General features: G+C 50.1%; 53 protein-coding genes, 1 tRNA gene and 1 pseudogene (1 of these 55 running past the window's edge). 24 read left to right on the top strand and 31 right to left on the bottom strand.

The genetic code is table 11. From position 1 onward, the window contains the following. The 10 genes from bamA to fnr all read right to left on the bottom strand — a co-directional run. Window positions 1–1,243: the 5' portion of an outer membrane protein assembly factor BamA gene (bamA, locus tag ABD07_RS08400; RefSeq protein ID WP_160817913.1), read on the bottom strand. 1,064 nt of this gene lie to the left of the window's left edge; 1,243 of the gene's 2,307 nt are visible here — the first part of the coding sequence; the start codon lies at window positions 1,241–1,243; the stop codon falls past the left edge of the window. A gap of 3 nt (window positions 1,244–1,246) precedes the next feature. Continuing rightward, the gene (rseP, locus tag ABD07_RS08395; protein ID WP_160817912.1) at window positions 1,247–2,614 is read right to left on the bottom strand and encodes an RIP metalloprotease RseP; all 1,368 of its coding nucleotides are present in this window, start codon (window positions 2,612–2,614) and stop codon (window positions 1,247–1,249) included. A 152-nt stretch (window positions 2,615–2,766) separates the two neighbouring features. After that, the gene (gene ispC / locus ABD07_RS08390; RefSeq protein WP_160817911.1) at window positions 2,767–3,954 is read right to left on the bottom strand and encodes a 1-deoxy-D-xylulose-5-phosphate reductoisomerase; all 1,188 of its coding nucleotides are present in this window, start codon (window positions 3,952–3,954) and stop codon (window positions 2,767–2,769) included. Next, complete coding sequence (locus ABD07_RS08385) at window positions 3,951–4,775, bottom strand: phosphatidate cytidylyltransferase (protein ID WP_108699456.1); 825 nt, start codon at window positions 4,773–4,775, stop codon at window positions 3,951–3,953. Before ABD07_RS08385 ends, ispC begins: the two co-directional genes overlap by 4 nt. 14 nt (window positions 4,776–4,789) lie before the next feature. Continuing rightward, window positions 4,790–5,557 (bottom strand): polyprenyl diphosphate synthase, encoded by a 768-nt coding sequence (uppS, locus tag ABD07_RS08380; protein WP_160817910.1) that lies wholly within the window; start codon window positions 5,555–5,557, stop codon window positions 4,790–4,792. A gap of 1 nt (window position 5,558) precedes the next feature. Beyond that, window positions 5,559–6,116 carry a ribosome recycling factor gene (frr, locus tag ABD07_RS08375; protein WP_108699454.1) on the bottom strand — a complete coding sequence of 186 codons (558 nt, stop codon included), beginning with the start codon at window positions 6,114–6,116 and terminating at the stop codon, window positions 5,559–5,561. Window positions 6,117–6,166: 50 nt separating this feature from the next. Continuing rightward, window positions 6,167–6,883, bottom strand: coding sequence for a UMP kinase (pyrH, locus tag ABD07_RS08370; protein ID WP_107802804.1), 717 nt, complete (start codon window positions 6,881–6,883; stop codon window positions 6,167–6,169). 32 nt (window positions 6,884–6,915) lie between these two features. Next, on the bottom strand, window positions 6,916–7,800 hold the full coding sequence (gene tsf / locus ABD07_RS08365; protein ID WP_108699453.1) for a translation elongation factor Ts: 885 nt from the start codon (window positions 7,798–7,800) through the stop codon (window positions 6,916–6,918). A gap of 209 nt (window positions 7,801–8,009) precedes the next feature. Beyond that, window positions 8,010–8,735, bottom strand: a complete 726-nt coding sequence (rpsB, locus tag ABD07_RS08360; RefSeq protein WP_108699452.1) for a 30S ribosomal protein S2 — start codon at window positions 8,733–8,735, stop codon at window positions 8,010–8,012. 270 nt (window positions 8,736–9,005) lie between these two features. After that, window positions 9,006–9,755 carry a fumarate/nitrate reduction transcriptional regulator Fnr gene (gene fnr, locus ABD07_RS08355; protein WP_160817909.1) on the bottom strand — a complete coding sequence of 250 codons (750 nt, stop codon included), beginning with the start codon at window positions 9,753–9,755 and terminating at the stop codon, window positions 9,006–9,008. A gap of 224 nt (window positions 9,756–9,979) precedes the next feature. Here fnr and hemN point away from each other — a divergent pair, with 224 nt between their 5' ends. Continuing rightward, window positions 9,980–11,392, top strand: coding sequence for an oxygen-independent coproporphyrinogen III oxidase (gene hemN, locus ABD07_RS08350; RefSeq protein WP_160817908.1), 1,413 nt, complete (start codon window positions 9,980–9,982; stop codon window positions 11,390–11,392). A gap of 39 nt (window positions 11,393–11,431) precedes the next feature. On the opposite strand, the gene ABD07_RS08345 is transcribed toward hemN, so the two are convergent. Continuing rightward, entirely contained in the window at window positions 11,432–11,740 is a 309-nt protein-coding gene (locus ABD07_RS08345; RefSeq protein ID WP_160817907.1) for a c-type cytochrome, read from the bottom strand. A gap of 651 nt (window positions 11,741–12,391) precedes the next feature. Between ABD07_RS08345 and ABD07_RS08340 the strand changes: the two genes are divergently transcribed. The 12 genes from ABD07_RS08340 (at window position 12,392) to ABD07_RS08290 (ending at window position 28,547) form a co-directional block, all read left to right on the top strand. After that, window positions 12,392–13,156: a DUF2490 domain-containing protein gene (locus ABD07_RS08340; RefSeq protein WP_108699449.1), complete on the top strand. Its 765-nt coding sequence runs from the start codon at window positions 12,392–12,394 to the stop codon at window positions 13,154–13,156. A 245-nt stretch (window positions 13,157–13,401) separates the two neighbouring features. Then, window positions 13,402–16,323, top strand: coding sequence for an RNA polymerase-associated protein RapA (gene rapA, locus ABD07_RS08335; RefSeq protein WP_160817906.1), 2,922 nt, complete (start codon window positions 13,402–13,404; stop codon window positions 16,321–16,323). Window positions 16,324–16,427: 104 nt separating this feature from the next. Then, window positions 16,428–16,823, top strand: coding sequence for a type VII toxin-antitoxin system MntA family adenylyltransferase antitoxin (mntA, locus tag ABD07_RS08330; protein ID WP_160817905.1), 396 nt, complete (start codon window positions 16,428–16,430; stop codon window positions 16,821–16,823). Then, a complete protein-coding gene (hepT, locus tag ABD07_RS08325) occupies window positions 16,813–17,244 on the top strand; it encodes a type VII toxin-antitoxin system HepT family RNase toxin (protein WP_160817904.1) in 432 nt (143 codons plus the stop codon). The genes mntA and hepT overlap by 11 nt, the downstream gene beginning before the upstream one ends. Next, on the top strand, window positions 17,219–17,443 hold the full coding sequence (locus ABD07_RS08320) for a hypothetical protein (protein WP_160817903.1): 225 nt from the start codon (window positions 17,219–17,221) through the stop codon (window positions 17,441–17,443). The genes hepT and ABD07_RS08320 overlap by 26 nt, the downstream gene beginning before the upstream one ends. Before the next feature lie 86 nt (window positions 17,444–17,529). Further along, window positions 17,530–20,262 (top strand): type I restriction endonuclease subunit R, encoded by a 2,733-nt coding sequence (locus tag ABD07_RS08315; protein WP_160817902.1) that lies wholly within the window; start codon window positions 17,530–17,532, stop codon window positions 20,260–20,262. A gap of 20 nt (window positions 20,263–20,282) precedes the next feature. Continuing rightward, window positions 20,283–21,113 (top strand): type I restriction-modification system subunit M, encoded by an 831-nt coding sequence (locus ABD07_RS15200; protein WP_275689496.1) that lies wholly within the window; start codon window positions 20,283–20,285, stop codon window positions 21,111–21,113. Window positions 21,114–21,126: 13 nt separating this feature from the next. Next, complete coding sequence (locus tag ABD07_RS15005; protein ID WP_338040576.1) at window positions 21,127–22,806, top strand: HsdM family class I SAM-dependent methyltransferase; 1,680 nt, start codon at window positions 21,127–21,129, stop codon at window positions 22,804–22,806. Next, window positions 22,803–24,533 carry a restriction endonuclease subunit S gene (locus ABD07_RS08305; protein ID WP_160817901.1) on the top strand — a complete coding sequence of 577 codons (1,731 nt, stop codon included), beginning with the start codon at window positions 22,803–22,805 and terminating at the stop codon, window positions 24,531–24,533. The genes ABD07_RS15005 and ABD07_RS08305 overlap by 4 nt, the downstream gene beginning before the upstream one ends. Further along, window positions 24,530–26,323 (top strand): AAA family ATPase, encoded by a 1,794-nt coding sequence (locus tag ABD07_RS08300; RefSeq protein WP_160817900.1) that lies wholly within the window; start codon window positions 24,530–24,532, stop codon window positions 26,321–26,323. Before ABD07_RS08305 ends, ABD07_RS08300 begins: the two co-directional genes overlap by 4 nt. Further along, entirely contained in the window at window positions 26,316–27,416 is a 1,101-nt protein-coding gene (locus ABD07_RS08295; RefSeq protein WP_160817899.1) for a hypothetical protein, read from the top strand. Before ABD07_RS08300 ends, ABD07_RS08295 begins: the two co-directional genes overlap by 8 nt. A gap of 33 nt (window positions 27,417–27,449) precedes the next feature. After that, complete coding sequence (locus tag ABD07_RS08290) at window positions 27,450–28,547, top strand: virulence RhuM family protein (RefSeq protein ID WP_205010675.1); 1,098 nt, start codon at window positions 27,450–27,452, stop codon at window positions 28,545–28,547. Between the two features lie 127 nt (window positions 28,548–28,674). On the opposite strand, the gene ychF is transcribed toward ABD07_RS08290, so the two are convergent. The 11 genes from ychF to ABD07_RS08235 form a co-directional block, all read right to left on the bottom strand. Further along, window positions 28,675–29,766 carry a redox-regulated ATPase YchF gene (gene ychF / locus ABD07_RS08285; protein WP_160817898.1) on the bottom strand — a complete coding sequence of 364 codons (1,092 nt, stop codon included), beginning with the start codon at window positions 29,764–29,766 and terminating at the stop codon, window positions 28,675–28,677. A gap of 56 nt (window positions 29,767–29,822) precedes the next feature. Continuing rightward, window positions 29,823–30,392, bottom strand: a complete 570-nt coding sequence (gene pth / locus ABD07_RS08280; protein WP_160817897.1) for an aminoacyl-tRNA hydrolase — start codon at window positions 30,390–30,392, stop codon at window positions 29,823–29,825. A gap of 136 nt (window positions 30,393–30,528) precedes the next feature. Beyond that, complete coding sequence (locus tag ABD07_RS08275; RefSeq protein WP_108699344.1) at window positions 30,529–31,149, bottom strand: 50S ribosomal protein L25/general stress protein Ctc; 621 nt, start codon at window positions 31,147–31,149, stop codon at window positions 30,529–30,531. A gap of 60 nt (window positions 31,150–31,209) precedes the next feature. After that, complete coding sequence (locus ABD07_RS08270; protein WP_108699345.1) at window positions 31,210–32,160, bottom strand: ribose-phosphate pyrophosphokinase; 951 nt, start codon at window positions 32,158–32,160, stop codon at window positions 31,210–31,212. A gap of 154 nt (window positions 32,161–32,314) precedes the next feature. Continuing rightward, a tRNA-Gln gene (locus ABD07_RS08265) sits at window positions 32,315–32,389 on the bottom strand. A gap of 6 nt (window positions 32,390–32,395) precedes the next feature. Continuing rightward, complete coding sequence (gene ispE, locus ABD07_RS08260; RefSeq protein WP_160817896.1) at window positions 32,396–33,235, bottom strand: 4-(cytidine 5'-diphospho)-2-C-methyl-D-erythritol kinase; 840 nt, start codon at window positions 33,233–33,235, stop codon at window positions 32,396–32,398. A gap of 41 nt (window positions 33,236–33,276) precedes the next feature. Continuing rightward, the gene (lolB, locus tag ABD07_RS08255; protein ID WP_240142480.1) at window positions 33,277–33,831 is read right to left on the bottom strand and encodes a lipoprotein insertase outer membrane protein LolB; all 555 of its coding nucleotides are present in this window, start codon (window positions 33,829–33,831) and stop codon (window positions 33,277–33,279) included. A gap of 155 nt (window positions 33,832–33,986) precedes the next feature. Continuing rightward, on the bottom strand, window positions 33,987–34,265 hold the full coding sequence (minE, locus tag ABD07_RS08250) for a cell division topological specificity factor MinE (RefSeq protein ID WP_090315071.1): 279 nt from the start codon (window positions 34,263–34,265) through the stop codon (window positions 33,987–33,989). Beyond that, on the bottom strand, window positions 34,262–35,074 hold the full coding sequence (gene minD / locus ABD07_RS08245) for a septum site-determining protein MinD (RefSeq protein ID WP_090315069.1): 813 nt from the start codon (window positions 35,072–35,074) through the stop codon (window positions 34,262–34,264). Before minD ends, minE begins: the two co-directional genes overlap by 4 nt. A gap of 24 nt (window positions 35,075–35,098) precedes the next feature. Further along, window positions 35,099–35,869 (bottom strand): septum site-determining protein MinC, encoded by a 771-nt coding sequence (gene minC / locus ABD07_RS08240; RefSeq protein ID WP_160817895.1) that lies wholly within the window; start codon window positions 35,867–35,869, stop codon window positions 35,099–35,101. 98 nt (window positions 35,870–35,967) lie between these two features. Then, window positions 35,968–37,704 carry a tetratricopeptide repeat protein gene (locus ABD07_RS08235; protein ID WP_160817894.1) on the bottom strand — a complete coding sequence of 579 codons (1,737 nt, stop codon included), beginning with the start codon at window positions 37,702–37,704 and terminating at the stop codon, window positions 35,968–35,970. A 429-nt stretch (window positions 37,705–38,133) separates the two neighbouring features. On the opposite strand from ABD07_RS08235, the gene lnt reads away from it, so the two are divergent. From lnt to ABD07_RS08200, 7 genes are all read left to right on the top strand, one after another. Beyond that, entirely contained in the window at window positions 38,134–39,591 is a 1,458-nt protein-coding gene (gene lnt / locus ABD07_RS08230; RefSeq protein ID WP_240142484.1) for an apolipoprotein N-acyltransferase, read from the top strand. A 45-nt stretch (window positions 39,592–39,636) separates the two neighbouring features. Then, on the top strand, window positions 39,637–40,563 hold the full coding sequence (gene glyQ, locus ABD07_RS08225; RefSeq protein WP_160817892.1) for a glycine--tRNA ligase subunit alpha: 927 nt from the start codon (window positions 39,637–39,639) through the stop codon (window positions 40,561–40,563). Next, window positions 40,560–42,725, top strand: coding sequence for a glycine--tRNA ligase subunit beta (gene glyS, locus ABD07_RS08220; RefSeq protein WP_160817891.1), 2,166 nt, complete (start codon window positions 40,560–40,562; stop codon window positions 42,723–42,725). The genes glyQ and glyS overlap by 4 nt, the downstream gene beginning before the upstream one ends. Before the next feature lies 1 nt (window position 42,726). Further along, a complete protein-coding gene (gene gmhB / locus ABD07_RS08215) occupies window positions 42,727–43,266 on the top strand; it encodes a D-glycero-beta-D-manno-heptose 1,7-bisphosphate 7-phosphatase (RefSeq protein ID WP_160817890.1) in 540 nt (179 codons plus the stop codon). Between the two features lie 2 nt (window positions 43,267–43,268). Continuing rightward, window positions 43,269–43,994: a 1-acyl-sn-glycerol-3-phosphate acyltransferase gene (locus tag ABD07_RS08210; protein WP_160817889.1), complete on the top strand. Its 726-nt coding sequence runs from the start codon at window positions 43,269–43,271 to the stop codon at window positions 43,992–43,994. A gap of 2 nt (window positions 43,995–43,996) precedes the next feature. Beyond that, window positions 43,997–44,689 carry a YgjP-like metallopeptidase domain-containing protein gene (locus ABD07_RS08205; RefSeq protein WP_160817888.1) on the top strand — a complete coding sequence of 231 codons (693 nt, stop codon included), beginning with the start codon at window positions 43,997–43,999 and terminating at the stop codon, window positions 44,687–44,689. 137 nt (window positions 44,690–44,826) lie between these two features. Continuing rightward, complete coding sequence (locus tag ABD07_RS08200) at window positions 44,827–45,312, top strand: FKBP-type peptidyl-prolyl cis-trans isomerase (RefSeq protein WP_160817887.1); 486 nt, start codon at window positions 44,827–44,829, stop codon at window positions 45,310–45,312. Between the two features lie 31 nt (window positions 45,313–45,343). Here the strand turns inward: ABD07_RS08200 and mutS are convergent, their stop codons facing one another. Continuing rightward, window positions 45,344–47,944: a DNA mismatch repair protein MutS gene (gene mutS / locus ABD07_RS08195; protein WP_160817886.1), complete on the bottom strand. Its 2,601-nt coding sequence runs from the start codon at window positions 47,942–47,944 to the stop codon at window positions 45,344–45,346. A gap of 484 nt (window positions 47,945–48,428) precedes the next feature. Here mutS and ABD07_RS08190 point away from each other — a divergent pair, with 484 nt between their 5' ends. After that, window positions 48,429–48,836 carry a hypothetical protein gene (locus ABD07_RS08190; protein ID WP_160817885.1) on the top strand — a complete coding sequence of 136 codons (408 nt, stop codon included), beginning with the start codon at window positions 48,429–48,431 and terminating at the stop codon, window positions 48,834–48,836. A 48-nt stretch (window positions 48,837–48,884) separates the two neighbouring features. Here the strand turns inward: ABD07_RS08190 and ABD07_RS08185 are convergent, their stop codons facing one another. Genes ABD07_RS08185 through ABD07_RS08175 form a run of 3 tightly spaced genes read right to left on the bottom strand, consistent with a single transcriptional unit; the run spans window position 48,885 to window position 50,342 of the window. Then, window positions 48,885–49,352, bottom strand: a complete 468-nt coding sequence (locus tag ABD07_RS08185; RefSeq protein WP_160817884.1) for a c-type cytochrome — start codon at window positions 49,350–49,352, stop codon at window positions 48,885–48,887. A gap of 13 nt (window positions 49,353–49,365) precedes the next feature. Next, a complete protein-coding gene (locus ABD07_RS08180) occupies window positions 49,366–49,893 on the bottom strand; it encodes a DUF411 domain-containing protein (protein WP_108699120.1) in 528 nt (175 codons plus the stop codon). After that, window positions 49,890–50,342: a cupredoxin domain-containing protein gene (locus tag ABD07_RS08175; protein WP_160817883.1), complete on the bottom strand. Its 453-nt coding sequence runs from the start codon at window positions 50,340–50,342 to the stop codon at window positions 49,890–49,892. Before ABD07_RS08175 ends, ABD07_RS08180 begins: the two co-directional genes overlap by 4 nt. A gap of 159 nt (window positions 50,343–50,501) precedes the next feature. Between ABD07_RS08175 and ttcA the strand changes: the two genes are divergently transcribed. Continuing rightward, complete coding sequence (gene ttcA / locus ABD07_RS08170) at window positions 50,502–51,410, top strand: tRNA 2-thiocytidine(32) synthetase TtcA (protein ID WP_160817882.1); 909 nt, start codon at window positions 50,502–50,504, stop codon at window positions 51,408–51,410. Here ttcA and ABD07_RS08165 read toward each other — a convergent pair. The 5 genes from ABD07_RS08165 to cutA all read right to left on the bottom strand — a co-directional run bounded on the left by ABD07_RS08165 (window position 51,405) and on the right by cutA (window position 55,545). Then, window positions 51,405–51,776 carry a DUF2784 domain-containing protein gene (locus ABD07_RS08165; RefSeq protein WP_160817881.1) on the bottom strand — a complete coding sequence of 124 codons (372 nt, stop codon included), beginning with the start codon at window positions 51,774–51,776 and terminating at the stop codon, window positions 51,405–51,407. The two genes, ttcA and ABD07_RS08165, sit on opposite strands and share 6 nt — an antisense overlap. 128 nt (window positions 51,777–51,904) lie before the next feature. Continuing rightward, on the bottom strand, window positions 51,905–52,240 hold the full coding sequence (locus ABD07_RS08160; RefSeq protein ID WP_160817880.1) for a BON domain-containing protein: 336 nt from the start codon (window positions 52,238–52,240) through the stop codon (window positions 51,905–51,907). A gap of 279 nt (window positions 52,241–52,519) precedes the next feature. Continuing rightward, a complete protein-coding gene (locus ABD07_RS08155) occupies window positions 52,520–53,107 on the bottom strand; it encodes a TlpA family protein disulfide reductase (protein WP_160817879.1) in 588 nt (195 codons plus the stop codon). Window positions 53,108–53,264: 157 nt separating this feature from the next. Continuing rightward, window positions 53,265–55,199 (bottom strand): protein-disulfide reductase DsbD, encoded by a 1,935-nt coding sequence (dsbD, locus tag ABD07_RS08150; protein WP_160817878.1) that lies wholly within the window; start codon window positions 55,197–55,199, stop codon window positions 53,265–53,267. A gap of 16 nt (window positions 55,200–55,215) precedes the next feature. Beyond that, complete coding sequence (gene cutA, locus ABD07_RS08145; RefSeq protein WP_160817877.1) at window positions 55,216–55,545, bottom strand: divalent-cation tolerance protein CutA; 330 nt, start codon at window positions 55,543–55,545, stop codon at window positions 55,216–55,218. Window positions 55,546–55,688: 143 nt separating this feature from the next. On the opposite strand from cutA, the gene ABD07_RS08140 reads away from it, so the two are divergent. Continuing rightward, window positions 55,689–55,880 carry a hypothetical protein gene (locus tag ABD07_RS08140; protein WP_160817876.1) on the top strand — a complete coding sequence of 64 codons (192 nt, stop codon included), beginning with the start codon at window positions 55,689–55,691 and terminating at the stop codon, window positions 55,878–55,880. Between the two features lie 337 nt (window positions 55,881–56,217). Beyond that, window positions 56,218–57,671: pseudogene (locus ABD07_RS15345) on the top strand (nitrate- and nitrite sensing domain-containing protein); the annotation flags it as partial.

Raw genomic sequence — 57,671 nt, 5'->3', positions numbered from 1 at the left:
TGTCCACCTGGTCCGTTTTATTGGGTACGGCAGGCGTTTCGACATTGACGCTATTGAAGAAAAATAAACGGTCCACACGCACTTTGGAGAGATTGATATTTTTCGTGGAATACCAAGCACCTTCCATTTGCCGGAACTCGCGCCGGATAACTTCGTCGCGCGTACGGTCGTTGCCTGTAATGTTGATTTTCCGGATATAAACCCGGCGGCCAGGATCAACAAAGAATGTAAATCCAGCTTGCCGTTTTTCATGATCGATTTCCGGCGATGCATTGATATTGGCAAAGGCATAACCATCGTCACCCAGGCGGTCGGTCATGGATTTGATCGACTCGGTCAGCTTTTGCCGGGCAAATACCGCGCCGCTTTTGAGCAAAATGAGTTTACGCAATTCTTCTTCCGGTACGATGGTATCGCCAGCCACTTTGATATCGGAGACGGTATATTGGGCGCCTTCGGTCACGTTGACGGTGATATAGATGTCGCGTAAGTCCGGTGTAATCGATACTTGCGTAGATTCAATATTGAATTCAAGATAGCCGCGATCCAAATAGTAAGAACGCAGCGTTTCCAGGTCGGCGGCTAGCTTCTGCTTGGAATATTGATCATTCTTGGTGAACCAGCTCAGTAAATCGGGCTTTCTGAGAACCAATATGCCACGCAACTCTTTGTCGGGAAATTTTTCATTACCGACAAAGCTTATTTTTTTAATTCTGGCCGTGCGGCCTTCCTTGATGTCAAAATTAATCGCCACACGGTTACGTTCAAGAGGCGTTGTAGTTGTGGTAATTTTGACGGCATATTTGCCGCGGCTGATGTACTGACGCTTCAATTCCAGCTCCGCTCTTTCCAGCAACGAGCGGCTGAAAATCCGCGATTCCGAAATGCCCGCCTGCTTTAATCCCTCAAGCAGTTTGTCTTTCTCGAATTCCTTCGCGCCATTGATAGCGATTTGCGCAATCGCCGGTCGCTCTACAACTTCCACGATCAAGATGTTATTTTCGGATTTTAATTTTACATCTTTGAAAAAACCGGTTGCATAAAGCGCCTTGATCGCTTCGGTGGCTTTGTCTTCATTCATGGCATCGCCGACTTTAATCGGCAGATAGCTGAATACCGTACCGGCTTCGGTACGTTGTATGCCTTCAACACGGATATCTTTGACGATGAAAGAATCGCCGGCCCAACAGGAGAACGCATAAAAAAAACTGACAAGCGCAGCGGCAAAATGCTGGAATTTCATTATCTAGCCAGTGATAAGCCGGTTAATATCGTTATAGATGGCAAATGTCATCAGAGTAAACAGCATGGCCATGCCAATCTTCTGCCCAATGATGATGGCTTTGTCAGGAAGCGGATTGCCTCTGATGATTTCAATTAGATAATACATGAGGTGTCCGCCATCCAGAATCGGGATCGGCAATAAGTTTAAAACACCGATGCTGACACTGATCAATGCCAGAAATGCCAGATACGACACCAGCCCCATCTGTGCGGATTGACCGGCATAATCAGCGATCGAGATCGGTCCGCTGACATTTTTCAGAGAAACATCACCGGTGATCATTTTGGATAGCATTTGCAATGTCAGTATGGTCGTTTCCCAAGTTTTCTCGATGGCTTTTTGGAATGCTTTGCCGGGAGAATAACTGACGGTGACGAGCAATTCGTCAAACTCAGCCTGATTGATAACGGGCGCCACACCAATTTTGCCGATTTGCTTGCCATGTTCAGCCGCTGCCTCCGGCGTAACGGTCAGCGCAATCATTTCGCCGTTGCGCAAAATCTCCAGCTCTAGTGTCCTTCCGGGGCTTGAGCGGATTTCTTTGACAAAGTCCATCCAAGTATGGATTTCCGTATCATACACAGCGATGATTTCATCGCCTGTTTGCAGCCCGGCTTTGTCGCCAACACCACCGGCTATGACTTGTCCAATGACAGGCTTGATGGTGGGTTGATAACTGGTGAGTCCAATAATGCCTGGAAAATTTTCATTGAGCTTGTCCGGATCGACACGGCTGAGATCCAATTTGCGCAAATTGATCTCGCCATTTTTATTAACGGTTTGTATCGTGACGTTCGCGGATTGATCGATGGCATAGCGTAATAAAGCCCAACGCGCATCCTGCCAGCTGGCGACCGGCTCGTTTTCGATGCTGACAATGGTCTCGCCTTCTACGAATTGTGCATGAGCGGCAGCTGTAGCGGGCTCGACCGGCCCGACCACGGGCTTCATGCCGTTAACACCGAGAATGAAAAGCAGCCAATATAAAACAATCGCTAACAAAAAATTGGCTATAGGTCCGGCAGCTACGATCGCAAAACGCCGGGCGACCGGCTGGCGATTGAATGCGCGCGGCAAATCCTCCGCCGCAACGTGGCCTTCATTTTCATCCAGCATCTTGACATAGCCGCCCAGTGGAATAGCGGCAATCACCCATTCTGTCCGGTCTTTTCCCCAGCGCTTGCGGAAAATTGGTTGACCGAATCCAATGCAAAACCGCAGCACTTTCACACCATTCCAGCGCGCCACCAGATAATGGCCAAACTCATGAAATGTAATCAATATACCCAGGGCCAGTATGAACGAAATGATAGTATAGGTTATTGACATATGGGTTTATTACGTAAGGGATGCAGGTAGAAGGGGTGTTGTGACCGCACGATACTTATCATTTCACTGCCGATGCTGATTGAATAATACGCGATACTATCATTAATTTAGGAAAATAGAATCTAGTCGCTGTAACAATTTACTTACGCGGATTATTGCAGGTTTGCGAGCCAATTCCGCGCTGCATCACGGGCCAGTGCGTCTGTTTTCAATACGTCATCCAATGTCGCCATTTCTTCATGCCGCACGGTTTTCATGGCATGCGCAATCATGACCGGGATGGCGGTAAACGGCATACGTCGTTTAAGAAACGATTCCACTGCGATCTCATTGGCAGCATTCAGCACTGCGGGCATATTTCCGCCTGCGGAGAGTGCTTGATAGGCTAACTCCAAACACGGAAACTTTTTAAAATCAGGCTCTTCAAAATCCAGGTGAGCAACCTTGAACATATCCAAAGCGGACACTCCGCTTTCTATCCGCTCAGGGAAGCCCATCGCATGGGCAATGGGTGTGCGCATATCCGGATTCCCCAATTGCGCAATGACCGAGCCATCGACATAAGCAACCATGGAATGAATGACACTTTGCGGATGAATCACTACCTGGATTTTCTCCGGTGGCGCCTCAAACAGCCAATGCGCCTCAATCACTTCTAATCCTTTATTCATCATGGTGGCGGAATCCACCGAGATTTTCTGTCCCATGTCCCAGTTCGGATGCGCACAGGCTTGCTCCGGTGTTACGCTTGCAAGCGACTCCAGCGGTGCGCGCCGGAATGGCCCACCCGAAGCGGTGAGTAAAATGCGGCTGATACCCGCTGCCGTCAAATTGCCATTGAAATGATGCGGCAATGACTGATAGATGGCGTTATGCTCGCTGTCGATCGGCAATAATGTGGCATTGTGCTGCTTGACCAAATCCATAAAAATACGTCCGGCCATGACCAGCGTTTCTTTATTGGCGAGCAGCACCAGTTTTCCGGTTCGTGCTGCCGCAAACGTCGGACGGATCCCGGCAGCGCCCACGATGGCGGCCATTACGGCGTCGACTTCGGGAAGCGAAGCCACCTTTTCCAGCGATTCGATACCGGCCAGCACTTCCGTTCGGATCCCGGCTGCTTTAATTGCATCGGCCAGTTGCCCGGCGCTGGCCGTATCCAGCATGACTGCAAATCGCGGCTGAAAGCGCTGACACTGTGCGAGCATCTTTTCGACACTGTGATTGGCCGTTAATGCAAAAGCCTGAAAGCGATCCGGATGCCGTGCGATAACATCCAATGTGCTCTCTCCGATACTGCCGGTAGAGCCAAGAATAGTGATTTGACGGATAGTTTTCATAGTGCTGGGGAATAAAAAATGAGTAAGGCTAAAATGGCAAAGGGCAGCGAAGAGGTCAAAGCGTCGATTCGATCTAAAATACCGCCATGACCCGGCAGAATATTTCCACTATCCTTAACACCCGCCTGACGTTTCATCAGCGATTCGTATAAATCACCGATGATACCCAATATCGCCATCAGCAACAGCAACGGTATCAATTTAGCCGCTAAAGATTCTTCAATAAACCAGAAATCCCAAGCCAGACCATAAATGAATACTGCGATAAGCGCGCCAAACACCCCTTCCCAGGTTTTGTTCGGACTAATCTGACTGGCAAGCTTTCGTTTACCCAATGATCTTCCGGTGAAATAAGCTGCGGTATCGGAAATCCAGATAGTTGCCATGAAGCCCAGTAAAAGCTCCGGACTGATGGCGCGTAATTGGTACAACGCGAGACATGTGGGTAACAAAAGCATCCAGCCGGTCAGCATCAGGAGTAGCGGATTTTTAATGGTGTAAAGCTGCTTCAGATAGGGCGGCACACTGATGATCCAAAAAGCGGCCGAAACAATATAAACCCAGATCAAATCGGAAGAGTAAACATTGATTTTCAACGATTCACTCATTTGAAACAACAACTCCCCCCCAACGAATGTGGTCAGGAGCATAAAAATGATGGTATTTCTTACTGAAAATCCGGCTAACCGGCTCCATTCGCGCGATCCGATCACTGTCAGTGACAGTAGCACTATCGCCCAAAAGATATCTTGCAAAAAAAACAGTGCCGATAAAAATAAGGGAAGAATAACAATTGCAGTGAGAATGCGGGTTTTAAGCATGAAAAGTAATCTTTTTATCCTTCAGCGGATAGTTTCATTTGCAGCTGCTCGCTGGTACGGCCAAAGCGGCGCTCGCGCTGCTGATAAGATTGAATGGCCAGTTCAAGTTCACGCTCGTCAAAATCGGGCCATAACGTATCGGTGAAATATAATTCAGTATAGGCCAGTTGCCATAGTAAAAAATTACTGATGCGGTATTCACCGCCAGTGCGAATAAATAAATCCGGTTCAGGCGCATAGCTCATGGACAGATATTGCGCTAAACTTTCTTCTTCAAAGTTAAGCGGCAGGTCTTTCGATTGTGCCATCATCTTGCGCATGGCCTGCATGATATCCCAGCGGCCGCCATAATTGGCCGCAATCGTAAATGTGAGACGTGTATTGTTGGCAGTGAGTTGCTCACCAAGACGAATGAATTCTACGATTTTAGGATCGAATTTTGATATATCGCCGATAACTTTAAAACGGATGCCATTTTCATGCAATTTGGCGATTTCCTGCTCCAATGCGCCAAGAAACAGTTGCATCAGAGACGTAACTTCATCCGAAGGCCGCCGCCAGTTTTCGCTGCTGAAAGCAAATAATGTGAGGAAAGCAACGCCGCGTTCCATACAGGCTTTAATAACACCGCGAACTGTTTCGACACCTTGCTTATGTCCGGCAATCCGAGGCATATAACGGCTTTGCGCCCAACGGCCGTTACCATCCATAATAATGGCAATGTGTTTGGGTATTGCACCTCTCTCGGGTATTTCTCGGGTTGAACTCGGGCCTTGAGGCATATCAAACCGCCATCAGTTCGGCTTCCTTAACCTGTAAAACCTTATCAATTTCTGAGATATAGCGATCGGTTAACTTTTGAATTTCGTCTTGACCCCGGCGCTCCTCGTCTTCTGATATGTCTTTCGACTTTAGTAAGTCTTTTAAGTGTGCATTCGCATCCCGGCGAATATTACGCATGGCCACACGTACTGCTTCCGCCTCATGCTTAACCACTTTGATCAGATCACGGCGGCGTTCTTCAGTAAGCGCCGGCATGGGCACACGAATCGTTTCGCCTACCGGCATCGGATTTAAACCCAAATCAGATTCGCGAATAGCTTTTTCGATGGCGTTAGCCATTTTCTTCTCCCAAGGGATAACTCCGATCGTCCGCGCGTCTATGAGGTTGATATTGGCGACTTGGTTGATTGGCGTTTGCGCGCCATAATAATCAATAGTGACATGGTCCAGCAGACCAGTGTGTGCTCGCCCGCTTCTAACTTTACTCAAATCCACTTTCAATGCTTCCAGGCTTTTTTGCATCTTTTGTTCAGCGGATTTTTTTACATCGGCAATCATAATATCCTATCCCTCTTGAATCTATTTCAGAAGACCCGACTATCGTAGCATCAGACCGTCACCAACGTTCCTTCATCTTCTCCTGTTATTATACGTTTAAGAGCGCCAGTCTTGAAAATACTGAATACATTGAGTGGTAATTTTTGATCCCGGCATAACGTCAGCGCTGTTGCATCCATTACCTGTAAATTCTTAGCGATCGCTTCATCAAAAGATAACTGATGAAAGCGCGTCGCATCCGGATTAATTTTCGGATCGCTGGTATAAATGCCGTCCACCTTGGTTGCCTTGAGCATGATATCCGCATTCATTTCCATGCCCCGTAAAGCGGCTGCGGTATCGGTAGTAAAAAAAGGATTACCCGTTCCTGCCGCAAAAATTACCACTCTGCCGTCTTTCAGATAACGAATAGCACGTCCGCGAATATAAGGTTCCACAACTTGTTCGATGCGTAAAGCGGACTGTATTCGCGGCACCAAGCCGACGAGCTTCATGGCATCTTGCAGTGCCAGGGCATTCATCACAGTGGCTAACATGCCCATATAATCCGCGGTAACGCGCTCAAGCCCGTCATTGGCGGACTTCATGCCACGAAAAATGTTTCCGCCGCCAACCACAATGGCAATTTCAACACCCAATTTACTGACCTCTTGAATCTCAGCAACAATTCTGCCCATCACTGCATGATTGATCCCATACTTATCTTCACCCATCAGGGCTTCGCCGGATAGCTTCAGTAAAATACGTTTATAGGCAACAGCGGTCATTGATCGTTAATTGGAGATGATGATAACTCGTGCTACTTTGCTTGTTCCATCTGGGCTTTCACTTCTTCCGCGAAATTCTCGGATTTCTTTTCTATCCCTTCTCCAACCACAAACATCGTAAACGCGTTTACTTTGGCGGATTTTTTAGCCAGCAATTTTTCTACGGTTTGCTCCGGATCCTTGACAAAAGGCTGACCTAACAAGGTGATTTCAGCCAGATATTTTGCAATGCGGCCATCGACCATTTTTTCAATGATATTCGCCGGTTTGCCGCTATCAGCCGCTTGTGCCGTGAAGATCTGCCGTTCATGCGCCAAAACATCGGCGGATACTTGCTCTTTGGAAACGCACACGGGTTTACTTGCCGCGATGTGCATAGCCAGATCTTTGCCTAGCACTTCATCACCACCGGTGTAATCGATCATTACACCAATTTTAGTGCCATGAAGGTAATAAGCCAGCTGACCTTGTGTTTCATGACGCCCGCAGCGGCGGATGCTGATATTTTCACCCAGCTTCATGATCAACGCTTTACGAACCGTTTCAACAGTTTCACCGCTCGGCAGCGCCGCTTCGCTTAATACTGCAACATCCGTGCTATTTTTTGTCGCCACCAACCCAGCCAAGCTTTTGGCAAAATTGATAAAATCTTCATTTCGGGCCACAAAATCCGTTTCACAGTTAACTTCAACCAGTGCGCCGCATTTGCTGTCAGTCGAAATATACGCGCCAATGACACCTTCAGCTGCGATTCGTCCTGCCGCCTTACTTGCTTTGGCGCCGCTTTTAATTCTTAACAGATCTTCTGCCGCTTTCATATCGCCGTCAGTCTCTGCCAGCGCTTTTTTGCATTCCATCATGCCAAGACCGGTCATTTCACGTAACTCTTTGACCATGCTCGCGGTAATTTCCGCCATATTTACTCCAGTTACAAAATTAATTTATGAATGAATAGAGATTTTAATCAAGATAAGATTAAAATTTACTTAACATTCAATGGCAAATTAAATAATCTTCAACAAATCCGCCACAGGTTGATAAGCCTTACCTTGAAACAGTTCAATGGTATTTGATACCCAATCGATAACTGCTGCACGTGCTGCAGCTATCGAAAAATGCAAATTTCTTAACTTTGCCCGGCCTCTGCACTCATCTCAACGATTTCTTGAATCGATTGATTACGTCCTTCCAGAATCGCATCGGCTACACCGCGCGCATATAAGCGTATTGCCCGGCTCGAATCGTCATTTCCAGGGATAATGTACTGTAAATTATCGGGATTATGATTGGTATCAACGACACCGATAACAGGAATACCGAGCTTTCTGGCTTCTGTAATCGCGCCTTTTTGATAGCCCACATCGATGACAAATAACGCATCCGGCAATCCTTTCATATCCTTGATGCCGCCCAGACTGCTATTGAGTTTATCCAATTCGCGCTGAAGATCGAGCGCTTCTTTTTTTACAAGCTTATCCAGCGTTCCATCTTGTGTCATTACTTCCATTTCTTGTAAACGCTTGATAGATAGCTTGATGGTTTTGAAATTAGTCAGCATTCCGCCTAACCAGCGTTGATCTACGTAAGGTGATCCGCAACGCTGGGCTTCCTCGCGCACAATGTCGCGCGCCTGGCGTTTAGTGCCGACAAATAAAATAACACCCTTGTTTGCTGATAGTTGACGCACATATTTCATGGCTTCTTCATACATCACCAACGTTTTTTCGAGATTGATGATGTGAATTTTATTGCGATGGCCGAAGATATAGGGGGCCATTTTGGGATTCCAGAAGCGGGTTTGATGACCAAAATGAACACCTGCTTCCAGCATTTGACGCATAGTTACTGACATAAATTTCTCCTTATGGATTGAGCCTCCATTCGCTTTAATAATTCAGAATTAAGAGCGAATGTGTGTATTTAATTCAACGGGTGTTTCATGCGCTACCGCATCGACCGTTAAATTATGGCCGTATTATATAGCATTTTCCTTGGCTTACTCAAGCTGACAGAGAAACAGAATAACGCAGGTAATTATTACGGATGTGCAACAAGCACTTTTCCAGCGTCGCACTATGCTAGTAATCGTTAAAGATTTAAGGCTTTTTAGCGGCTATCACCGTTAAGTGATACAGGACGAGTTTCCCATTTTCAATCTTAAGCGGGCAATATCATTTATTTGTATGTGTTTATTATCCACAGTAATGATATTTTCGTCTTGCAGTTTTGAAAACGCTCGGCTGACAGTCTCTAATTTGAGACCAAGATAGCTGCCAATTTCCTCGCGCGTCATGCGGAGATTGAATTCGGACTCGGAGTAACCGCGCATTAAAAAGCGACGCGACAAATTGAGCAGAAAAGATGCCAAACGTTCTTCCGCCTTCATACTGCCGAGCAGCAGCATTACACCATGGTCGCGCACGATTTCACGGCTCATGATTTTATGGAAATGACGCATGAGAGAGGGGATGGTGCGGCTAATCTCTTCCAGCTTGGCGAAGGGAATTTCACACACTTCGCTATCCTCAAGCGCTATCGCATCGCAGGTATGAGTGTCCGTACTGATGGCATCCAAACCCAGCAGCTCACCCGTCATGTGAAAACCGGTCACTTGCTGACGTCCATCTTCCTCCAGCACGCAGGTCTTTAAGAATCCGCTGCGAATGGCAAACAAGGATTGAAACTGCGAGCCGCTACGATGCAAATAGCCGCCTCGCTGAATTTTCCGTTTATGACTGACGACATCACCCAGAACCTGGATTTCCTGATCATTAAGACCGACAGGTAAGCAAAGCTCCCGCAAACTGCAAGTAGCGCAGCTGGAACGAATGTGCGAGATATCGAGATGATGTAGCGATGTATCGATAAGCAAAGTGTTTTCCAAATAGGGAACTACATTTCAACGCTTTAATTGATCTGAATCAAAATTAACATTTCAAACCCGCAACATAATTCTACGATATTGGCGGGAGGAGTGGATATTCTTTTTTAGATCGATCGCATACAACACAACATGTTTGGCCATGAAAACCAGTAATTGATGGCATATCAATGCAGATCTCTTCGGGCAAGATTCTTCACAAAATGAGATTCCCAGTGCATCCACTAAGATATTCGGATTCATCTACTGATTTGCTTCAAATCAGCTCAGATCTCATTCGCAAGTTCGGTGTTTACAATGCTGATTATCGTTTGTACCCGGAAACGGATTACTTTGTCGAAACGTTTGATGCGCGCACCTATTCCACATGGTTGAACAATTGCAAATCGGGACACTTCCGTCGGCCAATATCGTTATATGTGCATATCCCTTTTTGCCGTTCTTTATGTTTTTACTGTCAATTCAATCAGATCATCGCCGACAAAAATGACGGCATATCGACCTATCTCGATTACTTATCGCGTGAAATAAAACTACAAGCGCAGTTTTTCAAAGAAGACCCGAAGCTTGAACAGCTATATTTTGGAGGGGGCACACCGACGCTGCTGAATGACACTCAGCTAGGCAGCATCTTAAAAGCAATCCAGCAAAATTTTAACCTGATAAAAGACGGTGAATTCTCAATCGAAATCGATTCGCGGCAAATGCCTCATCTATCCATGCAAGCTTTGAAGGAAATAGGTTTTAATTGCGCGATTATCGGTGTTCAGGATTTTGATGATCATGTGCAACAATCCGTCCATCGCGTTCAGACAGAGAATGCCACGTTGCTTGCAATCCGTGACGCTCAGCAAGCGGGCTTTAAAACAATAAGAACGGAATTGATTTATGGATTACCCAAGCAAACTGTAAAAAAGTTTGAGTACACGCTGGGAAAAATCATAACGGCCGACCCGGATCAAATTAACTTATTAAATTACCAGCACCTGCCAGAAAAATTTAAGCCGCAACAAAATATTAATCCGGAAGATTTACCTGATATAGAAACCGGACTAGAAATGCTTTTGCTTGCGATTGCCCGTTTAACGGCGGCAGGATACCTGCACATCGGCATGAATCTGTTTGCCAAAAACGATGATCAACTGATCGTTGCACAACGTCAAGGCAGGCTTTACTACGGCCTGCAAGGTTATTCGATCTATCCTGACAGCTATCGCGTCGCATTGGGAGTTTCGGCAATCGGCAGCATTGGTCCGGCTTTAAGTCAAAATGATTGCGATCTTTTGCAGTACTACAGCAAACTGGAACACAATATTCTGCCAATCAAACGCGGCATCGAATTAACTCCCGACGATTTGATCCGGCGCTCTGTCATGCAAGCGCTTATTTGTCATTCCGTGCTTTCTTATGAGTCGGTGGAGGCGTATTTTCCCATCGAATTCAAAAACTATTTTGCTACGGAATTAGCAGAACTTATTGTTTATGAACAAGCAGGCTTGGTCACGCTCAACGATCAGGAAATTACAGTGACGCCCAAGGGACAATTATTGATGAGCAGTATTTGCGCGGTTTTTGACAAGTATCTGCGCGCTGTGCAGCGCCATAAAAACCGCTCGATACCTATGTGAAATTTACCTGAGAATCGTTGGACTCTCAGGTAGTCAGAATTATTTGACTTGGCTATTCGTCAAAATATATTCAGCCAAACGGTCGGCGGATTCACCCTGAATATTCTTAAATGCCGGCATTCTCATGCTGCCCGATTGAAATTTCTTGATAATTGCATCCTTATTGGCCACTTTTTCGCTTAATACCATTGCCACATTAGCGCTTAAAGGCTTGTGGCATTCTGTACAAGCAGAGCTAAAAATCGTTTCTCCGGATGCATCTGCTGGCGGAGCATAGTCTTTGCTTGCGCCACAGCCGGCTAAAATGAATAGCGCCGCTATCGTTAATGCGAAATTTAATTTTTTCATTCCCTGACTCCAGTTTACTTAGTTCAATCAAAATACCGGGAGTAATCCCGATCCCTACTTGGTTGCTTATAAAATTTATCAGCTCCGCGCTTTAGAAGACCAACCATACCCAGTATCATAACAGCTTGCCAAACAAATGTTTTAAGACAGTTTCCTAGCATCCCAAGGTTATCCGGTGTCAACAAGCGCACTTAGCATTATTTATAAATCAAATGCAATCAATGGAATAGCGCATATTTGCTGAAGCGGCCAAGCTGATTATGACCTCGGTTTCAATAGCATTGTTAACATTAAGTGTAATTCTTAACAATTTCTTAACATTTCCCATGTTATTGTGCGCAGCAGTTCTTAATTATTATTAATTTAGGCTCTTCAATATTAATAACAATTAATGACAATAGCATCATTTGCGTTAAGTGTAACTCTTAACAATTTTTTAACATTTACTATGCTACTGTGCGCAGCACTGTAGTAAAAGAGCGACAAAGATTCTTTTTTACAAAAAATCAAGTGTTATGCTAAAAAAATGAAGTTAGCAACCCGCTATCATCAATATAATAAAAAGCAGTTGCGCGTAGTAGAGTTTTTTATTGGTAACAGAACGTTAGCAAATAGTTTAGTAAATTCACATTGCATTAATAGGGAGATTGCATGTTTAAAAAGATAAGTACTGTTATTTTGTTGTCCGCACTTGGCCTGTCGCTGAGCAATCCAGCTGCCGCTGACAAGACCGTAGAAGATTTTGAAGTGTGGGGAGGTGTTTTCTCACAAGGTAATTTTGGTTTCGTCAATCCGCAAAATGCCGAATTGAAAAAATTCAGATGGTGGATGGAAGGACAAGGCCGGTTTGGTAATGATGCTACGCAATTTTCGCAATCACTGATCCGTCCGGGTTTAGGTTATGCGGTAACCGACAAAATCGTTGTGTGGGCAGGTTATGCTTGGGCGCCGACTGCTGAACCTTTAGCATTGAAGTCAGGCCATCCATTCAACGAACACCGTATTTGGGAGCAAGTAACCTGGGCGGATAATTTTTCATTCGGCCGGTTATCAGCGCGTAGCCGTTTCGAGCAACGTTTCTTTGATCATAACGCACCGCTTCCAGGTGCAAACGATGTAGCGCACCGGTTCCGTCAATTGGTCAAATTGGCAGTTCCATTGCCCCAAGTCAATCCGAATTTAAGTTTCATCGTTCAAAGCGAGTTGTTTATTGCCATGACGACGATTGACAACAATCCGGGCTTTATTTCCCGCGGCTACGATCAGAACCGGGCATTCGTTGGATTGGGTTACAAAATCAATCAATATGCGACCGTTGAAATGGGTTACATGAACCAATTCATCAACAGACCGCATAGCAAACGTCCGGATCAAATGATGCATAACTTTGTAGCCAGCTTGTTCCTGAACTTCTAAGACACACTAGTGATGTTAAGCAGTTAACACCTAGTTTGTATTTCAAACAACCGGTTAATTTTCCTGACTTCAGGAAGTTAACCGGTTAATTTTTTCCGCATTCACTGGATTGTATTCGCGGATAAAAAATCCGCGCTCTTCGTTTCGATTTTCCGCATTGAATATCAACAGACACAAGAAGTAGTAACTTTTTCTTCGCATTCCATTACTATACTGCTCCTTTCCGACCACTCACAAAGTAACGCATGCAAGATTTTAAGCCAGGCCAGCGTTGGATCTGCGATGTCGATCTGCAACTGGGATTAGGCACGGTGCAGACCGTCGAACACCGGATTGTCACCATTCTGTTTAAAGCGACCGGTGAAACCCGTTCATACGCCAAACAATCGGCGCCGTTAACGCGGGTAATCTTTAAACCGGGCGATACCGTCAGCGGTCAGGATGGCGCCGCCATCAAAGTCACCGGCCTGATCGAACGCGACGGATTGATTGTTTATACCGGTACCCGCGCAGACGGCAGCCAGGTTGAGCTGGCGGAAAACCGGCTGGCAGCACAAGTACAATTGAACCGCCCGTCCGCGCGCTTATTCACCGGCCAATTCGACCAGGACAAATGGTTTCGCATCCGCTATCAAACACTGCTGAACCGCAACCGGCTGGCAAACGCGCCACTGTATGGACTGGTGGGCACGCGCACCAGCCTGATTCCGCACCAACTCTATATTGCCCGCGAAGTGGGCCGCCGTTTTGCACCGCGCGTGCTGCTGGCCGATGAAGTCGGCTTGGGCAAAACCATCGAAGCCGGTCTGATTTTGCACCAGCAATTGCTCACCGAGCGCGCCAAGCGCGTGCTCATCGTGGTGCCGGAAACCTTGATCCACCAATGGCTGGTGGAAATGCTGCGGCGTTTCAATCTGCAATTCAGCATCTTCGACGAAGAACGTTGTTTGTCGCTGGAAGCAAGCGATGAAGACGATGAAGATGAGGAAGACGGCAACGGCAAAGAAAGTGAAAACGCCGAAAATCCGTTTCACAGCGAGCAACTGGTGCTGTGCAGTCTGCATTTTCTGCGGCAAAATCCGCAGCGTTTTCAGCAAGCGCTGGAAGGCCGCTGGGATTTGCTGGTGGTTGACGAAGCGCATCATTTGCACTGGTCGCCGCAAGCCGCAAGCCCGCAATACGCCATGATCGAGCAACTGGCGGCGCGCACTCCGGGCGTGCTGCTACTGACCGCAACGCCGGAACAACTGGGTAAAGCCAGCCACTACGCCCGCCTGCGCCTGCTCGACCCGCACCGTTTCAGCAGTTTTTCCGCATTTGTCACCGAAGAGCAGTCGTACGAACCCATCGCCCGCGCCGTCGAAGCGTTGCTCGAAGGAAAAGAGTTGACCGGAGACACTCGCCAATTGATCGCGGACACGCTGGACCCGGCGCAAGCCCAAGCACTGCTGGCGGAACTGCAAGACCAGCAAGCCCGGAATAAACTCGCGGAATCCTTGCTCGACCGGCATGGCACCGGACGCATTCTGTTCCGCAACACGCGCGCGGCGGTCAAAGGATTTCCGTCACGCAAGCTGGTTGCCAATCCGCTGCCGCTACCGGCGGAATACCTGCCATTCCTGCTAACGTTTGAAACCACGTCATTATCCAAACCGCAATTACTGCTATGCCCGGAATTGATCTATCAGGTGCGATGCGAAGACGATCAGCCGTATTGGAGCGAAATCGACCCGCGCGTGAACTGGTTGATCGCCACGCTCAAGCGGGTGAAACCGGAGAAAGTGCTGGTCATCGCCGCCAATGCCCAAACCGCGCGCGATCTGGCGCAAGCGCTGAAAGAAAAAACCGGCCAGTTCATTCCGGTGTTTCACGAAAGTATGAGCCTGATCGAGCGCGACCGCGCCGCAGCGTTCTTTGCCGACAAGGAAACCGGCGGCCAAGTGCTGATCTGCTCGGAAATCGGCAGCGAAGGCCGCAATTTCCAGTTCGCCCATCATCTGGTGCTGTTTGACCTGCCGCTCAATCCCGATCTGCTCGAGCAGCGCATCGGCCGCCTGGACCGCATCGGCCAGACCGACACCATCCAAATCCACGTGCCCTATTTGGAAAACAGCGCGCTGGCGGTGATGTTCCATTGGTATCACGAAGGCTTGAATGCGTTCGAGAAAACCTGCCCGGCCGGTCAAACGGTATTTGTCAAAGTCGAAGAGCAACTCATCGCCGCGCTGCATCAACGCCAAACCCAGGCCGAAATACTGGCCGGATTGATCGGCGTCACGCAAACGGCGCATCGGGAATTGAACGAAGCGCTCGACCGCGGGCGCGACAAGCTGCTGGAATACAATTCGTTCCGGCCCATCGCAGCGGAACAGCTCACACAAGCCGCGCGCACGCAGGATAACGATCCGCTGCTGCCGCAGTACATGGAAACGGTATTCGATTGCTGCGGCGTGCACATCGAAGACCACCGCAGCGGCAGCTTTCTGATCGAACCGAGCGAACACATGAGCATGCCGTTTCCCGGCTTGCAGGACGAAGGCTCGGTCATCACCTACGCGCGCGAAGTGGCGCTGGCCAACGAGGATATGCATTTCCTGACGTGGGAACACCCGATGGTCACGCACGCCATGGAACGGATTCTGAGCCATGAAAACGGCAATGCCGTAGTGGCCATGCTGAAACACAAACGCGTGCAACCCGGCACCTTGCTGCTGGAAACCCTGTTTGTGCTCGAAGCCAGTGGACACAACGTGCAGCAAAGCAACCGCTACCTGCCGCCCGCCGTAATCCGCATTGTGCTGGACGAACACGGCAGCGGCGACTACCCGTTCCTGGATCACGACTCGGTCAACCAACACCTGCAACCGGTCGCAACCGGCATCGCCAAACAAGTAATCCAACTGAAAGAAGACGCCATCCGCGAGCTGTTAACCACCAGCGAACAACAAGCCAGCGCGCAAGCCCCGCAACTCATCGCCGCAGCCGAAGCGCGCATCCAGCAAACCTTCACCCCGGAAATCGAACGCCTCAAAGCGTTACAGCAAGTCAATCCGAACGTACGCAACGAAGAAATTGAATTTTTTGAGCAACAATTGCAGCAACTGACCGCTGCGCTGAAATCCAGTAATCTGCGGCTCGATGCGGTAAGGGTGATTGTGGCGACGTGAAGCCATCCGGTAGCTCGGAAATAACGAAAAAAGCAGTGAAATCAGTAGTGAGAAGGTATGATACACGCCAGAATCTGTCCTAATCCTTGAAATCAGGAGGCCGCGTGAACAAAGAAATCATTGTGAAGCGAGTGCAAAACCGCTTACCCGGTCTGCTGGCGCTGTATGCCTTTGGCAGCCGCATTCAAGGCCTTGCCAGCGCTGAAAGCGATCTGGATCTGGCGGTGTTGGTGCCTGGTTATGCCGACCCACTGCTGATGTTCGATCTGGCCGGGGGATTAGCCGATGATGTGGGTTGCGCGGTGGACTTACTCGATCTGCGGGCGGCATCGACGGTCATGCAATACCAAATTATCATCACGGGCGAGCGCTGGTGGCAAAAAGATGGTCAGGCGGCGCTTTATGAAGTGGCCATTCTGAGCGAAAAGACCGCGCTGGATGAGGCCCGCAATGCACTGATCGATGACATTCAACACCGGGGGAGCGTGTATGGCCGATGATGTCTTGCTCAACAAAGCCGCCACCATTGAGCGATGTGTGCTGCGCGCGCGTGAGGAATATGCGGCTGACCCCGCCACATTTGCCGGGAATCCCACACGGCAGGATGCTGCTATTCTGAACATTCAACGCGCCTGCGAAGCGGCACTGGATATGGGGCAGCACTTGATCCGGCGTGAACGGCTGGGTATTCCGCAAAGTGCGCGCGATGTGTTTACGCTGCTGGCGCAGGCGGGCTGGATTGATCTGGTCTTGGCAGAAAAACTCAAGCGCATGGTGGGGTTTCGCAACATCGCGGTGCATGATTATCAGGCGCTGCAATTATCCATCACTGTAGCGGTGATAGAAAACCATCTGGACGAATTCCTGCAATATAGCAAAGCGGTGTTGCTCAAGGATGCGGCGCACTCCCGGCATCAGTAGCGTTATCGTGGCGCACCTATCCGTCATTCCCGCACAGGCGGGAATCGAGTGGGTTTGCTTCAACCCGGAAATCGAATGCTTCAAAGCACTGCAACAAGTCAACCCGAATGTGCGCGACGAAGAAATCCAGCAATCTGCGGCTCGATGCCGTAAGGGTGATTGTGGCGACTTGAGAACCAACGCTTTACTAGCAACTTAATTTATTGCAGCATTGAGTTAAATGGAGGAATAAATGGGTAATCGATATAAAACCAGCCTTCTGTTATTACTCTAGTGAAGCAATCAATGATTCAATCAAACCTAAATGAAGCCCGAACGCGAGCAGACTTTATTGATTCACAGCTCGCACAAGCAGGCTGGTCTCGTAGCCGGTTTACGCTCCTCGAAGAGTTTTTGCTCAAAGCTGCCCAACCGGATAGCACTTATCGAAATGATCAGTTTGCAGATTACGTGTTGCTTGGATCGGATGGCAAACCAATTGCTTTAGTTGAAGCGAAACGCTCATCCCGGGATGAGCTTTCTGGAAAACGTCAAGCGGCCGATTACGCAGATGCAATCAAAACAAAGTTTGATCTAGATCCATTTATATTTCTTACTAATGGTAAAGAAATTCAATTTTGGGATCGAGAGCGCTATGCCCCTAGAAAAGTAGCAGGTTTTTATACACGTGATGACCTTGAACGCCTGCGCCACCAGCGGCAATATGCCCAGTCGCTTAAGGACGTAACGATCAATGCAGAAATCGCTGGCCGTGATTATCAAAACGAAGCGATACGCCGAGTAACGGAAGGAATTGACGCCGCTAAGCGCAAATTCCTATTGGTAATGGCTACCGGTACAGGCAAGACACGAACCACCATTGCATTGGTGGATAACTTGCTGCGCGCCAAGCGCGTGCAACGCGTACTGTTTTTGGCTGATCGCCGTGAATTGGTTCGGCAGGCAATGTCAGAATTCAAATTCCACCTACCTAACGAAAGCCTTGCACGCATTGAAGCCGGTGAAACTTCCGGTGCGCGTATTCAGTTTTCTACCTATCCGAGCATGATGCAAGTGTACTCCCGTCTATCGGTCGGTTATTACGACTTGATCGTTGCCGATGAAAGCCACCGTTCCATTTATCAGCGCTACAAAGCCATTTTTGATCACTTCGATGCCATTCAGCTCGGCTTGACAGCCACACCGACGGACTACATCGATCACAATACTTTCGAATTATTTGATTGTGGTGATGGCGTTCCCAGCTACTACTACAGCTACGAACAGGCTGTCGCCGATAAGAACCTGGTGAACTATCGTGTGTTGGATGTGCAAACTAACTTTCAACTTCAAGGCATTCAAGGCGATGCTTTGCCCGAACCCTTAAAGCAAATGGCGCGCGATCAAGGAGTGGAACTCGATGAACTTAACTTCGATGGCAGCGATATTGAGAAAGGCATTATCAATCATGGCACTAACGATGCCATGGTGCGCGAGTTTATGGACAAGAGCCGAAAAGATATTCGCGGTCTGCCGCACAAATCGATTATCTTTGCTGTTAGTCACGCTCACGCCAAACGTTTGTACGAAAGTTTCAACCGCCTTTACCCCGAGCTACAGCGGCAAGGCATGGCTGAAATCATCGATAGTCATATGGAGCGTGCCGACGCTACGCTGGATGATTTCAAATACAAAACCATGCCACGTGTCGCTATCTCGGTTGACATGCTGGATACCGGCGTGGATATTCCCGCCATTCAAAACTTGGTCTTTGCCAAACCGGTATTTAGCAAGGTCAAGTTTTGGCAGATGATCGGTCGCGGCACCCGGTTGCACACGGATAAAGCTTCAGGTGAGATAAAAAAAGATTTTTTGATTATTGATTACTGGAAAAACTTTGCCTACTTCAAGCTAAAGCCCGACGGTGAGATTGATCACCCCAGCGAGCCGTTACCCGTCCGTTTATTTCGACTACGACTCGAAAAATGGCAGCTCCTGTATGCTCAGAAGCAAGACACACAAGCTGCCATTGATGAATTGCGCGCCATGTTACAAGCTTTGCCTCGGCAAAGTATCAACGTACGCCCGCATTGGAATGAGCTTGATGCGCTAGCGCAGCAATGGCCTGCACCTGAACAAAGTATGCTGCAACATCTTTCCAAGGCTATTGCGCCATTGATGCAGCTCGCACCCTTGACGGGCCTGGATGAGCTTCAATTTCACATTTGGTGCGAGCGCCTTACCGTGGCCTGGCTCAACGGAGATGCTGACGAGCAAGCCAATATCCGCGAATACATCCAAAAAGCCATTACCGGCTTAGCCGATAACATCCCCGAAGTGCAGCGCGTCGCCGAACAACGCGCATGGATGTGCTCAATCGGTTTCTGGCAGCATCTGGACATGCCACGACTAATGACACTACAAACCATATTCGCCCCCTTGATGCGCTATCGCACTAGCACGCCGGGGAACACCATCGAGATCAACCTCCCGGATAGCATCACTCAGCGTAGTTGGATTATCTATGGCCCCACCGGTGAAGGTGCGTTTGCCGAAAGCTATCGCGAGCAGGTAGAGGCGCTGGTGCGTCGTTTGGCCGATCAACTGCCCGAGTTAGCCAAACTCAAAAACGGGGAGAACTTGACTGATGAAGAGTTGGAACGCATCAGCGAAACGCTGAATCAGGCTGATCTGTTCGTTACCGAAGACATCTTGCGTAAGGCTTTCGAAGCGCCTGCCGCTTCGCTGGCGGACTTCCTGCGCCATATTCTCTGTGAAAGCACACAGTTGCCCAACCGTGAACAGCGCATTAATGAAGCATTTGACGCATTCATCGCCGCGCATGGTTATCTGCGTGCTAACCAATTGAACTACTTGCGAGCGGTAAAAGCAGCGGTACTCCGCCATGGACGCATCAGCCGCGCGGCACTCAGTGAACCGCCACTGTCGCGCGTTGGCAGCGTGGAGTCGCTATTTCCGCCGCAGGACATCGAAGAACTTGTTAATCTCGCCAACCATTGGCTGGATGAAGCTGTATGACCGCTAAAAGGAAAAACTGAATGCTTGCGCCACATATCAAGAAAAAAGTCGATGAACTCTGGAATCGTTTCTGGGCAGCTGGCCTCACCAACCCATTGGTGGCCGTAGAGCAAATCACTTACCTGCTCTTTCTCAAGCGTTTAGAAGATATCGACACGAAAAGAGCCGACCGAGGCCTGCGATCAATTTATGCACTGACCCCGGACGAGGAGGCTCAGATTCAAGCAGCACCCGAAAAGGACAAGGCCGCGCTTCGAGAAAAGCTAGATGCTTCCAGTTGCCGGTGGAGCTATATCCGGCAGGAAAAAACTAATCCAGTGCATCTCATTGATAAGGTTTTTCCTTGGTTGCGCACCATAGATCAGCGCTTGGCAAGCAATGAAGATGATACCGAACTGGCCAGTCTCAACAACCGCATGGCGGATGCCTACTTTCAGCTTGATCCCAACAAGGGCAAGGTGCTGAGCGATGCCATCGATGCCATTGACCAACTGTTTGCCCGCGCCGGTGAAGGTTCCGCTGCCCAGGACATCATGGGCGACACTTTTGAATATCTGCTCAGCGAAATGGCTACGGCCGGTAAGAACGGTCAGTTCCGCACACCTCGTCATCTAATCCGCTTCATGGTCGAACTGCTTGATCCCGAGCCGGGCCAGCGCATCATCGATCCGGCAGCGGGTACTGGCGGATTTTTGTTCAGTACCCGCTGCCGGATCGATGATGCGCAAGTACTCAGCCCAAGAGAACCTGGTGTTGGAATGGGACGGCACCCCGCACCGCACCGATGGTGCCGCAGCCACACCCGAGCAATACGCTGCGATTCACCAGGGTGCCAATTTTGTAGGTCTTGATAATGACCGCACCATGGCACGAATCGGCTGGATGAATCTGGTATTGCACGACATCCATAACCCTCACCTGTATCAAGCGGATAGCCTATCCAAGCGCGACCCCTCTAAACGCTCGACCGAGCTGTTGACATCAGAACGCTACGACTTCGTGCTCGCCAATCCGCCTTTTACGGGCACGGTGGATAGCAACGATCTGGAAAAAGACAGCAAGCTTTTCCCTCGCGCTGCTGATAAAGGCAAGAAAAAAGAGGACGCGCTGACTAATAAAAGCGAGCTATTGTTTCTCTGGTTAATGCTCGATCTGCTGCGAGTGGGCGGACGCTGTGCGGTCATCATTCCAGAAGGTGTGCTGTTCGGCAATACCGATGCACACATGCGTCTGCGCCGCGAGCTGCTTACCGAGCACGTGGTCGAAGGCGTGATTTCCTTGCCCGGTGGTGTGTTTCAGCCTTATACCGGCGTTAAAACTTCTATTCTCGTTTTCCGCAAGGAGACCCGCCGCGACGACAAGCAAACTTTCACCGGCAATATTGCGCCTCGCACCGAGTACGTCTGGTTTTACGAAGTGGAAGAAGACGGTTACTCGCTCGACGCCAAGCGCAATCCCCGGCCTGGCCAGCGCAACGATTTGTGGGATGGACTGGAAAAGTTTAAGAGCTGGCGGATCCACGGCCGCGAAGGTGCGCAGCGGCATGAAAAAACCCTGCTGCAACCGAGTTTTCGTAACGAGCGTTGGCGCCAAGCCTTGCTGCGCGATACTGGTGAAGAGCTTACACCGGCGGGTGCAGCCTTTGCGAATTTACCTGATACCAGAATGTGGGATGGCAAGGTATGGGGTATCCATGAGTTATTTGCTGAATTACCGGCCGGTCCGAAAGAGGCCGAGGCGCAGGTACGTAGGGATTACGGCAAATATCTACGAGACACCATCGTGCATTATTTTGCTGCCTCAGCCAGATCGGTCTTGGATCAATGGCAAGTCAATCAGACTATGACCAAAGAACAGCTTCGAAGTCAATGGCAGAAAGCCATCAAAATGCCACTGCAAGAGTTCAACCGTGCGACAAAGAATGTGCAAAGTTTCTTCGAGCCAGAAGACTCGCCAGCATTGCCATTCTGGAAAGATCTGACTAAAAATGCATTGGCAGAGGGGCTTGTTTTTCATGAAAATGCTGCTACGAATCCTCAGACTGTGCCGTTCACCAGTTATTCTCCAGTCGATTTTGACATCATCGAACGTATCGAAATTTGCGCGCGTGAAGTCGCTAAGCTCGACGGTTTCGACGTTACACTTCGCAGTCTCGCTATCGATCAGCTTACCGAACTGAAAGCCGCCAAGCACTGGGTGGTGCCCGTGCGCGCATGGATGCGCAACGACGAATGGCAATCAGACGACGGCAAACTGATCGGTTCGCATGATGCCGATGGTTTGGTACGCCGTGATTATGTTGAGGCGATGCTAACGAATAGCTTATATGACGAGAAAGGTGTGCTCAAAGACGATCTGCTCGACCCGGACTGTATCGAAGCCCGTGGCTGGAACTTGTCCGCCGGGCAATACAAACCGTTCGACTTCACTCAGCTCAAGAGCGACAAGAGTGTAGCCGAGTTGATTGGCGAGCTTAAGGCCACCGAACAGCAGATTATCAGCGAACTGGACACGTTGCTGGCGATGGTGGAGGGGCGGGAATGAAATTGCCAGAAAGCTGGCGAGAAACGACCGTTGGCAATATCGTTATTGATCTGCAGCCAGGTTTTGCACAAAAGCCTGGCGAAGAAGATGAGGGTACGACACCACAAATTCGCACACACAACGTTTCGCCAGATGGAAAAATTACCTTCGAAGGGATTAAACACATATCGGCCAGTGTAAAGGAAGGAGAACGATATACCTTGAAAAAGGGTGACGTCATCTTCAACAACACAAACAGCGAGGAATGGGTAGGCAAGACCGCCGTGTTTGATCAAGAAGGCGAATATGTTTTTTCTAATCATATGACGCGACTGCGGGTGCAGCGCGAACTGGTGATACCGGAATATCTGGCCAGTTACCTGCACCAGTTGTGGGCGATAGGATATTCCAAGACTCGGGCAAAACGATGGATCAGTCAAGCGGGCATTGAGACTAGCGCGCTCGCATCATTCAAGATCCCTCTTCCTACACTCCCCGAACAACAGCGCATTGTCGATGTGCTGCGGCAGGCGGAGGCAGCCCAGAATCAGCAATTAAGACGCTTGCAACTCGACTTGGTGATCAAGTCGGCTCTGGATCGCTTGGTACTCTCTAGTGCGAAGCCTGAGTGGGAGCAACTCGGAACCTTGGTGGAGGCCCGATATGGCACGTCAGTTTCAGCGGATGCCACTGCTGAATCGGGTGTCGCGGTTCTTCGCATCCCGAATGTGATGGGAGGTGAAGTCGACACCGAGGACTTGAAGTATGTCGATCTCACGCAGATTGAACTGAAACGCCTGAGCCTAACTTCTGCAGATGTGTTGATTGTTCGTTCTAACGGCAATCCTGACTATGTTGGTCGCTCTGCACCCATAACTGAAGACATAGCCAAATTTGCCATGGTCTATGCGTCGTATTTAATTCGCTTGCGAACCGATACGACACGTTTGTTACCAGAGTATCTGAGTGCATTCCTGAATAGTGCCTATGGGCGAGCAGCAATGAGAAATGCCATTCGAACAACCGCCGGTCAGAGTAATCTGAGCGGCGAAAACTTGACCAAGGTGAAGTTGCCAGTCCCCCCTATCGCTGAGCAGGAATGGTTCCGTGATTTCTGGTTGCAAGTTCGGGAGCTTCGTCAACTTATTGCCAAGTCGGAAAGCATTGCAAATGGCCTGCGTGAGGCATTGAGCGTTTACGCACTGTCTGGTGAATTGACAGCTGTTTGGAGAGACAAGCACACAACCGAAGTTGCTGATGCAGCAAATGCGCGCGATGCTCTGTTACGCCAGCGCGGCGCCAATATCATCAATGCAAGCGCCGAAGGAGTGATCACTGTTACGGCTCAAGCGGATGCTACGGTGCGCCCCGCACGCCATTGGCTGCTCGGCGAGCTTAGCGAATTTCAGCGGCAGGTGTTGGTTGCATTTTCTGAGTACTGCGAACAAACCGGAAACCCTTTGCTGGCCGAAGATCCGGATGTATTTGCCGGTTTTTGTGATGATGAGCAGGTGGCCGAACGACTGCAAGCTTTCGGTCCGACACTGAACAATCGTATCCGCCGCACGCTCGGTCAGTTGGCGGCCTTGGGTCTGATCGCCAAAGTAACGTTACCCAAGCAGAGCCTCGAAACCGGTGAGCGCGAATATCTGAAGGCGTTCCGCCCGTTGCGGCCGGAAGAATCCACACGCCTTGCCGATGTGGAGAACTTACGCAAGGCGCTGGGAGAGCAGGAGGATTCTGCATGAGGCTGCGATACCTGCACTTGCAGAATTATCCGCCGATCACGGATATCAAGATATGCTTTGCCAGTGGTTCGCCGTTGGCGCGTGAATGCGCCATTCGTTTTGTTGTGGGTCTCAATGGAAGCGGCAAGTCGAACCTGCTGCGCGCGGTGGCCGAGGTGTTTCTGGCGCTGGCCGATCTGCGAGTGCCGCCATTTCCAGTCAGCCTGATTTACGAGCTGGGAATGCGTGGTTCGCCTAATCATCGCACGCTGCTGTTGCATTGTCCCGATAACCGCCAGCAAGCCAGTTTGTGGATGCATGAGCGTTTTGCCTTTGATGACCGAAATGGCCAAGAAGTGTTTGATACCTGTATTGAGTACCTGAATCTAAAGGGCGTACCCTTAGTGCCGGGCTTCTCCGCATTGATTGTGCCTGGGAGCTGGCCGTTACGCGACAGCACTCCACCGCAGATCGCATTACCCTCGGCCGTGCTGGCTTATACCACTGGCGACCTCCAGCCCTGGCGTTCGGTTTGGAGCCGAAATCAGGATGCGCAGGGCTTGTTTGAGTCTAGTGATGAAATTCTGGGCGATGAACGCCCCGCAGGATGGACCAATGCCCAAGAAATAGCACTGGAAGCCGCACGACAAGAATCTTCCCGTGCAGCACGAGTGAGTCAGAGCCAGACACCGCTCGATTCCGATTTATTCCGCCGTCCCATCCTACTGGATGACACTTTGCTCAAATGTGCGCTACTGGCGGTAGCGTTACCCCAAGCTTTTGTAGAAACAGCCGATTACCCGGGGCGAACCGAGGTAGATGCTGCAATGGCCAAATTCCTTTCCCGTAACGATAACAAGAATGCGCTACAAGAACTGTTGGAACGGGGTGGTTGGCACCATCTGGTGTCGGTGAGTTTTCGTAGCCGTTTACAAGCGGATAACTGGGATCGCAAGCTATGCGAAACCGCGCATGACTGGTGGTTGTGCGCCGGTGAGGTGATTGCTGAACCGCATCCCTTCGAGGTACGTCGGCTATTGATCTACGACCTGAAGGGTGCATGCAATTTAGAAGATTCCTCAACACGCACTGTCGATCTGAGCACAAGCTTCACCCAAGGTGAAGCCTTGTGGGCTTTACTTGGTGGCGCCGAAAATGCCACTCCTTTCGATTTGTTCAAGCGCTTGCTGGAGTTGAATCAAGCTGGCTTGTTTGACGAGGTGCTGTTGCGCTTGCGCCGCCAGCCAGTTCCCGAAGCCGGTACAGATACAAGTGAACAGGATATCGGCGTGCTGCGCTACGAGGATTTGTCGGATGGCGAACGGATGGTATTGGGGCGCATGGCATTGTTTCATTTGCTGGAAAGCCAGCAGGATGCGTTGCTGCTACTCGATGAACCGGAAACGCATTTCAATGATCGATGGAAGCGTGAAATTGTAGACATCATTGATCATGCTATTGGCAATACTGCCAACGATGTTCTGATTTCGACACACTCTTCCATCATGCTCTCGGATGCATTCAGCAACGAAATCGTGATGGTAGAGAAAACGGCGAATGGATCGAGGATACGCAGTGTTACCGATTCAACGTTTGCCACTGATCCCAGTGCTTTAATGATGACTGTTTTTGACGCCGATGACAGTATTGGCAAGCGCGCACAGGAGTTCATCGAACAAAAACTACGCCAAGCTACCGGTACACCCGCAGAGATTGCGGAATTAGAACAATTGATCTTGCGCATGGGGTCCGGGTTTTATCGTAGCGAATTGCGCACTTTGTTGAATATGTGGCGGAGCGGGAATGCTTAAGCCCATTCATTATGTTTCCTGCTCTCCTGCATTGGCGGCGTGCCAACGGCTGATGCAGAAGTTTTCACTATGGTTATGCGAGGAGAATGTTCATGTTGTAGATATCACTCCGGATAATCTGAAAGCTCGAATGCCAAGTCACATTGAGGCGGAATGGTTGTGGACTTTCTTGCAGCGTATTGATGCAGGGCAAGCTTTGCTTACACATGCGAATGAAATTGCAAGTACTCCGGTAAATGAAAAGAACGCGCTTCGAAGCTGGATATTGACAGTATCGAGATTAGCCGATCAATTTCAACCTAATCCCATAGCTTGGCCAGCGACAAAGCCAGTTGTAGCCGAAACTGCATGGAGCGCATTCAAGCCGCTAATGATGGCTTTCTATGAAAAAGGTTTTCGCAGTGGCTTACCGTACTTGTTTGATGGAACTCCAGTAGCGATTGGAGGCATAAATTATGCGAATTTCGTACAGGCCTTCCGTGAAGCACATCGTCAGAATCCTAATCCCAACGCCCATGAAGTGTGTGTGCTGTGTGGCGGTTTACTGGGCCAGACGCCCGAGGTGGATCACTGGATCGCCAAGAGTGCCTTTCCTTTGCTCAGCGTCTGTGCCGACAATCTGCTTCCCATCTGCGGCGAGTGTAATTCAACGGCAAATAAAGGCGAGAAGGACGTGCACAGCGCGGGCAGCTTCGACGATTGGTTTCATCCCTATTTCCGCTCTGCCAATGGAAAGTTCCACCTTGATTATGTACTGCCTGAATTAACAGTGAAATGCACAGCTATCGAGACGGCTGATCAACCAAAGGTGGATAATCTCAGTCAGTTGCTCAATCTTGCCGATCGTTGGACACGTGAATTCAAAGCGGAGTATGCCAATCAGCAGGATATTCTTCGTGGACGGGAACGATGCCGAGTTAAGAAGGCACAAACACGACACACACTTGCCGATGTACAAGCCTATGTGCAGCAGTGGCAAGCCGATTTGTTGCCAAGCCAACCCCACCATGAAGTGCATCAAGTGCTGTGCTCGGCGATGCTTGAACCCGCACGTCTTGCAGCCTGGCACAGTGAATTGGCATCAGTGTCTTGACCGGCATTGAACAAGTATATTCTGAGGAAGTATATGAATGAAAAAAAGATTCCAGCAGAGAAACAACCCATCATGGTCACAGAAGGTGCCGAGATTCCTTTTCTGCTTTATTCCGGTGATGATGAAAATGTACATGTACGAGTGCTCATCCACGCTGAATCTCTTTGGTTAACCCAGCGCCTTATGGCCGATTTGTTCCAGACTAGCGCGGACAATATCAACTTACACCTTAAGAATATATTTGCTGAGGGCGAGCTGGAGGAATCGGCAACTACCGAGGATTTCTCGGTAGTTCAGAATGAGGGTGGGCGGGCCGTCCGGCGCACGCTCAAACACTACAGCCTTGACGCCATTATTGCCGTTGGCTATCGTGTGAGCTCCAAGCGCGCTACCCAGTTTCGCATCTGGGCAACCCAGATCCTCAAAGAATATATTCGTAAAGGCTTTGTGCTGGATGATGAGCGGTTAAAGCAGGGAAAGCGGGTTTTCGGCGAAGATTATTTCCAAGAATTGCTCGAGCGGGTCCGCTCTATCCGGGCCAGCGAGCGGCGTATCTATCAGCAAATCACTGATATCTTTGCCGAATGCAGTATTGATTACGATCCAAAATCGGACATCACGCAAAACTTCTATGCCATGGTGCAAAACAAGTTTCACTACGCCATTACCGGTCAGACCGCAGCCGAGATCATTCTGCAGAAAGCTGATCGCGCTGCTCCTCACATGGGCTTACTTACTTGGAAAAATGCACCTCATGGCCGTATCCTCGCCTCAGATGTAACGGTCGCTAAGAACTATTTGACCGAACCGGAAATCAAGCGATTAGAACGTACCATTTCCAGTTTTTTCGACTATATCGAAAACATCATTGAAAACCGGCTTCAAATGAGCATGGCCGATATGACCGAAAGTGTAGACAAGTTTTTAAGCTTTAATGAATTTGAAGTGCTGACACATAAAGGCCGTGTAAGCAAGATGCAGGCTGATCAGAAGGCTTTATCCGAATACGCGGAATTTAACCGGACACAGAAGATCGAATCCGATTTTGATCGAGTGTTGAAAGCAACCAAAACTCTGATGGATGGAAATCCGAAATCCAGCAGAACGAAACCTAATTCAGGGAAAAAATGAATACCTTTGAGTGCCGGGTGGATAGGGCTTAATTTTTGTATCTTAGCAACGCATTGTCAGTTTGTGTCGCCCACAGCGACAGGTCAATTCAATATGTCGCAAATTTTCATTTTTTGCGACATATCAATCAGACGTTGAAACGGAAATGCATCACATCGCCATCCTTGACGACATATTCCTTGCCTTCGAGGCGCATTTTGCCGGCTTCTTTGGCGCCTTGTTCGCCGTTGTAGGCGATGAAGTCGTCGTAGCTGATGACTTCGGCGCGGATGAAGCCTTTTTCAAAATCGGTGTGGATGACACCGGCTGCTTGCGGGGCGGTGTCGCCTTTGTGGATGGTCCAGGCGCGGACTTCTTTGACGCCGGCGGTGAAGTAGGTTTGCAGTCCGAGCAGTTCATAGCCTGCGCGCACCAGGCGGTTGAGGCCGGGTTCTTCGAGGTTCAGGTCGGCTAGGAAGATTTTTTTGTCTTCGTCGGACAGTTCCGCGATTTCCGCTTCAAGAGCGGCGCAGATGGCGACGACCGGTGCACCTTCCTGGGCGGCGTATTCTTGCACGCGGGTGAGCAGCGGGTTGTTTTCAAAGCCGTGGTCGTCGACATTGGCGACGTAAATCGCCGGTTTGGCGGTCAATAAACACAGCGGCTGCAATAAGAGTTTTTGCTCTTTATCCAAGTCCATTGTTCTGGCGGGTTTGCCCTGATCAAGATGCGCTTGCACTTGTTCCAGCAAGGCGCACAATTTGATTGCATCCTTGTTGCCGGATTTGGCCACCTTGGATTCGCGCAGCAGCGCTTTTTCCACCGTGGCGAGATCGGCCAGGGATAATTCCGTTTGGATCACTTCGATATCGGAGACCGGGTCGACTTTACCGGCAACGTGCACGACGTTGTCATCGTTGAAACAGCGCACCATGTTGACGATGCCGTCGGTCTCGCGGATGTTGGCGAGGAATTTGTTGCCCAGTCCTTCGCCTTTGGATGCGCCTGCGACCAGTCCGGCGATATCGACGAATTCGACGATGGCCGGTTGTATTTTTTGCGGCTTGACGATGCCGCTGAGTTTTTGCAGGCGCGGATCAGGTACTTCGACAATGCCGACATTCGGATCGATAGTGCAAAAAGGATAGTTTTCCGCCGCGATGCCTGCTTTGGTCAAAGCATTAAACAAGGTGGATTTGCCGACATTGGGTAGACCCACGATTCCACATTTCAGACTCATGACCGGTTTCTCATTAAAAAGGGTTAAATAACAATGTGATGAATTATTGCTGGAATTTATGCTTTGGTGTGCAGTTTCAACATCGCCGCTTCACAAGCGCCTTGCGCGATGAGCGGCCAGACTTCCAGGCTTTTTTGAATGGCTTCATCGATCAGCGGCGCTTCTTCTTTTCTCGGTGGATGCAACACATAGCCGACCACGGCGTTGCGGTCGCCCGGATGACCGATGCCGATGCGCAGCCGCCAGAAATCCTGCGTGCCCAATTTGGCGGCGATATCCTTGAGACCGTTATGCCCGCCTAAACCGCCGCCTTTTTTCAGTTTGGCGATGCCCGGGAGTAAATCCAGCTCATCGTGCACCACGATGATTTGATCCGGCAGGATTTTGTAAAACTGACACAGTGCCGCGACCGACTGCCCACTTCGATTCATGAAGGTTTGCGGTTCCAGCAGCCACAAGTCGCTATCTTTCTCCCGCACCTGCGCGCACAGCCCATGAAACCGGGCTTCCGGTCTTAGCGTGGCGTGCAGCGTATGCGCTAACCGGTCAACCCACTCAAAACCGGCATTATGGCGCGTTCCGGCGTACTCTCTGCCGGGATTACCCAATCCGACGACAAGTTTCATGAAATGATGTCAGGCTTCTGTGAGAATTTATCGGGTTGCTGAGAGCATGCCCAGAAACGAAAAATCTGCCGGTGTATATTGCAACCCCGGCAGATTTGTCCAATTTCCAGAACAGCTCAGTGTGTTGTCACTCAGCTTACTTTTTCTCAGCGCCCGCACCCTCAGCACCGGCTTCTTCGGACAATACCGAGCGAGGAATGACGATTGTGGCTACCGGCAGATTTTCACCTTTGCCCAGCGCCACGGTTTCTACACCTTTAGGCATGACCAGATCACTCAAATGCAGCGTGTGCCCTGCAGTGAGTTCGGCCAGATCAACTGAAATAAATTCAGGCAGATCATCAGGCAGACAGCTGATGTCCACTTCCGTCAAGATATGAGAAACAATACCGCCGGAGGTTTTCACACCCGGTGCAGCTTCGGCATTGATAAAGTGCAACGGCACTTTCATGTGTATTTTCTTATTCTTGTCGACGCGTTGAAAGTCCACGTGCAGTACTTGTTGTTTGAAAGGATGCATCTGGATATCGCGCAGCAGTACAGGTTCTTTTTTTCCTGCGACACTTAACGACAGTACGGAGGCGTGAAAAGCTTCCAGCTTGAGTTTGTGATACAGATCGTTGTGATCCATCTCAATCGATTGGGCTGCTTGATCACCACCATAAATGATTGCCGGTACTTTACCGGAACCACGCAGGCGGCGGCTCGCACCCTTTCCCTGCAACGTGCGCTTATCAGCGCTGATTTCTATTTTCATTGTGATACTCCATAAAGATGGTTTGTTCGCGACCAAACAAACCGGTTAAAAAAACGTAATCTATTCCATGAATAATGAGCTTAAAGAGCTTTCATTGCTGATGCGTAACATGGTTTCCGCCAGCAGGTTGGCGATGCTCAGCTGGCAAATGCGATCGCACGCCAGCGCGTCTTCGCGCAATGGTATGGTATCGGTCACCACAAGCTTATCCAGCGCCGAATTCCGGATGCGGTCCACCGCATTACCGGATAATACCGCGTGCGTGGAATACGCTATCACGGCTTTCGCGCCGTGCTCTTTTAACGCATTGGCTGCCTGGCACAGCGTATTGGCGGTATCCACCATGTCATCGATAATCACACAGGTTCGGTCTTTGACTTCACCGATGATGTTCATGACTTTTGCTTCGTTGGGTTTTGGGCGGCGTTTGTCGATGATGGCCAGATCGCATTCCAGGCGCTTTGCCAGATGGCGGGCGCGGACAACGCCGCCGACATCCGGCGATACCACGATTAAATTCTGGTAATTATGTTTCCAGATATCGCCGAGCAAAATGGGCATGCCATAAATATTATCAACCGGGATATCGAAAAAACCCTGGATTTGATCCGAATGCAAATCCATCGTGAGCAGCCGGTCAATACCGACGGTAGTCAGCATATTGGCAACCACTTTGGCGGTAATCGGCACGCGCGCCGAGCGCGGCCGTCTATCCTGACGGGCGTAACCGAAATAGGGGATTGCTGCGGTAATACGGCTGGCCGATGCGCGTTTCAACGCATCCACCATGACCATTATCTCCATCAGGCTATCATTGGTGGGCGCGCAGGTGGATTGCAATACAAACACATCCTTGCCGCGCACATTCTCCAGAATTTCCACCATGACTTCACCGTCGCTGAAGCGTCCGACAGTAGCGCGCCCCAGATGGATATTGAGATGCTTCACAGCATCCTCCGCCAATTTGGGATTCGCAGTTCCGGTAAAGACCATCAAACTGTCATAAGCCATTATATTTCTTTGCGCTAGCTAGCTGGTAAGGGAGTAAAGGTTTCTCTGGTTAAATAGCAGCTGTGATGATCACAGTTTTGTTTTATTCCGCATTCATTCTCAATCAGAATGAATGAAATAGTCTCCTCTCCGGAGTTACTACCAAGCCAAATACTGGCAGGGGAGGTAGGGATCGAACCTACGAATGCCGGAATCAAAATCCGGTGCCTTACCACTTGGCGACTCCCCTAAATTCTTAGTTCAAGGTTTTGTGCATCGGATGACAATCCAATCCTTTTGCGACAAACCCTTTCATATCGTCTGGAATCTGTTCAAATGCAGCCCGTGCTGCTTGTTCCGTGGCAAATTCTGCGAACACACAAGCGCCCGAACCGCTCATCGCCGCTATTGTAGTATTTTCTAGCCGCTTTAGCCACTCCAAGCATCTTGCCACTTCAGGATATGCCCGGCAAACGACTAATTCTAAATCGTTATGCCCTTGCCAGACAGAAAAGGGCGGTATTGTGATGGGTATCGTGTTGCGTGTCAATTCCTTACTGGTAAAAATCTCTGCGGTCGATACTTGCACCGGTGGCACAAGAACCAGATACCATGCCGGTGGCAGTTCAATGGCGGCGAGTTTTTCACCGACACCTTCAGCGAAGGCATTTTGCCCAAAAATAAATACCGGCACATCGGCGCCCAGTTGAAGTCCTAATTCGAGCAATTGCTCCGGGTTTACATTCACTTTCCACAAGTGATTCAGTGCCAGCAGTGTGGTGGCGGCATCGGAACTCCCGCCGCCCAAGCCGCCGCCCATCGGGATCTGTTTTTGCAAAAAGATATCCACACCCTGTGTGGTTCCAGTTTGCTGTTGCAGCAGTTTGGCGGCGCGGACGCACAAATCTTTTTCTTCCGGTACTCCGGCAATCGGATTGTGCAGTTTGATGACACCGTCATCGCGTAACTTGAAACTGATTTGATCGGAAAAATCAATAAACCTGAACACGGTTTGCAGCAAATGATAACCATCCGGTCTACGGCCAACGACATGTAGAAAAAGATTCAGCTTGGCAGGAGCGGGGAATGTGAACATAAAAATGGGATTGAGCGCTTATGCTTTAATGACAGAAACGGTTATTCAACTTTCCAGTCATCGACAACCAGGCGGATTTTCAGTTTCTGGTAGACTAAATTCAGCACCCGGGGAAGCGCTGCGGCGTTGGGTTGTGCCGCCGTGAAGCCTTGATAGTGAATGTGCCAGCCATCTTGCCGGATCGCGATAATCTGATTTTTATGATCGAAATCCTTTTGTGACGCGTTTGCGGGCGAGTGCATGCCCTGTATCCAGTACTGCAAACCATTGAGCGGCAAGCGCCAGCCGAGAATTTCTTCCGTCAAACTTTCCACATCGTTGGCATAAAAAGCTTCCAATTTAGAAGTGATCAGCCGCACGCCTTCGTGATCTTTGGAAATTTCCGCCACCGCTTGGCCTAGCGGTGTGAATAACAAAATTTCGTCGCTGGCGGCCAGATGCTGCCAGCGGAAGCTGCCGGAAAAACTTTGATTCTCGTCTTGAATCGCGATTCTGCCCAGGATGTTGAAATCAGGAGCGACCGCGTTATGCGCACCCGCAACAGGCTCTGTCTGGATGGTCGTTACGGCCGCTTCGGGTTGCGTTTGAACGGGCAATAGCTGACAGCCGGAGAATAGCGGAAAAATACAACTAGCCAGAATTCCCAGAATAATTTTCCACGGCTGAATTCTGAACTTGCTTGCTGGTAATTCAATATAAAAACGGGCAGATATCAATTGCGCAATTACCAACGGATATGGAGTGTGCTTTGTTAACTATTGATCGTCTTGTTCGTTTGCTGAAAATCAGGCAATACGATATTGAGCTCCAGTGTTTCCTGATTCTCGTCTTGTTCAAAGTTAACCGATATCGCATCCTGATCGACGTTCACGTACTTCCGGATAACCTCTAGCAGTTCTTTCTGCAATTGTGGCAGGTACGAAGGTTGATTACGGTAGCTGCGTTCATGCGCAACCAGAATCTGTAATCGTTCTTTCGCCAGCGAAGCGGTTTTAGGTTTGGATGATCTGAAATAGTCCAGTAAACTCATTTTCTTCCTCCGAATAGCCTTCTGAGAAACCCTTGTTTACCATCGATAAACCGATGCGGCAGCTTTTCTCCCAAGTAACGCGCAACGACATCGGCGTATGCCTGACCGGCTTCACTCTTCTCATCGAGTATGACCGGCATGCCTGCGTTTGATGCGGATAGAACCGATTTCGATTCGGGAATAATGCCCAACAACTCCAGCGACAGGATTTCCTGCACATCCTCCAGACTCAGCATTTCACCCAGCTTAACCCTGTCGGCATCATACCGGGTCAGTAACAAATACTCTTTAATGGGCTCTTCATTTCTTTCGGCCCGGCGGGATTTACTGGAGAGAATCCCCAGCATGCGATCCGAATCGCGGACGGAAGAAATTTCCGGGTTGGTCACGACAAAGGCATCGTCGGCAAAATAAAGCGCCAGATTGGCGCCTTTCTCGATACCGGCGGGAGAGTCGCACACAATGTACTCAAAATCCTTGGATAATTCGTCTAAAACCTTGCCCACGCCTTCCTGTGTCAGCGCGTCTTTGTCGCGTGTTTGCGATGCCGGCAGGATATACAGCAGATTGCAGTTCTTATCGCGGATGAGCGCTTGATTGAGACTGGCTTCGCCATTGATCACATTGATAAAATCATAGACCACCCGGCGTTCGCAACCAAGAATCAAATCCAAGTTCCGCAGGCCCACATCAAAATCGATGACCGCTGTTTTATGCCCTTTTTTCGCCAGCCCCATGGCGATTGCCGCGCTTGTGGTTGTTTTACCAACGCCGCCCTTGCCTGATGTCACGACTATAATTCTTGCCAATTGAGCCTCCTTTGCTGTTTGGTCTTAAGCAATCTCTTTAATGATCAACGCATGATTCTGCAAATAGATCTGCACGGGATGATTGTATGTCTGCTTATTCAAATCCTCGCTGGTTTTATAATCGCCCGCGATGGAAATAAGCTCTGCCTGTAAATCAAAACAAAATATCCGGGCAGCTGTATTGCCATGCACGCCCGCCAAAGCGCGCCCTCTTAACGTATTATAGACGTGTATATTGCCTTCGGCCATAATTTCGGCGCCCGCGCTCACCTGCGACAAAATGATCAAATCACCGGCTGCGTAAATTCGTTGTCCTGAGCGGATCGGCTGCGTCACTAAGGTTGCCGTTGCGGCAACCGGCGGAATCGGAACAGGCCGGACGGATGGCTCCTTGACCGCGACTGTTTCAAGTTGCGCGGCGGGTTGTTGAACCGCTTCCGGTTTCTGCGGTTCTCCAATGATGATGGAACTGCCTTGCTCACGCACCGTATCGATCGGAATGAATAAGGCGCGCGCTTGTTTATTCTGGTTCTCATTGCCGCCGCGGATACCGACCGGGAAAAAACTGACCCGGCGCAACAGCTGGATGATCTGCGTGAAATCCAGATCCTGATTTTGCTTGTTTAATTCGCGCAAATCGATAATCAGCGGAGAATCCTTGAAGAATTCCGGCGCCAGGTTGATTTTTTCATGCAATGTCTGTTCGATTGCGGCCAGATCGTTGGTGTAAAGAATCAGGATGGGCGCGAAAAAGGTGCTGCTTTTGAATTCCAGTGCTGGAGTGGTGTTTAGCATTTTAATGGTTTGACAGGCTCACAGAGATTCATTGCAAGGATCAATAGCACTGTTTAATGATGTTTGAAAAGGTACCGGTCACGTCAATGAAAGCCGATTTAATCAATCGCTTTCTTTTTTGTTAAACGTTGCAATGTTTCCAGCAGGATTTCGTTATCCGGATCTTTTTCCAAGGCGGTACGCCATATATTTTTGGCATCGTCTTTAGCGCCTTGTACCCAAAGCACTTCACCCAAGTGCGCCGCAATTTCCGCATCGGGGCGGGCGGCGAATGCCAAATTCAGGAAATTCAATCCTTCCACGAAATTTCCCATGCGGTAGTATACCCAACCCAGGCTATCCATAATATAGGGATCTTCCGGAGAAAGCTCAACGGCTTTCCTGATCAATTTCAACGCTTCCGGTAAATGCATGCCGCGCTCAGCGAAGCTGTAGCCCAAGGCATTATAAGCATGCGCATTTTCCGGTTTCAGCTTGATCAGTTTGCGCAAATCCTGCTCCAGGATTTTAAATTTGCCCAGCTTGTCGGCTGCCAAGGCGCGATCATAAAGCAGCTCAGGATAATCCGGCAGTTTCTTTAATCCGGCATCGAGCAAATCGTAGACTTCCTGGTGAGCCTTGGAGCGGCGCAGAATCTGCGCTTCCGCCAATATCAAATGCGCGGCCTGCTGGTCATTGGCGGCAGGCAGTTTTTGCAGATGCGCGCGCGCTTCCTGCAAATGACCTTTTAATGCCAATAAATCCGCGTAACGGATTTGCGCCGGTAAATAACGTCCCCCGCTTTTTACCTGCTGATACGCTTCCATGGCTAAATCGGGGCGATTGGTTTCCTCATAAATCTGCGCCAAGTGGAAGTACACCGCGTTGGTATCCTTGTATCCCAGAGTCAGCGCTTTTTTGAAACTGGCTTCCGTAACATCAAAATCACCCATCTCCGTGGCCAATAATCCCGCTGCCAGGGTAATTTCCGCGTCTTCGGGATTTTTATCCAATAACCATTGCACTTGCTCGCGCGCCTGATCAATCTCGCTGGCACCGATCAATACCCGGGTATAAGCCACCCTGACTTCATTGGATGCCGGATATTTTTCGAGATAACCGCGGTAGAACTCGCTCGCATCGGCAGCGGAAACGCGTTGCAGTATTCTGCCGTTATGCACGGCGGCGACTTCCCATTCGGGGCGCAAAGCCAGCGCGCGCTGCATCTCGTCCAATGCCAGCTGATGCTGATTGGCAAACCATGCTGCCTGGGAAATGGCGAAATGGACTTCCGGAACATCCTTATACGGTTGCGAAAGCTGTTGTATCAATTGCAGTGTCGCGGTTTTTTCCGGATTGCGTGACAACAATTGGTTGAGTTGCATGAAGGCAGGGCCGACGCCTTCTTTTTCCGTGGCCAGCAGTTTTTCGAGATGAGGCCGCGCGGCATCCAGCTTGCCAAGATTGACCAGCAGCGCGGCGATGGTTTGGCGCGCATCGACGGAATCAGGCTCGAGCCCAACCCACAGCGTGGCCGCTTGTTCCGCCGCAAAGGGATTGCCGGCATGCAGGGAAATTTCCGTTGCGCGCTTGGCGATACGGGGATCGCGCGTCGTTTTGGCTAGCTTGACATAGCGGTTGACGGCAATATCCAAGCTACCGCGCTGCAATGCGGTCTCACCGACTAAAAAATCAAACAGAATGGGCGCGGTCAGCTCCTGCTTGGGTAAATTCAGCTGGCTGACTTCTTCCGGATCGGCGGATTCCCCTGTTTTTTCTGCCTCCTTGTTGGAAGGAAGCTGCGCGCAGGCAGTAAGTCCGGACAGCAATAACACGCATAGAATTTTAAATTTCATGAGAAATCCGATTGATTTTCAAATATAAGATAAAACGTACAACTTCTGTGCCGCATTCGCAGGATTCATTAAATCGTTTAGCATTCAGTCATTTTTCGTGCAGCCGTGTGCTGGATTCAAGACCGGATGTTACGCAAAACAGTGCGCATATTCTACTTTTATACCGGCAATAAAGTGAATAAATAATTATTTAGCATAAGTCGTATGGAATGTCACCCGGAAAAGTAAGATTAAAATTGTACGCAAAGATGCCACGGGTTAATTTATGATAAAGCAAATGCTGAGAACACCATTAAAATATGAAAGTTCAGTGCAGTTTCTATGGTATCCGGTAATTTCCGGCGGCTGGCAGTTTTTCCCATCTACATCGCTAATTGGACTCGATTGAAAAATCCATTGTTAAAACTGGTTATTGTTTTTCTGCTGGGCATGCTGACCGTGCTCGGTTTTGCGCCTTTCTATCTTTTTCCGGTGCCGGTCATCACCGTGGCTGTATTGCTGGGATTGTGCCACAAAAGCCAAAGCCCGCTGAAAAATGCCGCATTGGGATTCGGTTTCGGCATGGGGTTGTTTAGCGCCGGGGTCACCTGGATTTACGTCAGCTTGCACGATTTTGGCGCCATGCCGATGCCCATTGCGGTGGTTGCATTGATCGTACTGTGCGCTTACCTGTCGCTGTTTCCGGCTTTGGGTTTTTGGCTTCTGACTCGGTCCCGCCTGACTTCGCCTTTTCTTTGGGCATCGCTGGCTGCGGCCTTATGGGTGCTGTCGGAATGGTTGCGCGGCACGTTGTTTACCGGTTTTCCCTGGCTGGCGCTGGGTTATTCGCAAGCGCCGTTGAGCCCCTTGGCGGGTTTTGCACCGGTTTTCGGTGTTTACGGTATTTCGTTTTTGCTGATATTCAGCGCGGCCTTGCTTTTCTTCTGGTTTGATCAGGGGATTAGAAAATGGCGTTACGCATTGCCTTTGCTGCTAATGTGGTGCGGCGGGTATGGCTTGCAGTTGATCGATTGGGTTAAACCGGAGGGAGAACCGGTTAGCGTGAGTTTACTGCAAGGTAATATTCCGCAAGACATGAAGTGGCGTGAAGATCACCTGGAAAGCACCATGGAAACGTATGCCAAGCTGATAATGCAAAGCGATAGCCGCTTGATCGTGACGCCGGAAATTTCCATTCCGTTGTTCAGCGATACCGTGCCGCCACTGTATTTGTCGTATCTGGCCGAGCATGCCAGGAATAACAACGGCGACGTGTTGATCGGTCTGGCCGAGCGCACAACGCATAACGGCAACGAATATTACAACACCATGTTCAGCTTCGGTTCCGCACCGGAACAGAGTTACCGCAAGCATCACCTGGTTCCCTTCGGCGAATACATTCCCTTCAAGCCGCTTTTTGGCTGGGTGATTCAAGTGCTGCAAATTCCCTTATCGGATTTCTCGCGCGGCGGTTTGGATCAGCAGCCGATGAATTTAGCCGGGCAGCGAGTGGCGATCAATATCTGTTACGAAGACGTGTTCGGCGAGGAAATCATCTATCAATTGCCGCAAGCGACGATGCTGGTCAATGTCAGCAACGATGCCTGGTTCGGCCGCTCGATCGGGCCGCAGCAACACTTGCAGATTTCGCAAATGCGCGCCTTGGAAACCGGGCGCTACATGCTGCGCGCCACCAATACCGGCGTGACCGCGATCATCGACGAGCGCGGCAGGGTGTTGCAAACCATCGAAATTTTCACCACCGCGGCGCTGCATGGATTGGCGCAAGGCTTTACCGGCGCGACACCGTATGTGCGTATGGGAAATTACCCGGTGCTCGGGCTGGCCGGCTTGTTATTGTGCATCGGTTTGCTATCCGCCTTTCGCGCGGCATGGAAAACCCGGTAAAATCCGCATAATTTTACTTTTAATGGCGATAAAACTCGACTTTTCATGCCGACATTGACCTTCCAGGAAATTATCCTGACCTTGCAACAGTATTGGAACGAGCAGGGATGCGCGATTTTGCAGCCGTACGATATGGAAGTGGGCGCGGGCACCAGCCATACCGCCACTTTTCTGCGTGCCATCGGCCCCGAACCGTGGAAAGCCGCCTATGTGCAACCGGCGCGCCGCCCCAAAGACGGCCGTTACGGCGACAACCCCAATCGCTTGCAGCATTATTATCAGTTTCAGGTGGTACTGAAACCCGCGCCGAAAAATATCCTGGATTTGTATCTCGATTCGCTGCGCTTACTGGGGTTTGATTTGACGCAGAATGACGTGCGCCTGGTCGAGGACGACTGGGAAAACCCAACCTTGGGCGCGTGGGGTTTGGGCTGGGAAACCTGGCTGAACGGCATGGAAGTCACGCAATTCACCTATTTCCAGCAAGTCGGCGGTATCGATTGCAAACCCATTACCGGTGAAATTACCTACGGATTGGAACGTCTGGCGATGTATTTGCAGGGCGTGGAAAGCGTGTTCGATCTGACCTGGACCAAAGGATTGACGTACCGCGACGTGTATCATCAAAACGAAGTCGAGCAATCTAAATATAACTTTGAGCACAGCGACACTGAATTTCTGTTTCTGGCCTTCGGCAAGCACGAAGCGCAAGCCAATCATCTCATCGAACAACAATTGGCGTTGCCCGCCTACGAGCAAGTATTGAAAGCGGCGCATACCTTCAATCTGCTCGATGCACGCGGCGCGATTTCCGTCACCGAGCGCGCCGCGTATATCGGCCGCATCCGTAACCTGTCGCGCCAAGTCGCTAAAGCCTATTACGACAGCCGCAAAAGCCTCAATCCGCCGTTCCCGATGGCGCCGCGCGAATGGGTCGCGCAAATGCCCGATATGCAGGAATCCGCATCATGAGCAAGAATCTGCTGGTCGAATTATTGGTCGAGGAATTGCCGCCCAAATCGCTGAAACAGCTGGGTGCCAGTTTTGCGCAATTACTGGCTGACAGCCTGAAAGCGCAAGGATTGATCGCGCCCGATGCGGCGATCACGCCGTACGCCACTCCCAGGCGGTTGGCGGTGCATATCGCCAACGTTGCGACGCAAGCGGCCGATCAAGCGGTTACGCAAAAACTGATGCCGGTCAAAGTCGGCTTGGATGCCGCAGGCCAGGCGACACCGCCGTTATTGAAAAAACTGGCCAGCTTCGGCGCGGATGCCTCAGCTGTGCCGCAACTCAAGCGTGCGCTGGACGGCAAAACCGAAACGTTGTTTCTGGATGTTGTTGTGCAAGGGACGTTGTTGACTGACGGGCTGCAAAAAGCCTTGCAGGACGCGATCAGCCAATTGCCGATTCCGAAAGTGATGACGTATCAACTGGCGGACGGCTGGCAAAGCGTGCATTTCGTGCGCCCGGCGCATTCCCTGGTGGCGTTGCACGGTGCGGACATCGTTCCGGTGAATATTCTCGGTCTGCAAGCCGGGCGGGAAACCCAGGGGCACCGCTTTGAAGCGAAAGTAAATCCGATCGTGCTGCACAACGCTGATAGCTACGCGCAGCAACTGCAAACTGAAGGCGCCGTGCTCGCCGGTTTTGCCGAACGCCGCGCCGAAATCGCGCACCAGCTCGCGGCTGCGGCGGCGCATGAACACCTGACGCCCATCGACGACGAAGCGCTGCTCGACGAAGTCACCGCGCTGGTCGAGCGTCCCAATGTGCTGGTTGGCACATTCGACGCAGAGTTTCTGCAAGTACCGCAGGAATGTCTGATTCTGACCATGAAAGCAAACCAGAAATACTTTCCGCTGTTCAATGCGCAAGGAAAGCTGGCCAACAAATTCCTGCTGGTTTCTAACATCTGCCCGGCTGATCCGGCGCAAGTCATCGCCGGTAACGAACGCGTGGTGCGCTCGCGCCTCGCCGACGCCAAGTTTTTCTTTGATCAGGATCGCAAAAAAACGCTGGCATCGCGCTTGCCGGAATTGGATAAGGTGGTGTATCACAATAAACTGGGTACGCAAGGTTTGCGCATGAACTATGTTCGCGAGATCGCCAAGATGATCGGCGAAATGCTAGGTGGCGATGAATTGGCTAATCAGGCTTACGAAGCCGCCACACTAGCCAAGGCGGATTTATTGACTGACATGGTCGGCGAATTTCCCGAACTGCAAGGCATCATGGGACGCTATTATGCGCAACACGAAGGCTTAAACGGTGAAGTTGCGTTTGCCATCGAAGATCATTACAAGCCGCGTTTTGCCGGAGATGAACTGCCGGGCAACTCGGTGGGCATTTGTCTGGCGTTGGCAGACAAACTAGAAACTTTGATCAATATGTTTGGTATCGGCGAAGTACCGACCGGTGACAAGGATCCGTTTGCTCTACGCCGCCACGCATTAGGTGTTATTCGTATTTTGATTGAAAAGGATTTAGCGCTTGAGTTGAATAAGATTATTCAGCAGATAGTTAGAATCATCGAAGATAAAGATATTTTGCCAAAGTTTGATGGTGGCCAAACTTTTAATGGCACCATACCCCACGGACCGCGTAAAATCTCAGTGGAATCGTACAAACAATTAATCACTTTTATTTACGAACGTCTCGCGAGCACTTTACGCGATCAAGGCACTGCCCAAGAAGTCGACGCAGTTCTCAGCCTGAACCCTCAGCATTTGAGCGATATTCCTAAGCGTCTTGCCGCCGTGCGGGTTTTTGCCGCATTACCGGAAGCGGTCAGTCTGGCAGCAGCTAACAAGCGGGTCGGCAATATCCTCAAGAAGTCGGAAAGTACTGTCAGTGACACCGTCGATACCGGTTTATTGCAGGAAGCCGATGAGGAGGCGCTTTATCAGGCGTTACAAGATATTCAGCCGAAAACCGAGAAAGCCTTTGCTGCCGGTGATTACACTGCTTCGCTGCAACTGCTGGCAACACTGAAAACTCCGGTCGATACGTTTTTCGATCACGTGATGGTAAATGTGGACGATGAAAAATTGCGCAATAACCGGCTGGCGTTACTGGCGCAACTGCATCGCATCATGAATCGAATCGCCGATTTATCCAAGCTAGCCACCTGATATGAAACTGATCATCCTCGACCAAACCGGTGTCATTAACCAGAGCAGTGGTGCGTTTATCAAAATACCGAATGAGTGGATTCCCATCCCCGGTAGTCTGGAAGCGATTGCCCGTTTGACGCACGCCGGGTATCGCGTGGTCATCGCCGCCAATCAGTCGGGCATCGGGCGCGGCCTGCTCGACATGGCGACTTACAACGCCATCAACGACAAAATGTACAAGGCCGTCAACCAAGCGGGCGGGCGCATCGATGCGATATTTTTCTGCCCGCATACCAACGCGGATAAATGCAATTGCCGCAAACCGGCGACCGGTTTGTTCAGTGAAATCATGCAACGCTACGGCGTCAATCTGAAAAATGTCATGGCGGTCGGCGATTCGCTGAAAGATTTGCAAGCGGCTGCGGCAGCTGGCGCGATTCCCGCGCTGGTGCTGACCGGTAACGGGGAAGCGACGCGCACGGCCCAGGAGATTCCCGCGCACACGCAGATTTTCGCCGATCTGCCGGCTGTGGCCGACGCACTGGTTGGAGAAGAATAAGCGTGGCGTTTTTCCGTTCAGCGCTGTACATGCTGCTGCAAATCATCATCACACCGCCGTATGCCATTTTTACGCTGATGTGCTTTCCACTGTCGCCGCATAACCGCTACCGCGTCACCTCGAGTTGGACACGCATCATGTTGTTCCTGCTGCGCAATCTGTGCGGTATCCGTTATCGCATCATCGGCGCGGAGAATATCACAAAAACCCCGAGCATCATTCTTTCCAAGCATCAATCGGCATGGGAAACCTTGGCGTTTCAAGAAATCTTTCCGCCACAGGTATGGGTGCTGAAAAAAGAACTGCTGCGCATTCCGTTTTTTGGTTGGGGCTTGGCGATGACCAGCCCGATCGCCATCGACCGCAGCGCCAAGAAAAAGGCTTTGGAACAAATCGTCGATCAAGGCAAAGACCGGCTCAAACAAGGTTTCTGGATCGTGGTGTTTCCGGAAGGCACGCGCATCCCGCCGGGGCAGCGCGGCAAATACCGCATCGGCGGCGCGTGGCTGGCAACGCATACCAATGTGCCGGTGGTGCCGGTGGCGCATAACGCCGGGGAATTCTGGGGCAGAAATTCTTTCGTCAAACATCCCGGCACGATCACCGTCAGCATCGGTCAACCGATCGACCCCACCGGCATGGAAGCCGGGGAACTGAATGCGCAAGTGGAAGCCTGGATCGAGACTGAAATGTTGCGCATCAGCCGGAAAAACCCGCAAGAACCGTAACCGTGCTCGCGCAAGCCACCACGACGCTCAACGGCCGGGAAATTACCTACACGCTCAAACGTTGCCGGCGCAAATCGATCGGTTTACAAATTGATCACCACGGTTTGCGCATCAGCGTACCGCTGCAAACCGCGCTCCCGCACATCGATAATGTTCTGCGGGAAAAAGCCGGTTGGATCACGAAAAAGCTCGATCAATGGCAAGCCAAAAAAAGCCTCACATTGACGTGGGCGCACGATGCGGCCTATCCGCTGCTCGGTGAACCGTGGTGTATCGCACTGAAACCATCCGGCGAGATCGCAATGACGCGGCAATTTACCTGTGAAGCAGCGCAACACCCCCTAGCGCAACTCAGTCCCCGCCAAATCGAGCGATTCGTCATGGCCTGGTACGGCCAGCAAGCGGTTGCCTGCTTCAAAGAACGCATTGCCATCTACGCCCCGGCATTGCATGTACGCCCACCGCCGTTCCGCCTGTCTCGCGCCAAAACCCGCTGGGGCAGCTGCAACAGCCGTGGTCTTGTCACGCTCAACTGGCGCTTGATCCAACTGCCGCTGCATTTGATCGACTACGTCGTCGTGCATGAACTGGCGCATTTGATCGAAATGAATCATTCAAAGGCGTTTTGGGGACTGGTTGGGGCGATTTACCCGGATTATCAGGTTGCCCGGAATATGCTCAAAAACTATGGTTGATCTTTTGTTTTGCAGGAAAAAAATAGCTTTATGCGTATAATGGGCACCTATTCGATACAAGTTTCAGTGACCAATAATCGTCTTGATTATTAGAAGTTTTTTAATTTTGCAATTACCAAAGCGAGGATAAACATAACATGCGCGTTTTAAAAGATACCGTGGTCTCACTCAACTATGAATTGTCGGACGCTTCGGGAAAAATTCTGGAGAAAACAGATACACCGATCAGTTATTTACACGGCGGCTATGGCGGTATTTTTCCCTTGGTCGAAGAAGCGTTGCATGACAAGGAAGTTGGTCATTCCTGCACGGTTTCAATGGATCCGGAAGATACTTTCGGTGAGTATGACGCTGAGTTAATCCGCGTAGAACCGCGCAATTCATTCCCCGATAATGTGTCAATCGGCATGCACTTCGAAGGCGGCGCGGAAGATTCCGATGATTTTATTCTCTACAAAGTCACTGACGTGACGGAAGATTCAGTTATTGTCGACGGGAACCACCCCTTTGCCGGGATGCGGTTGAATTTTGCCTGCACCGTGACGGATGTGCGTCCGGCCACGGAGGAAGAAATCGCGCACGAGCATGTTCACGGCGCGCACGGGCATGAGCACGAGCATTAATGCAGCAAAAATTGCGCTGGAGCGATAAAAGTCAGCTGTTATCCGCAGTACCCAGGGCTTCTTTCAATAAATAGAGTTGTTCCAATGCCTGCCGGGGATTGAGTTCGTCCGGCGAAAGGCTTTGCAGCATGGTAATGACGGGATGTTCTTGCACGCTTTCCTCTTGCGGCCCGGCAATCGAAACAGAAAACAGATCCAATTGCGGTTCTTGCTTCACACTTTCCTGTTCCAACTTGATCAAGTGTTTTTTCGCTAGCTTGATCACCGCTTCGGGAACGCCTGCGAGTGCAGCCACTTGCAGGCCGTAACTCTGGCTGGCGGGTCCTTCGGCAACCTTGTGCAGAAAAACAATGCGGTGCTTATACTCGACCGCATCCAAATGCACGTTCTGGAGCTGTTTGAATTCTTCCGCAAGCTTGGTCAATTCAAAATAATGCGTGGCAAAAAGGGTAAAACTGCGGTTCTTGACCAGTAGATGGCGGGCAATCGCAAACGCCAACGCCAAACCGTCAAATGTCGACGTGCCGCGCCCGACTTCATCCATCAGCACCAGACTGTGCGCCGTAGCGTTATGCAGAATATTGGCGGTCTCGGTCATTTCCACCATGAATGTCGAGCGTCCGCTGGCCAAATCGTCGGCAGCGCCGATGCGGGTGAAGATTTGATCCAGCATGCCCATTTGCACTGCTTTAGCCGGGACATAACTGCCGCAATGCGCCAGCAGGGCAATCAACGCGATTTGCCGCATGTAGGTTGATTTGCCGCCCATGTTGGGACCGGTAATCATCAGCATGCGCGGTTTTCCGCTATGCTCGCCGCCCAGCTGCACATCATTGGCGACAAAATTTTCCACCTGCTGTTCCACCACCGGATGGCGGCCGGTGTCGATGGTAAACACATCGACACCGGCTAACTGCGGAGCGGCATAATCGAGTGCTTGCGCACGTTCGGCAAATGCGCACAGAACGTCGATTTCCGCGACGCTCGCGGCGATCTTTTGCAGCGCATGAATATACTGGGCGAGCGCATTCAACAATCCCTCGTACAAATATTTTTCCCGCGCCAGCGCCCGGTCTTGCGCGGATAAGGCTTTGTCTTCGAAGGTCTTCAGTTCCGGTGTAATGTAGCGTTCGGCATTCTTTAACGTTTGCCTGCGCCGGTAATCGGCGGGGATTTTCTCGCTGTGCGCATGCGTGACTTCGATATAAAAACCATGCACACGGTTATATTCCACTTTCAAGTTGGGAATGCCGGTACGTTCCTTTTCGCGCATTTCCAGTTGCAACAGAAATTCACCGCAATTGTTTTGCAGCGCACGCAACTCATCGAGCTCGGCGTCAAAACCGTCGGCGATGACATTACCTTCGCGCAACACCACGCCCGGCTCCGGCAGCAACGCTTTGCTCAGTAATTCAACCACCGCGGGTTCAATCTGCATGACGTGAAGCAATTGACCGATGCGCTCGCTGCTACAGTGCGCGGTTGCCTGGATGACTTGCGGCAGCAGTTTCAGACTGTCGCGCAAACCCGATAAATCCCTTGGCCGCGCCGATTTCAGCGCAATTCGCGCGGTTATCCGTTCGATATCGGCACATTGCCGCAGCAGAACGCGCACTGGCGCAAAATGATGCTGCCCATTTTCTCCGGTCAACGCCGCCACGCTATCGAGCCGCTGCTGGATGACAGCGCGATCGCGCAGCGGATGATGCAGCCAGAATTGCAGCAAACGGCTGCCCATATTGGTGGCGCAGGTGTCGAGCAACGACAGCAACGTCGGCGACCGCTCGGCGCGTATTGTTTCGGAAATTTCCAAATTGCGCCGCGTTGCGGCATCCATGCGCACATAAATGCTCTCCCGCTCCGCTTGCAACGACGAAATATGCGGCGCAGCGGCTCCCTGCGTCAGGCGCGTGTATTCCAATAATGCCCCGGCGGCGCACAGCGCGGTGGATAAGTCCTCACAACCGAAACCGCTGAGATCATGCGTGGCAAATTGCCGTGTCAGTGTATTACGCGTGCTGTCATGATCGAACTGCCACAGCGGCAGACGCTTCAACGCCCAATTTCTTCCTTGTAGCTCAGGCAAATTCAATGACTCGGGCAAAAGAATTTCCGCCGGTTGCAGACGTTCCAGTTCGCTGAGCAGATTCTGCGGCGCCGTTTCCAGCACGCGTAACTGTCCCGCCGCCAGATTCAGCCAAGCCAATCCCAAAACCGATTCCTGTACCGACAGCGCCAATAAGATGCAATCGCGCTTATCATCCAGCAATGCCGCATCGGTCAGTGTCCCCGGTGTGATGATGCGCGTCACTTCGCGGGCTACCGGTCCCTTGCTGGTTGCCGGATCACCGACTTGCTCGCAGATCGCAATGGATTCACCCGCCTTGACCAGCTTTGCCAGATACTGCTCGGCCGCATGGTAGGGCACACCCGCCATTTTGATCGGCTCCCCGGCAGAAGCGCCGCGTTGCGTCAGCGTGATCCCCAGCAGTTTTGCTGCTTTTTCCGCATCGTCAAAAAACAATTCATAAAAATCCCCCATGCGGTAAAACATCAGCATATCCGGATGCTGCGCCTTGATGCGCAAATATTGCTGCATCATCGGCGTATGCTGTTCCTTTGGAGTTTTCATTGATTCGTGCCTGATAATTTGCGTAGCGGAAAATGCATCATCCGGTGCAATCTTCCGTTTGAGGTAAATGTCTTGATGCTAAATCAATTCTTTTTAATCGCAGCATGGATGCAAAATAAGATAGTAACTGGATGGAAAATCGAGCAGAACCGCCGTTGACGCCGCTTCAGCATTTATCTCCATTATAGGCAAAATTATTCAGAAAATTCCGGGAAATTGACCTGCCAGATCAGGTTACAACCGGAGCAACGATTAAATGACCGGGCGGATCGACCTAAGCGCTATCCCAAGCCTTGATGATTATTGAGATATTTCAATGCACAAGACAAATAAACTCACAAAAAACTGGCTGACCCATTACACTGAAGCAATCGAAAGCGGCACGACATTGGCGCATTGAATTAACCGGCGTGTAAAATGGAAGATGCTGCTTTATGGCGTGAAACACTCACTGTAATTCTTCTTTTGAATAGGCGCTTATACCATGCGAACAATTCTTTTATTGCTGGCACTGACTTTTTCCTTCGCAATTTGGGCTGATGAGAACAAGAGTACGGATACGGAAAAGCAAATGCGTCAGCTGGAAAAAGCATTAGCTCGCGTACAGCAAGAATCTCAATCCACTCAACAGCAATTCATGATGATTCAGGAATTACGCCGCAATGACATGGCTGAGCCTCCCATGAATGTACAGCTGCCGAGCACACCCGGACAAAGTATCCCGGTGCCCAATTACAATAATTTAATGCAGCAGAAACAGGAAAGGGATCAACGGATTGAAAAATATACAGCCGACTTAAACCGGCTGTATGCGCGCTTCACAGAACTGGAAAATGAAAAACAGGTTATCCTGGAACAAATAAGATCACTGGAACAAAAGACGGAAGAATGACCATCGCCAGCGGTGCGGATTTAATCCGGTAAAAACGGTTGCTGGCTGCTACTTGCCTTCAAAATTCTTGAACCAGATGTCATAAATTTCGTCCGACCACAACGATTTTATCCAGACGATCACATCATCCACCTGCTGCTCGGTCAGTTTACCTTCCCACGCTGGCATGGAACCGATTTCGGGCGGTGTACCTTTGAGTATCGTTTTTTTCAAAACGTCGGTCGAATGATGCCAGGCATGCGCGGTGCTATCCAATGGCGGTGGCGGATATTTTCCATCCGCGCCAGGCTTGCGCCATTCCGGGGTCGCTTCACCGTTAGGCCCATGGCATCCAATGCAATTGGCGTTGTAGACACTCTCACCGCGTTTGATTTGCGCTTGGTCCAAATTCCGCTTTATTAAGCCTGTCTTGCTATCGACCTGATGTTTACCGGAAGCAATGCCGGGCGGCGCAGAATTACCGCAGCCCAGCATCGTTGCAGCAAATATGCAAAGCACCACATTACGCACGATCATGAAAAAGCCGCTGCTACTTCAAGCGCATCACAGAACCGCTTTTCTCCGGCTCAGCAGCCGGTTCCGATTCTTGCACGGCTTTCTTGGCATAAGGGTCATAGCGGTGATAAATTTTCGTATCCTTGCGCGCTTGATCTCGTTCTTCGATCAGCAGAACATTATACGGGTCGACTCGTCCGCTGCCCTCCATACCCGGTGTGCCATGCGGCATATCGGGCACCGATAAGCCGACGGCTTTGGGTTTTTCCTTCAGCATGCGAATGATATCCGGCGCCGGTACATGCCCTTCAATCGCATAGCCGTTGATCAATGCGGTATGGCAAGAACCCAGGGATTCGGAAATACCCGATTTTTTGCGGATTTCCTTATTGCCCACATCGTGCGTTTTTACGGTAAAACCGTGATCGCGCATGTGATCGACCCATTTAGCGCAGCACCCGCAGGTCGGGCTTTTATAAACATCAACCGTCGTTGTAGCGGCTGCTTGCGCAGCAACACCTAACAATCCGGCTGCCAGTATCGCACCTATTCGTAATTTCATTTTTTCTCCACAATGATTGTTCCATGCATCTTCTTAAAATGGCCCGGCAACGGGCAGGCAAAATCAATCGTTCCTGCGTGCGTGAATTGCCAGATCAATTCTTTTTGCTCGCCCGGCTCCAGTTGCAGCAGATGCGCTTCGGTGTGCTCCTTATCAGGATACATGCGCCGCATAGTAGCAACTTTTTTCAACTCTGCCATCGAACCCAGCAACATTTCATGCGGGTGATTGCCGCCATTTTTAACCACGAACCGGATCGTTTCGCCTTCGTTTACTTTGACCTCAACCGGTAAAAACATATTATCCACTTGTGTCAGCTTGATGATACGGGATACTTTGTCCGCCTCACCCGGCCTGCCAATATCCACTTCAGCATTGGAATGGTTGGTATTCGAGTAACTACTGGTTGAAAACAAGACCAAGATCACAAATGGTATAATCCCGTTCATAGAATTCTCCTGAAATAATTCCCGAACCTGTTTATCCGTCTTGGTTAGAATCCGGCTATGCTAAATTGTTCCACTTTATTTGTCTAATATTCCGCCACCAGTATCCTGCATTTTACCGGGTTAAAAAGGTCATTTTCATTCACTGGAATCTCATAAAGTATGCAACAAAAACAACAATATAATACCAATAAGCTGCAAAAACGTCTGCGGCGGCTGGCCGGTACTGCGATTGCTGATTTCAATATGATCGAGGCCGGTGACCGGGTAATGGTCTGTTTGTCCGGCGGCAAGGATAGTTATGCTTTACTGGATATCCTGCGCAATCTGCAAGCGCATGCGCCATTGGACTTCGAGCTGATCGCAGTCAACCTGGATCAAAAGCAACCCGGTTTTCCTGAACAGGTACTGCCCAGCTACCTGACGGAAATCGGCATGCCTTTCCGTATCATCGAACAAGATACTTACAGCGTTGTGAAACGCGTCATCGCGGAAGGAAAAACCACGTGCAGCCTTTGCTCGCGTTTGCGCCGCGGCGTGCTTTACCGGGTTGCCAGCGAACTGGGCGCCACCAAAATCGCGCTGGGTCATCATCGCGACGACATCCTGGAAACCTTGTTTTTGAATATGTTTTATGGTGGAAAACTGAAAGCGATGCCGCCCAAGCTGGTCAGCGACGATGGCAAGCACATCGTTATCCGGCCGCTGGCTTACTGCAAGGAAAAGGATTTGGCAGCGTACGCCGCGATTGCAAACTTTCCAATCATTCCGTGCAATTTATGCGGATCGCAGCCGAACTTGCAACGCCAGGTCATCAAAGAAATGTTGCAACAATGGGACAAAAAATTTCCCGGCCGGCTGGAAACCATGTTCCGCGCTTTACAAAACATTCAACCATCGCATTTGGCCGATACCTCCCGCTATGATTTCTTCAATCTGAAAGCGCAAGATCAGCCCTTCATCGACGGCGACACGGCGTTCGATGAAGAAACCTTTGAGCCGAATATCGAAGAAATGCTAACCCCTGGTGCGGAAGAAACGGACGATCGTTCGCTCGTTTCATCATCATGACCGGCGATTTCCGTGCACGGGCGGCACCCATTTGAAAGTCATCGCGACCAAACCGGCAAACACAATATAAACCGCTGTTAATATACCTTCCGGCGCATCGTAAAACAGGATGCGATGAAGCCAATGCTGCATAAAACTGCCGCCGGTTTCAACCCGGCGCAAGGTATTTTCCCATGCTGTCAGCGGACAAACCACGCCCATCAAAGATTCCATCACGACCAATACAATCGCGCCAAGATGTAAATAACGAAACCACGGATTCCTGACAAAGCGCAGCTTAAACCACGCGCCCAGCCAAATGACCGGCAGGCTTCCAACCACAAACAGCACATACAAAAAGTGGACGATCAGTACAATGTCAGCCAATGGTGTGTTTGATTGGGTAATTTTGCATTAACGATGACCGGCGCAACAACTCATCGCGCCATTGAGGCAGGAATGAATTGCAAGTTGTGTGGAAAACAAAAACTTGCAATTCACGGGTACAAACAAAATTAATAATCACCGGTTCCCTGGGTTCGCATGTCATTCTTGATAAACCGAATACCGCTGACACCGCGCGCAACTGCCAGCGCTTTATCGATATCGTCGCGAGAATTGACAGTGCCGCTCAGTTCCACCACACCCTTCACGGTTCTGACATTGATTTCGAAAGGCCGCAACGAGGGCTCATCGATAATGGCTTCGTGAACCTTGGTGGTAATGACAATATCATCGTATTGCTCTGTGCTTCCCTCATACTTAGGCGCCGACGTGCAGGCCGGGAAAAAAGCCATTTGCGCAATTAAAAAGAAAATAACGAAATGGCTATTGCGATCAAGTTTTACCATGATGAGGCTCTCCTAAATGAATATTGGAAAAATATTCCTCGTCACATTTAGATTAAAGACCCTTGCGTTACTGCCTTCTGAACTTGATTCAATTCAAAATTAACAGTGTTATTGAATTCCGGTAAGTATTCGCAAAATCAGAATGCGAGGTTTTGTATGGACAGAGTAGCTCGCGCGCATACCAGTATAAAAAGCATTCCATTCCTGCAATAAATATTACCTGAATATCAGGCCCAGTAACTGCTTTTTTGGCATGCTTGCGCAATAGATGTCAAACTATTAACTGGTTTTTTCTGACGGCTGCGCTGGTGAATTTTCCTTGAGTAACGGCAGGACCAATTTTTCCAGTTTTTTCAGATTGACCCGGCCCACATAGGTTTCCGCAATTTCACCGGAACGGTTAATGACCACGGTATACGGCAATACCGACATACGGTTGCCGGCAGCCGCAGCCAGTGACCACGCGTCCATGCTGCCGACCAGTACGGGATAGTTGATGCCGAATTCCTTGCTGAACATTTTCACTTTGTCGGCTTGATCCAGCGCGATGCCGACAAACACCAATCCTTGTTCGCGGTATTTTTCCTGCGCTTCGACAAACTCAGGGATTTCCTCTTGGCAGGGTGTACACCAGGTAGCCCAGAAATTCACCACCAGCACTTTTCCAAGCCATTGTGAAACGGCCTGATTTTCGCCGTGAATATCCGGTAAATTGGCCTCGAGAATGGCTTTCGCACCTTGCTGGCTTTCTGCACCGGATAATTCAACCTGGTACGACTCCGTCAATACGGATCGCAGAAATGAGCCTGCCCCCAATGCAAATAATGCGACACAAACATACAAAAAAATCTGCTTAAATTTTGACATCACGAAATCCTTTGATAGTTTTCCAGCTTGAAGAAACTTGATATTGGGTTTTAGTGCGCGCAAATACAACGCAAGAAGTTTAGATTTTGGCATCGCTACTTCACTTCCTTAGATAATTTTCAATCTGCAGAAACCTGCGGTGAGGTTTGATGCATGCCTAAATCAAAACGGCGTTCAGCACGGTTAAGAAATCATTTTTATTCAGAAAGCCGATTACTTTAATATCGGGCACATCGTTGCCCTGGCGATCGATAAACAAAATGCCCGGCGGGCCGAATAGCTTAAAGCGTTTCAATAAAGCCGCATCATCCGGTGTGCCATCGGTCACATCGACTTGCAGCAACACGACATCCTTCAAGCGCGATTGCACTTTGGCATCGGACAACGTAAAACGATCCATTTCCTTGCAGGAAACGCACCAGTCCGCATGAAATCTCACCATAACGTGCTTGCCTTTGGATTGGCGGATTTGCTCATCCAATTCCGCAACTGTTTTTACCCCCTGAAAAGGTAAGGCCGGATAGCTGGACGCTGCCACTTCTTGACCGCTTGCCGCATCCGCTGCCAAGTTTAGTTTCGACAGCGGCTGCAACACATCGCGGCTGCCGGATAACACACCGATTAATATGGCCACCCCCACCAGCAAAGCAATGACGCCGATACCCTTGAGAAATTTTTGCAAACCCGAAGCACGTTCCGGCAGCGGATCAATCGCATGCAGATAAATTGCCGAGATAATCAGCAACGCCGCCCACAACAGCATATGCACCACGTCGTTAATAACCGGTGAGATCAACCAAATAGCGACGCCGAGCAGTAATACGCCAAAGAACCGCTTGATCGATTCCATCCACGCTCCGGCTTTGGGCAACAACGCACCGGCGGATGTGCCCAGCAACAATAGGGGCACGCCCATCCCCAGCGCCATGACGAATAGCGCCGAACCGCCCAGGACCACATCGCGGGTCTGACTGATATACAGTAAAGCACCGGCCAAAGGCGCCGCAACGCAAGGCCCGACGATCAGCGCCGACAATGCGCCCATGCCGAACACACTGGTCAAATGCCCGCCTTTAAGGTGCCCGGCTTCCTCGGATAGCTTGGTCTGCAAAGCACCGGGCAATTGCAGCTCATAAAAACCAAACATGGAAAAAGACAGCAGCACAAAAATCACTGCAAACGACCCCAGGACCCAGGCATTTTGCAATGCCGCCGACAGCATTGCGCCCGACAATCCAGCCGCTACACCGGCGATGGCGTACGTGATCGCCATACCCAGCACATACGCCAATGCCAGAATAAATCCATGACTTTTAGTCACGTGTTTGCCGCGATTGGCAATAATCCCCGACAAAATCGGAAACATCGGAAACACACAAGGGGTAAAGGACAAGAGCAGGCCAATGCCGAAAAATCCAGTCAGGATCAACCAGAAATCTCCAGTTTGAAACATTTGGTCAATCTTGTACGCCTCGGTTTCAATGGCAGGCGCTTTGGACGGCATGCGGAACAATTCCGCAGTGGCATCCACCCCGGCCGCAGCCGCCGGGTTGCTCACAGCGTTAGCAACCGCGCCGATAGCGGCCTTCACCGCCGGTAACGTCAGATCGATGGCTTTATGAATCGGCGCGTAACAAACCCCGACCGGCTCATTGCAACCCTGATAAGTCGCCGATAGCGTCAGCGGTTGCTCGCTTGCGGAATCCTCGCGTTTTAGCGAAATGATGGCTTGTACCGGGCTGTAATAGACTTCCGTTTGACCAAACGTCGCGTCTTCTTTCATTTTGCCCGGCGGCAACGTCACTTTTTCAATGACCATACCGTCTTGCTTTGGCTCAAACACGATTTTGTCGCGATACAGATAATAATCCATGGCCGGTGTCAGACTCGCGATCAACGTGTTGCCATCGCGCACTTCCACCGTGAGCTTGAATGCTTCATCCGGCGGCAAAAGTTCTTGCGAATTGCTTTGCCCCAGATTGATACCCAGCCCCTGCAGTTTCTGGAACAAGCTGAAAGACCCGCTTTCCTGAGCGGAAACAGCGGTACTGGCCAAACATAGAATCAGTAACAAAAATTGGATTGATCGCATCGGTATTCAGTCGTGTTTAATCGGAATCGGAAAGTGGTGTTGTGTCGGCGATCCACTGCAAATAAGCAGGCAGCCCACCGGTTATAGGAACCATAATCACTTCAGGAAGTTCATAAGGATGCATCATCTTGATCAACTGTTCAACCCGGTCATAATGCTGTTTCCGGGTTTTGATCAAAACCGGAACTTCCCCGGCCGATTCGATTTTACCTTGCCAGCGATAGATCGAAGCACAGGGACTCAGCACATTGACGCACGCGGCCAAGCGCTGCTCGATTAAAGCTTTAGCCAGTAGCGTGGCTGTTTTTTGATCGGGAAAGTTGGAGATGATAAGTACCGCTTCCATTGGCGTTATCGGTTAAGACACAATAGCTGATTTTACCTCGCTTAGCGGTGCAATGGACAATTGTGATAGCAAACCCGCGCACTGGGCATGCCGCGTCAATACGCATATACTTAAAAAATAATTAATCGCAAGGAGTGGAGCAAATGAAAGGACTATTTAACTTGGTTATAGCGCTATCGATCATTACCCCGGTCACGGTATTTTTTGGCTACATCATCATGGATGAAGGCGATCAATTCACGGCCGAGCACTATATGGTGACGGGACTGAGCACCATTCCCTTCGTTTTCGCGCTGCTCGTCAAATTTCTGATGACCGGTGCGGAGAAAGAATAACAAACCATTCTCCCCAAAAGGCCCTGATAAATTCGAGCAATCCCAATGACAAAGTTGCACGAAAATTCTTTTCGCCAATCGCAATACCTCTCCCGGTTACTTACATTTCTGTGGTTGAACTTAGGATCAGTATTAAAAATAGGTGCTTGCTAAAAGCTTTAAAGAGCTGTTTCTATTTTCCGTAAGAAGTTACTTACAGTAAAAGCTTGCTTAAGTTTACAAGAGTAAAAATCTCATCAAAGATGATTTTCCTCCAGCAATTACTAGACTGTTTATAGCTGCGGTTTGATACCAAGCTATCTAATCAAAACAACTACACAAAAATGGAGAAAGCACCATGATGCTTCTGAATCACATGAACATGCCACAGAAACTGACCATCCTGACGGTATTTTTATTGCTGATTGCCGCAGTGCCGGCAGCACTTTACATTAACACAGTGATCACCGAACTCGATACCACAAAACGGGAAAGCGCTGGGACAAAACCAGTCATCGCACTACAGAAAGTGGTGCAATTTACTCAACAACATCGTGCCTTATCCGCTGCGTTACTCAACGGCAATGAATCCGTAGCCAGCCGCTTATTAGAAACTCAGAGCGAGCTAAATTCAGCCATCAATTTATTAGATACCGAGCTTAAAGAAGCAAATATATCTTCTCAAAATGTGTCATTTTGGTCCGCTGAAAAACAGCGCATCACAGAAATTCAACAAGCTGTTTCTGCGCGTAGGCTCAAAGCTCCGGAGAGTACAGCGCAACATACCAAAATAGTTCAGGCTCTCATGTTTCTCAGTGAGGAAATACTCATTGAATCCAATCTGTTACTGGATCCGGCCAAAAATACCTACTTCCTGATCAATGCATCCATGCTCAACGCGCCTAGATTAGCCGAAAATATGGGCCAAATGCGTGCAGCCGGTACAGCTTACTTGACCTTGGGAAATATCAATGACGAAGGTCGAACTAAACTGGGGGGGCTAGCCAGTAATGTCAATCAGTTTTCCACAGAATTTTTGCGTAATATCGAGAAATCAATGCACTCCGATCCAAAAATAAAAGCTGCTCTGGAATCGAGAGGTAATGAAATGAAAGCCTTAGTCGAAAAAACATTACTCATGGCAAACCAAGAACTGTTACTGGCGAAGGAATTAAAGCTGCCCGCGACGGAATATTTTGCCGAGTTTACGCGTACGATCGATGCCATCTATAACTACAATTTCGCCGCCGCTGACATTCTGTTGCAAGCACTTCAATCCCGTCAGGAAAATCTGCAGCAGACCGTTTATTTTATGGTTGGCGTAATAGTGGTTTTGCTGACTTTGGCGATTATGTTCGCGGTCTTTATCGTACGCAGCATCACACAGCCGATGCAGGAAGCGATCAATATCGCCAATGCCATATCTCACCAAACGGATAGAAGCCACTTCCACGAACGAAACCGGACGACTGCTGCAAGCGCTGAAAGCGATGAACGAAAATCTGGTTGACCTGGTCGGTAAAGTACGCATGGGAACCGACCAAATCACAACGGCATCGGGAGAGATTGCGTCGGGCAATTCGGACTTGAGCCAACGCACGGAAGAACAAGCCTCCAGCCTGGAAGAAACCGCATCGTCGATGGAAGAACTGACCTCCACCGTCAAACAAAACGCCGACAACGCGCGTCAAGCGAATCAACTGGCGGTGGGAGCATCCGAAGTTGCGATGAAAGGCGGCGCGGTAGTCGGCCAAGTGGTGCAAACCATGAGCTCGATCAACGAAAGCTCGAAGAAAATTGTCGACATCATCA

Source organism: Nitrosomonas oligotropha, from assembly GCF_009833085.1.
In the GTDB taxonomy this organism is placed as follows: domain Bacteria; phylum Pseudomonadota; class Gammaproteobacteria; order Burkholderiales; family Nitrosomonadaceae; genus Nitrosomonas; species Nitrosomonas oligotropha.
This window is presented reverse-complemented; position numbering and strand designations above follow the sequence as displayed.

What these genes read in the sequence shown, in the direction of transcription:
- ABD07_RS08315 (WP_160817902.1), top strand. Translation starts at nt 17,530, where the DNA reads ATGATTCAATCAAACCTAAATGAAGCCCGAACGCGAGCAGACTTTATT.
- rpsB (WP_108699452.1), bottom strand. Translation starts at nt 8,735, where the DNA reads ATGTCAGTAACTATGCGTCAAATGCTGGAAGCAGGTGTTCATTTTGGT.
- ychF (WP_160817898.1), bottom strand. Translation starts at nt 29,766, where the DNA reads ATGAGTCTGAAATGTGGAATCGTGGGTCTACCCAATGTCGGCAAATCC.
- dsbD (WP_160817878.1), bottom strand. Translation starts at nt 55,199, where the DNA reads ATGCGATCAATCCAATTTTTGTTACTGATTCTATGTTTGGCCAGTACC.
- frr (WP_108699454.1), bottom strand. Translation starts at nt 6,116, where the DNA reads ATGATTGCCGATGTAAAAAAATCCGCTGAACAAAAGATGCAAAAAAGC.
- ABD07_RS08305 (WP_160817901.1), top strand. Translation starts at nt 22,803, where the DNA reads ATGAAATTGCCAGAAAGCTGGCGAGAAACGACCGTTGGCAATATCGTT.
- ABD07_RS08200 (WP_160817887.1), top strand. Translation starts at nt 44,827, where the DNA reads ATGCGCGTTTTAAAAGATACCGTGGTCTCACTCAACTATGAATTGTCG.
- ABD07_RS08295 (WP_160817899.1), top strand. Translation starts at nt 26,316, where the DNA reads ATGCTTAAGCCCATTCATTATGTTTCCTGCTCTCCTGCATTGGCGGCG.
- ABD07_RS08180 (WP_108699120.1), bottom strand. Translation starts at nt 49,893, where the DNA reads ATGAAATTACGAATAGGTGCGATACTGGCAGCCGGATTGTTAGGTGTT.
- ABD07_RS08160 (WP_160817880.1), bottom strand. Translation starts at nt 52,240, where the DNA reads ATGGTAAAACTTGATCGCAATAGCCATTTCGTTATTTTCTTTTTAATT.
- ispE (WP_160817896.1), bottom strand. Translation starts at nt 33,235, where the DNA reads ATGTTCACATTCCCCGCTCCTGCCAAGCTGAATCTTTTTCTACATGTC.
- ABD07_RS08235 (WP_160817894.1), bottom strand. Translation starts at nt 37,704, where the DNA reads ATGAAATTTAAAATTCTATGCGTGTTATTGCTGTCCGGACTTACTGCC.
- ABD07_RS08185 (WP_160817884.1), bottom strand. Translation starts at nt 49,352, where the DNA reads ATGATCGTGCGTAATGTGGTGCTTTGCATATTTGCTGCAACGATGCTG.
- ABD07_RS08340 (WP_108699449.1), top strand. Translation starts at nt 12,392, where the DNA reads ATGTTTAAAAAGATAAGTACTGTTATTTTGTTGTCCGCACTTGGCCTG.
- glyS (WP_160817891.1), top strand. Translation starts at nt 40,560, where the DNA reads ATGAGCAAGAATCTGCTGGTCGAATTATTGGTCGAGGAATTGCCGCCC.
- ABD07_RS15005 (WP_338040576.1), top strand. Translation starts at nt 21,127, where the DNA reads ATGGCACGAATCGGCTGGATGAATCTGGTATTGCACGACATCCATAAC.
- minE (WP_090315071.1), bottom strand. Translation starts at nt 34,265, where the DNA reads ATGAGTTTACTGGACTATTTCAGATCATCCAAACCTAAAACCGCTTCG.
- ABD07_RS15200 (WP_275689496.1), top strand. Translation starts at nt 20,283, where the DNA reads ATGCTTGCGCCACATATCAAGAAAAAAGTCGATGAACTCTGGAATCGT.
- tsf (WP_108699453.1), bottom strand. Translation starts at nt 7,800, where the DNA reads ATGGCGGAAATTACCGCGAGCATGGTCAAAGAGTTACGTGAAATGACC.
- pth (WP_160817897.1), bottom strand. Translation starts at nt 30,392, where the DNA reads ATGAAACTTGTCGTCGGATTGGGTAATCCCGGCAGAGAGTACGCCGGA.
- ABD07_RS08140 (WP_160817876.1), top strand. Translation starts at nt 55,689, where the DNA reads ATGAAAGGACTATTTAACTTGGTTATAGCGCTATCGATCATTACCCCG.
- ABD07_RS08275 (WP_108699344.1), bottom strand. Translation starts at nt 31,149, where the DNA reads ATGAAAATAGAAATCAGCGCTGATAAGCGCACGTTGCAGGGAAAGGGT.
- mutS (WP_160817886.1), bottom strand. Translation starts at nt 47,944, where the DNA reads ATGAAAACTCCAAAGGAACAGCATACGCCGATGATGCAGCAATATTTG.
- ABD07_RS08270 (WP_108699345.1), bottom strand. Translation starts at nt 32,160, where the DNA reads ATGGCTTATGACAGTTTGATGGTCTTTACCGGAACTGCGAATCCCAAA.
- ispC (WP_160817911.1), bottom strand. Translation starts at nt 3,954, where the DNA reads ATGAAAACTATCCGTCAAATCACTATTCTTGGCTCTACCGGCAGTATC.
- lnt (WP_240142484.1), top strand. Translation starts at nt 38,134, where the DNA reads ATGCTGACCGTGCTCGGTTTTGCGCCTTTCTATCTTTTTCCGGTGCCG.
- gmhB (WP_160817890.1), top strand. Translation starts at nt 42,727, where the DNA reads ATGAAACTGATCATCCTCGACCAAACCGGTGTCATTAACCAGAGCAGT.
- ABD07_RS08175 (WP_160817883.1), bottom strand. Translation starts at nt 50,342, where the DNA reads ATGAACGGGATTATACCATTTGTGATCTTGGTCTTGTTTTCAACCAGT.
- hepT (WP_160817904.1), top strand. Translation starts at nt 16,813, where the DNA reads ATGGCCGATGATGTCTTGCTCAACAAAGCCGCCACCATTGAGCGATGT.
- ttcA (WP_160817882.1), top strand. Translation starts at nt 50,502, where the DNA reads ATGCAACAAAAACAACAATATAATACCAATAAGCTGCAAAAACGTCTG.
- ABD07_RS08300 (WP_160817900.1), top strand. Translation starts at nt 24,530, where the DNA reads ATGAGGCTGCGATACCTGCACTTGCAGAATTATCCGCCGATCACGGAT.
- ABD07_RS08345 (WP_160817907.1), bottom strand. Translation starts at nt 11,740, where the DNA reads ATGAAAAAATTAAATTTCGCATTAACGATAGCGGCGCTATTCATTTTA.
- ABD07_RS08155 (WP_160817879.1), bottom strand. Translation starts at nt 53,107, where the DNA reads ATGTCAAAATTTAAGCAGATTTTTTTGTATGTTTGTGTCGCATTATTT.
- uppS (WP_160817910.1), bottom strand. Translation starts at nt 5,557, where the DNA reads ATGCCTCAAGGCCCGAGTTCAACCCGAGAAATACCCGAGAGAGGTGCA.
- rseP (WP_160817912.1), bottom strand. Translation starts at nt 2,614, where the DNA reads ATGTCAATAACCTATACTATCATTTCGTTCATACTGGCCCTGGGTATA.
- ABD07_RS08190 (WP_160817885.1), top strand. Translation starts at nt 48,429, where the DNA reads ATGCGAACAATTCTTTTATTGCTGGCACTGACTTTTTCCTTCGCAATT.
- ABD07_RS08290 (WP_205010675.1), top strand. Translation starts at nt 27,450, where the DNA reads ATGAATGAAAAAAAGATTCCAGCAGAGAAACAACCCATCATGGTCACA.
- ABD07_RS08385 (WP_108699456.1), bottom strand. Translation starts at nt 4,775, where the DNA reads ATGCTTAAAACCCGCATTCTCACTGCAATTGTTATTCTTCCCTTATTT.
- pyrH (WP_107802804.1), bottom strand. Translation starts at nt 6,883, where the DNA reads ATGACCGCTGTTGCCTATAAACGTATTTTACTGAAGCTATCCGGCGAA.
- rapA (WP_160817906.1), top strand. Translation starts at nt 13,402, where the DNA reads ATGCAAGATTTTAAGCCAGGCCAGCGTTGGATCTGCGATGTCGATCTG.
- minC (WP_160817895.1), bottom strand. Translation starts at nt 35,869, where the DNA reads ATGCTAAACACCACTCCAGCACTGGAATTCAAAAGCAGCACCTTTTTC.
- glyQ (WP_160817892.1), top strand. Translation starts at nt 39,637, where the DNA reads ATGCCGACATTGACCTTCCAGGAAATTATCCTGACCTTGCAACAGTAT.
- ABD07_RS08320 (WP_160817903.1), top strand. Translation starts at nt 17,219, where the DNA reads ATGCGGCGCACTCCCGGCATCAGTAGCGTTATCGTGGCGCACCTATCC.
- cutA (WP_160817877.1), bottom strand. Translation starts at nt 55,545, where the DNA reads ATGGAAGCGGTACTTATCATCTCCAACTTTCCCGATCAAAAAACAGCC.